The sequence below is a fragment of the Flagellimonas abyssi genome, assembly GCF_019457905.1.
Classification (GTDB): Bacteria; Bacteroidota; Bacteroidia; order Flavobacteriales; family Flavobacteriaceae; genus Flagellimonas; species Flagellimonas abyssi.
This window is the reverse complement of the sequence record NZ_JAHZSV010000010.1, coordinates 1-57671: the sequence shown is the minus strand read 5'-3', so window position 1 is coordinate 57671 and position 57671 is coordinate 1. Positions and strand designations below refer to the sequence as shown.

At 42.7% G+C, this 57671-nt stretch carries 39 protein-coding genes (1 of these 39 running past the window's edge); 30 read left to right on the top strand and 9 right to left on the bottom strand.

What is annotated here, in order from left to right:
• Positions 1-608, bottom strand: partial view of an exo-beta-N-acetylmuramidase NamZ family protein gene (locus K1F36_RS08690; RefSeq protein ID WP_220113477.1) — the start only. Its footprint begins 616 nt before the window's first position; only the first 608 of its 1224 coding nucleotides appear in the window; its start codon is at positions 606-608; its stop codon lies off the left edge, out of view.
• 3 nt (positions 609-611) lie between these two features.
• Here K1F36_RS08690 and K1F36_RS08685 point away from each other — a divergent pair, with 3 nt between their 5' ends.
• The 3 genes from K1F36_RS08685 (at position 612) to K1F36_RS08675 (ending at position 3993) form a co-directional block, all read left to right on the top strand.
• Positions 612-1853 carry an ABC transporter permease gene (locus tag K1F36_RS08685; RefSeq protein ID WP_220113476.1) on the top strand — a complete coding sequence of 414 codons (1242 nt, stop codon included), beginning with the start codon at positions 612-614 and terminating at the stop codon, positions 1851-1853.
• Between the two features lie 65 nt (positions 1854-1918).
• Positions 1919-3217 carry a M20/M25/M40 family metallo-hydrolase gene (locus K1F36_RS08680; protein WP_220113475.1) on the top strand — a complete coding sequence of 433 codons (1299 nt, stop codon included), beginning with the start codon at positions 1919-1921 and terminating at the stop codon, positions 3215-3217.
• Positions 3217-3993: an aldose epimerase family protein gene (locus K1F36_RS08675; protein WP_220113474.1), complete on the top strand. Its 777-nt coding sequence runs from the start codon at positions 3217-3219 to the stop codon at positions 3991-3993. The genes K1F36_RS08680 and K1F36_RS08675 overlap by 1 nt, the downstream gene beginning before the upstream one ends.
• A gap of 12 nt (positions 3994-4005) precedes the next feature.
• On the opposite strand, the gene K1F36_RS08670 is transcribed toward K1F36_RS08675, so the two are convergent.
• A complete protein-coding gene (locus K1F36_RS08670; protein WP_220113592.1) occupies positions 4006-5376 on the bottom strand; it encodes an exonuclease domain-containing protein in 1371 nt (456 codons plus the stop codon).
• Positions 5377-5763: 387 nt separating this feature from the next.
• Here K1F36_RS08670 and K1F36_RS08665 point away from each other — a divergent pair, with 387 nt between their 5' ends.
• Together K1F36_RS08665 and K1F36_RS08660 are read left to right on the top strand one after the other, a co-directional pair.
• Positions 5764-8775 (top strand): SusC/RagA family TonB-linked outer membrane protein, encoded by a 3012-nt coding sequence (locus K1F36_RS08665; RefSeq protein ID WP_220113473.1) that lies wholly within the window; start codon positions 5764-5766, stop codon positions 8773-8775.
• 10 nt (positions 8776-8785) lie between these two features.
• Positions 8786-10384, top strand: coding sequence for a RagB/SusD family nutrient uptake outer membrane protein (locus K1F36_RS08660; protein WP_220113472.1), 1599 nt, complete (start codon positions 8786-8788; stop codon positions 10382-10384).
• 108 nt (positions 10385-10492) lie between these two features.
• On the opposite strand, the gene K1F36_RS08655 is transcribed toward K1F36_RS08660, so the two are convergent.
• On the bottom strand, positions 10493-11335 hold the full coding sequence (locus K1F36_RS08655; RefSeq protein ID WP_220113471.1) for an AraC family transcriptional regulator: 843 nt from the start codon (positions 11333-11335) through the stop codon (positions 10493-10495).
• 135 nt (positions 11336-11470) lie between these two features.
• On the opposite strand from K1F36_RS08655, the gene K1F36_RS08650 reads away from it, so the two are divergent.
• The 9 genes from K1F36_RS08650 to K1F36_RS08610 all read left to right on the top strand — a co-directional run bounded on the left by K1F36_RS08650 (position 11471) and on the right by K1F36_RS08610 (position 28460).
• Positions 11471-12394, top strand: coding sequence for a dihydrodipicolinate synthase family protein (locus K1F36_RS08650; protein WP_220113470.1), 924 nt, complete (start codon positions 11471-11473; stop codon positions 12392-12394).
• Positions 12391-13914 carry an aldehyde dehydrogenase (NADP(+)) gene (locus K1F36_RS08645; protein ID WP_220113469.1) on the top strand — a complete coding sequence of 508 codons (1524 nt, stop codon included), beginning with the start codon at positions 12391-12393 and terminating at the stop codon, positions 13912-13914. The genes K1F36_RS08650 and K1F36_RS08645 overlap by 4 nt, the downstream gene beginning before the upstream one ends.
• Positions 13915-13949: 35 nt before the next feature.
• A complete protein-coding gene (locus K1F36_RS08640) occupies positions 13950-14957 on the top strand; it encodes a 4-hydroxyproline epimerase (RefSeq protein ID WP_220113468.1) in 1008 nt (335 codons plus the stop codon).
• Positions 14958-14971: 14 nt separating this feature from the next.
• Complete coding sequence (locus K1F36_RS08635; RefSeq protein ID WP_220113467.1) at positions 14972-16216, top strand: NAD(P)/FAD-dependent oxidoreductase; 1245 nt, start codon at positions 14972-14974, stop codon at positions 16214-16216.
• 167 nt (positions 16217-16383) lie between these two features.
• Positions 16384-18657: a S9 family peptidase gene (locus K1F36_RS08630; RefSeq protein ID WP_220113466.1), complete on the top strand. Its 2274-nt coding sequence runs from the start codon at positions 16384-16386 to the stop codon at positions 18655-18657.
• A gap of 31 nt (positions 18658-18688) precedes the next feature.
• A complete protein-coding gene (locus tag K1F36_RS08625; RefSeq protein ID WP_220113465.1) occupies positions 18689-21736 on the top strand; it encodes a beta-L-arabinofuranosidase domain-containing protein in 3048 nt (1015 codons plus the stop codon).
• 76 nt (positions 21737-21812) lie between these two features.
• On the top strand, positions 21813-23510 hold the full coding sequence (locus K1F36_RS08620) for a DUF885 family protein (RefSeq protein WP_220113464.1): 1698 nt from the start codon (positions 21813-21815) through the stop codon (positions 23508-23510).
• 73 nt (positions 23511-23583) lie between these two features.
• Positions 23584-26286, top strand: coding sequence for a DUF5695 domain-containing protein (locus K1F36_RS08615; RefSeq protein ID WP_220113463.1), 2703 nt, complete (start codon positions 23584-23586; stop codon positions 26284-26286).
• Positions 26287-26312: 26 nt separating this feature from the next.
• Entirely contained in the window at positions 26313-28460 is a 2148-nt protein-coding gene (locus K1F36_RS08610; protein WP_220113591.1) for a family 43 glycosylhydrolase, read from the top strand.
• Between the two features lie 13 nt (positions 28461-28473).
• Here the strand turns inward: K1F36_RS08610 and K1F36_RS08605 are convergent, their stop codons facing one another.
• Positions 28474-29208 carry an NUDIX hydrolase gene (locus K1F36_RS08605; RefSeq protein WP_417943959.1) on the bottom strand — a complete coding sequence of 245 codons (735 nt, stop codon included), beginning with the start codon at positions 29206-29208 and terminating at the stop codon, positions 28474-28476.
• A 241-nt stretch (positions 29209-29449) separates the two neighbouring features.
• Here K1F36_RS08605 and K1F36_RS08600 point away from each other — a divergent pair, with 241 nt between their 5' ends.
• The 7 genes from K1F36_RS08600 to K1F36_RS08570 are packed head-to-tail and all read left to right on the top strand — an operon-like array spanning position 29450 to position 39736.
• Positions 29450-30991 (top strand): alpha-N-arabinofuranosidase, encoded by a 1542-nt coding sequence (locus tag K1F36_RS08600; protein ID WP_220113462.1) that lies wholly within the window; start codon positions 29450-29452, stop codon positions 30989-30991.
• A 6-nt stretch (positions 30992-30997) separates the two neighbouring features.
• On the top strand, positions 30998-32974 hold the full coding sequence (locus K1F36_RS08595) for a glycoside hydrolase family 127 protein (protein WP_220113461.1): 1977 nt from the start codon (positions 30998-31000) through the stop codon (positions 32972-32974).
• Between the two features lie 24 nt (positions 32975-32998).
• The gene (locus K1F36_RS08590; RefSeq protein WP_220113460.1) at positions 32999-34675 is read left to right on the top strand and encodes a ribulokinase; all 1677 of its coding nucleotides are present in this window, start codon (positions 32999-33001) and stop codon (positions 34673-34675) included.
• A gap of 1 nt (position 34676) precedes the next feature.
• Positions 34677-35378: an L-ribulose-5-phosphate 4-epimerase gene (locus tag K1F36_RS08585; protein WP_220113459.1), complete on the top strand. Its 702-nt coding sequence runs from the start codon at positions 34677-34679 to the stop codon at positions 35376-35378.
• A gap of 14 nt (positions 35379-35392) precedes the next feature.
• Positions 35393-36898, top strand: a complete 1506-nt coding sequence (araA, locus tag K1F36_RS08580; protein ID WP_220113458.1) for an L-arabinose isomerase — start codon at positions 35393-35395, stop codon at positions 36896-36898.
• Positions 36899-36918: 20 nt separating this feature from the next.
• Positions 36919-38106 (top strand): aldose epimerase family protein, encoded by a 1188-nt coding sequence (locus K1F36_RS08575; RefSeq protein ID WP_220113457.1) that lies wholly within the window; start codon positions 36919-36921, stop codon positions 38104-38106.
• A gap of 10 nt (positions 38107-38116) precedes the next feature.
• Positions 38117-39736 (top strand): sodium:solute symporter, encoded by a 1620-nt coding sequence (locus K1F36_RS08570; protein ID WP_220113456.1) that lies wholly within the window; start codon positions 38117-38119, stop codon positions 39734-39736.
• 58 nt (positions 39737-39794) lie between these two features.
• Here K1F36_RS08570 and K1F36_RS08565 read toward each other — a convergent pair whose 3' ends face one another.
• The 3 genes from K1F36_RS08565 to K1F36_RS08555 are packed head-to-tail and all read right to left on the bottom strand — an operon-like array spanning position 39795 to position 45259.
• On the bottom strand, positions 39795-41102 hold the full coding sequence (locus tag K1F36_RS08565; protein WP_220113455.1) for a TolC family protein: 1308 nt from the start codon (positions 41100-41102) through the stop codon (positions 39795-39797).
• 3 nt (positions 41103-41105) lie between these two features.
• Positions 41106-44192 carry an efflux RND transporter permease subunit gene (locus tag K1F36_RS08560; protein WP_220113454.1) on the bottom strand — a complete coding sequence of 1029 codons (3087 nt, stop codon included), beginning with the start codon at positions 44190-44192 and terminating at the stop codon, positions 41106-41108.
• A gap of 17 nt (positions 44193-44209) precedes the next feature.
• Complete coding sequence (locus tag K1F36_RS08555; protein ID WP_220113453.1) at positions 44210-45259, bottom strand: efflux RND transporter periplasmic adaptor subunit; 1050 nt, start codon at positions 45257-45259, stop codon at positions 44210-44212.
• 268 nt (positions 45260-45527) lie between these two features.
• On the opposite strand from K1F36_RS08555, the gene K1F36_RS08550 reads away from it, so the two are divergent.
• Complete coding sequence (locus K1F36_RS08550; RefSeq protein WP_220113452.1) at positions 45528-46373, top strand: universal stress protein; 846 nt, start codon at positions 45528-45530, stop codon at positions 46371-46373.
• A gap of 4 nt (positions 46374-46377) precedes the next feature.
• Positions 46378-47238 (top strand): universal stress protein, encoded by an 861-nt coding sequence (locus tag K1F36_RS08545; protein WP_220113451.1) that lies wholly within the window; start codon positions 46378-46380, stop codon positions 47236-47238.
• A gap of 1 nt (position 47239) precedes the next feature.
• Here the strand turns inward: K1F36_RS08545 and trxA are convergent, their stop codons facing one another.
• Positions 47240-47539: a thioredoxin gene (trxA, locus tag K1F36_RS08540; protein WP_220113450.1), complete on the bottom strand. Its 300-nt coding sequence runs from the start codon at positions 47537-47539 to the stop codon at positions 47240-47242.
• Between the two features lie 160 nt (positions 47540-47699).
• Between trxA and K1F36_RS08535 the strand changes: the two genes are divergently transcribed.
• Positions 47700-48464, top strand: coding sequence for a 3-keto-disaccharide hydrolase (locus K1F36_RS08535; protein WP_220113449.1), 765 nt, complete (start codon positions 47700-47702; stop codon positions 48462-48464).
• Between the two features lie 167 nt (positions 48465-48631).
• On the opposite strand, the gene K1F36_RS08530 is transcribed toward K1F36_RS08535, so the two are convergent.
• On the bottom strand, positions 48632-49633 hold the full coding sequence (locus K1F36_RS08530; RefSeq protein ID WP_220113448.1) for a DUF6340 family protein: 1002 nt from the start codon (positions 49631-49633) through the stop codon (positions 48632-48634).
• A gap of 189 nt (positions 49634-49822) precedes the next feature.
• On the opposite strand from K1F36_RS08530, the gene K1F36_RS08525 reads away from it, so the two are divergent.
• The 6 genes from K1F36_RS08525 to K1F36_RS08500 all read left to right on the top strand — a co-directional run.
• Positions 49823-50341, top strand: coding sequence for a DUF5004 domain-containing protein (locus K1F36_RS08525; RefSeq protein ID WP_220113447.1), 519 nt, complete (start codon positions 49823-49825; stop codon positions 50339-50341).
• A gap of 265 nt (positions 50342-50606) precedes the next feature.
• Entirely contained in the window at positions 50607-51188 is a 582-nt protein-coding gene (locus K1F36_RS08520; RefSeq protein ID WP_207034860.1) for an RNA polymerase sigma-70 factor, read from the top strand.
• Between the two features lie 70 nt (positions 51189-51258).
• Positions 51259-52203, top strand: coding sequence for a FecR family protein (locus tag K1F36_RS08515; protein WP_220113446.1), 945 nt, complete (start codon positions 51259-51261; stop codon positions 52201-52203).
• A 143-nt stretch (positions 52204-52346) separates the two neighbouring features.
• A complete protein-coding gene (locus K1F36_RS08510; RefSeq protein WP_258538997.1) occupies positions 52347-55724 on the top strand; it encodes a TonB-dependent receptor in 3378 nt (1125 codons plus the stop codon).
• Positions 55725-55741: 17 nt separating this feature from the next.
• Positions 55742-57316, top strand: coding sequence for a RagB/SusD family nutrient uptake outer membrane protein (locus tag K1F36_RS08505; protein WP_220113444.1), 1575 nt, complete (start codon positions 55742-55744; stop codon positions 57314-57316).
• 179 nt (positions 57317-57495) lie between these two features.
• The coding region (locus tag K1F36_RS08500) for an FAD-binding protein (protein ID WP_220113589.1) at positions 57496-57671 on the top strand (176 nt) is incomplete at its 3' end.

Genomic DNA, 57671 nt, shown 5'->3' with positions numbered 1-57671 from the left:
CCCAAGTAGCTGGTGTGTTCCTCCATCATGGTGGGGCCGTCCACATAATGTCCGTTGGGATTGGGGCGGTCCAAAACAATAACGGGAACGTCATTTTCGGCACAGGCTTCCATCACCAATTGCAGGGAAGCAATAAACGTATAGAACCGCACGCCCACATCTTGAATATCAAAAACAACCACGTCCAAATCGCTCAGTTGTTCTTTTGATGGTTTCCTGTTTTTTCCATACAGCGAGATAATGGGCAATCCCGTTTGGGTATCAACCCCATCTTTTACATGTTCTCCGGCATCAGCAGTGCCCCGAAACCCGTGCTCGGGGGCAAAGACTTGTTTAATATGAACCCCTAAGGATAGCAAAGAATCCACCAAATGGGTGTTCTCTTGTTCCTTGAAGATTACACTGGTTGGATTGGCGACCACACCTACTTTTTTCCCTTGTAAAAGCGGGAGATACGCCTCGGTTCGGTTGGCCGCCACTTTTATGGGAGCCGGCACTTCACTTGAAGGTTCTGAATTTGAAATTGTTTCTTTTTGCTGTCCCTTGCACGAGGAACCTATTAAAAACAACAATAAAACTGTACTTTTGAAACGATATAAAATGGGCATTCGTTGAATTTAGAATTATTTATTGCCAAACGCCTTGTTACAGGGAAGGAACATAAAATTAGTATTTCCGCCCCGATAATAAAAATCGCCATTGCCGCCATTGCGATCGGGGTGGTGATGATGCTCATTGCCATTGCTACGGGCATTGGTCTTAAAAACAAGATTCGCGAAAAGGTTGCCGCCTTTAACGGGCATATTCAGATTTCCAGTTTCGACAATAACAATTCCGAGGTTTCCCTTTCACCTGTTTCCATTGATCAGGATTTTTATCCCGAATTCAAGAACGTAACAGGCGTAAGGCATGTGCAGGCTGTGGCCACCAAAGGTGGAATTATACGAACTGCCGATACGTTCGAAGGAATGTTGGCCAAGGGCGTGGGCTCCGACTACGATTGGAACACATTTGAGGAATATCTGGTCGACGGTCGATTGCCAAATTATAGCGGAGATCTCAATGAAGAGGTGCTCATATCCAGTTTAATGGCCAATAGGTTGCAGTTGAAAGTCGGCGATAGCTTCTTTTCCTTTTTTCTTAGAGAAGGGGATGCGTCCAAGCCACCGAACAACCGCAGGTTTGAAATCGTGGGTATTTATGATAGCGGTTTTGAGGAGTTTGACGAAACCTATGTTTTTGTGGATATCCGCCATATTCAGTTGATGAACCGATGGGAGGAGGATGAAATCGGGAACTTTGAGGTGTTTTTGGACGATTTTGATCAAATCGATGAAAAGACGAACGAGATCTATAATAATACGCTCTCCGTTTTAGACACGCAAAACATCAAAAGCAAATACTTCCGCATTTTTGAATGGATCGGTCTGTTTGATTTTAATATTGCCCTGATCATCGGCATTATGATTATTGTTGGAGGGATCAATATGATCACGGCTTTGCTGGTCCTGATTTTGGAACGTACCCAAATGATCGGCATTTTGAAAGCCCTGGGTTCCGCCAATTGGAGCATCCGAAAAGTATTTTTGTACAACGCGGCCTATTTGATTGCTATCGGACTTTTTTGGGGCAACCTGATCGGTCTCGGGGTCATTTTCCTTCAGAACAAATTTCGAATGTTCAAGTTCCCGAATCCCGAGGAATATTATATTGATTATATCCCAGTGCATATGGATGCGCCCACTGTGCTATTGCTGAATGTCGGGGTGATGTTGCTTTGTTTGTTGATGCTTTTGATTCCATCGTATATCATCACAAGGATAACACCCGTAAAGGCCATCCGGTTCGAGTAGAAGATGTTGCCCAACTTGGTGTTTATCATTCTAAATTGATAACTTGTCCATCAAAATAACCCACCATGAAAATTCAATTTACCTCTACCCTTATTGCATTGCTTTTTGTTGCTTCTGTTTCCGCGCAAAAACTTTCCCGAACAGAAAAAAAGATTGTCTCTACCATAGAACGGAACAATGCCGAAGCCATAGATTTTTTGGAAAAGGTAGTGAACATTAACAGTGGCACCCTTAATGCCGAAGGCGTGAAAAAAGTGGGCATGGTTTTTAAGGACGCCTTTGACAATATAGGGTTTGAGACCCAATGGATAGAAATGCCCTCCGAAATGAACCGTGCAGGGCACCTTTTTGCCGAAACCACGGGAACCAAAGGAAAAAAACTATTGCTGATCGGGCATTTGGACACTGTTTTTGAAGAAGATAGTCCATTTCAAACTTTTGAAATGGTAAACGACAGCATTGCCCATGCTCCGGGCGGCAACGATATGAAAGGCGGCGATGTTATTGTGCTGTATGCCTTAAAAGCATTGTCCGATAACGGTCTGCTGGATGATGCCCAGATTATTGTAGCATTTACAGGGGATGAAGAAAGTACGGGAAAACCTTTGTCCATAAGTAGAAAAGATCTGATCGATGCGGCGAAACGAAGCGATATTGCCCTTGGTTTTGAAACTTCTACAGGATTTAACTATGCTACGGTGGCCAGAAGAGGTGCCTCCGGTTGGTCGATTGAGGTAGAGGGAAAACGTGCCCATTCCTCTGGTATTTTTAGTGAAGGCACAGGTGCTGGCGCCATTTTTGAAATGTCACGAATCCTTCATCAATTTTATACCGATGTCAAAGGTGAAGACTTATTGACCTTCAACCCTGGTGTTTTGCTTGGGGGCACCTTCGTAAATTATGATGAATTGACCAGCAAGGGCGATGCCTTTGGAAAAACCAACGTGGTCGCGCAAAAAGCCGTGGTAAAAGGAGGGCTTCGATTTATATCCGAAGAGCAAAAGGAGCGTGCCAGGGAAAAAATGAGGGAGATCGTTGCCAATAACCTACCGCAAACCTCGGCCAGCATTAGTTTTACGGATAGTTATCCTGCCATGCAGCCCACAGAAGGCAATCTAGCCTTGCTCGAAACCCTGAACGAGGTGAGTTTAGATTTAAAACAAGGCGAAGTCTTGGCCTACGACCCAGGGAGAAGGGGAGCGGCCGATGTTTCGTTCGTTGCAGAGTACGTGGATGGACTGGACGGGCTTGGAACCATGGGCAACAATGCGCATACCCCTCAAGAAACCGTTAACCTGAACACTATTGAAGCCTTGACCAAACGTACAGCTATTCTCATCTACCGATTGATAAACACCAAATAATGGTTACACTCAGCACAAATAACACTTTCGTAAAAATTGATAAAGGAGAGTTGGTAGGTTATGAAGTAAATGGGCATCAATTTATCCACCAAAAGGGAAGCCCTGGATGGGGTAGTGTGGATACGGAAATGTTTCCCATCATCGGTCCCGTTAACGAGGCCAATTTTCGGGTAAAAACACCTAAAGGTGAAGCGATACAAGATCAACACGGGCTTTTGCGTCAAATGGAGTACGACTTGGAGCAGCAAACTGCTACTTCTGCCGTTTTTGCAAAGCAATATCAATCGGGCACCGAGGTTTCCAATTCAAAGTTCCCCGAAAAATCAACTGAAGCCGTTTTGTCTTGGCCCTACGATTTTAGGTTCGAGAAATCTTTTTTGTTGACCGATGAGGGCCTCGAAATTCATTTCAAAATTTCGGGAGAACAGGGGATGCCCTTTATGTTGGGATATCATCCAGCTTTCAAACTACATTCAGAATCACCGGTCATTATCGCGAAGGATAAAGAAATTTCTTTGGAAGCGGTTTTGGCTGTTGGGAATCGAGCGCTTCCCGTGGAGGATTGCAGTTCCATCACACTAAAAGATGAGAAACAAATCACCATTGAGACCGAAGGTTTTGGAAATTTTATGTGCTGGACCGAAGTTCGGAATATGGTCTGCATTGAACCCATATCATTTTATCCCTATGCCGTGGATCAGACCGAACTGCATCAAGGATTTCAAAAACTGGATGACACGGCTGAATTTAAAGTTGTTCTGAAACCAAAAGCATAGCTTTACTTCGATCTATTGGGCCAACATTTGGCTCTTGTCCTGTTTTAACAAGTATTGGGTGAGAATACTCTCCGTTTCCACCGTATGTTTTTGTGGGGTGATAAAGGCTTCCACATCTTCTAGGGTTGATATTTGAATATCGGTGTCGATAAAGCCAAAGCCCTTATAAATGCCGTCCACGATTAATATCACGGCATTTTCGTTTGCATCCCTTCCTTTTTCTTTGATGATCCGTATTTCGGAAGTCAATAGTTTCATATGTGCAATCGCTGCCTCCACTTTGTGGTTGTAGTCGTACACCGCTTCCTCTCCCCGGCAAATTCCTTGGCAGGTATTTATTTCGTGATGGGAACAGGCCGCGTTGGTCTGTTGTAAATGGCAATATCGGGGGCAGAGCGAAAAAGCTTTGCATACTTCTTCCAGGTAAGCTCTGCATTGCGTTTGGTTATGAATCACTTTTAATGGGTTGGGGGCCCCTTTAATGTTGTTATAAGCTAGGTGCGTAATCCCATTTCGGTCCTCGTAGGTAAAAATGGCATACTGCCTGCCCGGTTTTTTTTGTGCACGGTTGTAGGGCGGGAACAACCTTTTTATTTCTGCAGATTCCATCAACAGAGCGACCAGTTCGCTGCCAGATAGTTTGAAATCGATATGGGCCGTCTCCGCACACATTTGGATTTCTTTACGGCTCTTGTCATAAAAGTGCCCCAACACCCGTTTTTTTAGGTTGATGGCCTTGCCCACATAGATGATTTCCCCTTTCTGGTTCAGAAAATAATAGATGCCAGGCTTCTGCGGAATTTTATCGAAAACAGCTTTGGGCAAATGTGGAGGAAGGGTGGCCTCTTGACTTCTAGCATTTAGAAATTTTTTAAAGACCTCTTCAGCTTTGGGATTTTTTAGAAGTTTTTCAAACAAAAGTACCGTGGCGTGGGCATCTCCCCTGGCACGATGGCGGTCGACCAGCGGAATTTGAACGGCCGAACACAATTTCCCCAAACTGTAGGAGCGTAGCCCGGGAATCAATTGGCGCGATAAACGCACCGTGCAGAGCTTTTTTCGTGTAAAATCAATTCCAATTTGTCGGAACTCCTCTTTGATCACACCATAATCAAAATTAACGGAGTGGGCCACAAAAATGCATCCCTCGGTAATTTTTAGGACCGTATCGGCAATTTCCCGAAAAGTGGGTGCATTTTGCACCATGTGATCATCGATTCCCGTAAGTCCTGTTATAAAATAGGGAATGGGACTTTGCGGGTTGACCAGGGACGTAAACTCGTCCACGATCTGTCCGCCATCATATTTAAAAATAGAAATCTCGGTAATCTTGTTGCCCTTGATTCCGTTTCCCGTGGTTTCTATGTCGATTATGGTGTACAAGTCTAAAAAAAATTGCACCTAAAGTTAGGGTTTTATGAGCACTTGATAAGTCCATACAAAGAACATACCTAGAATTGGTTTGGATAAAGTTGGTACGATTTTGAACTAATGCCGCCCTAGTTTTATGTAACATAAATTTACTTACATAAATCAGTGAAATTACTTTCAGTTTTAACGAATTGATAGAATTAAGTCACGTTAAATAAGAATAACAGGGCTGATTGGTCAACATAATATCAAAACCGGATAATATTTCCAGAAATCTTCTGAGCCATAAGTTTACATTTACAAGTGTAAAATTAACGCTTATTAATCTTTAAATCAATATTAACGATGCTGAGCAATGGTTTTTACAGGAAAAATTAACTCAACTAATTAACATGTATTATGAAATTGGCTAACTTTTTATTTAAAGAATGTCTAGGGACCAATTGTCTTAAAAAGCAGCTTGTACTTTCCTTGTTTTGCGTTTTTGTGGCGCAAGCTGGGTTTTCTCAACAGACGGTTACAGGTAACATTACAGATGAGCAAGGGATACCCATTGCAGGAGCTGCGGTGTTGGAAAAGAACACCGCCAACGGTACGGCTACCGATTTTGATGGAAATTATGAGATTACCACCTCGCAATCCGATGCGGTGTTGGTATTTTCTTATTTAGGTTTTGTAAGTCAGGAAATTCCCGTACAAGGAAAATCCACAATTAATGTGGTCCTCAAGGAGGATCTTCAACAGCTCTCGGAAGTAGTTGTAATTGGTTACGGTACGCAAAAACGTGCCGATGTAACCAGTTCTGTGGCAACTGTAAAGTCTGAAGACTTTGTACAGGGAAATGTAAAGGATGCGGCGCAACTTATTCAAGGTAAGGTTGCCGGTCTGTCCGTTTCGGCACCTTCGGGCGACCCCACGGAAGGTACGCAAATCAACTTAAGGGGGTTCTCCTCTTTAACTGGAGGGTCTAACCCATTGGTTTTGGTTGATGGAGTTCCCGGAAGTTTAAATACTGTGGCACCAGAAGACATTGAATCCATTGATGTGCTAAAAGATGGTTCTGCAACTGCCATTTATGGAACGCGTGGTACCAATGGTGTAATCATCATTACCACAAAAAAGGGTAGTGCAGATATGAAACCGACCATTGAATATAATGGATATGCATCTTTGTCCACAATCGCTGATAGATTGAACTTCTTGGATGCTGGAGAGTTGAGACAAAAATTCAATGAAGGTTACACTTTTAATGGAGCAAATGTTCAGGACTTTGGGTCTGATACCGATTGGGTCGACCAAATTACCCGCGATGCCTACAGTCAAGTTCACAACCTTATTTTTAGGGCAGGTAATTCAACTTCCAATATGACGGCCTCCTTAAACTATAGGGATCTTGAAGGGATTTTTCTAAAATCCGATAACAAGAGACATACGGCAAGAGTAAGTGTGAACCATGCCATGTTCGACAACCGATTGAAAGCAAATGTTGGTGTAATATTGAGCGAACAGACCTTTAATGCCCTGGGTGATGGAGCAAGCTTTAACCCGTACATATACAGACAGGCCCTGATAAGAAATCCGACGGAGCCTGTTTACAACGAAGATGGAACTTGGTACGAGAGAGATGTGTATTTCTACGACAACCCTGTTGCCTATATACAGGAAACCATTGGTCAGAACAGGTATAGGAACACTAGATTCGATTTTTCCTTAAGCTACGACTTTGGAGACCATGTTACGGTCAAAGGACTGTATACGCGTAAGGGAAATTCAAATATCAGAGGTTTTTACCAGACAAAGAACCATGTTTCCACTACTAAAAACGGCCAAGAAGGCTTTGCTTCAAGGGGGACCAATGATTATGTTGGAAACTATGGGCAGTTTACCATGGATTACGACAACAGTTTCGGAAAACACAAGGTGACAGGTCTAGTTGGGTACAACTATGAAGACAATACCACTGAGGGCTTTTGGGCAACCAACCGTCGTTTCCCAACGGATGGTTTTACCTACAATAACTTGGGTAGCGGTCAAGGACTTCAATTGGGTGAAGCAGGAATGGGAAGTGAAAAGTATTCCGATAAACTGATAGCATTTTTCTCAAGGGTCACCTACAACTACGATGATCGTTATCTTTTAATGGCAAGTATGCGCCGTGAAGGATCTTCCAGATTTGGTGAAGATAACAAATGGGGTAATTTTCCTGGTATTTCATTAGGTTGGCGCGTAGATCAGGAATCTTTCGCGGATAACTGGGATTGGCTGTCCAATCTTAAGTTAAGAACAGGTTTTGGTATCACAGGGATCAATGCAGGAGCTAATTACCAAGCTTTGAGTGGGCTAACGTATGGAGATTATTTCTTGAACAATGGCCAATGGGTAAGAGAATTGGTACCGTCCCGTAACGCAAATCCAAACCTGCGTTGGGAGAAAAAGGAAGAGTTTAACCTAGGATTGGATTTTGGGGTGCTAGATGGCCGCATCAATGGTTCCGTAGATTACTACAACAGAACCACGAAGGATGCACTGCTGAATTATAGCGTACCGACACCTCCCTATTTTTATGGAGAGATAGCGGCGAACGTAGCTCAGATTAAAAATACAGGTCTGGAATTCCTATTGAACGTGACCCCTTTTCAAACGGATAATTTTGAATGGACCGCTAACCTTACCTATTCCACGAATACCAACGAAGTAGTGTCATTGTCCAACGGCGAGTTCCAATTGACCAATGATTTCTTTGATGAGGGATATACAGGCGAGCCTATTCAAATCGAAACTCATAGAATTCAAGAGGGACAACCAATTGGTAATTTCTTTGGATTAAAAAGTGTGGACATTACCGAAGACGGTATTTGGGTCATAGAACGTCCTGATGGCACACTTGTTCCTGCAACCGAGGCCACTACCGACGATAGACAAGTACTGGGCAACGGTTTGCCAAAAGCCTACTATAGCTGGAACAACACGGTTAAGTATAAAAACTGGGACTTGATGGTAAATTTAAGAGGAGCATTGGATTATCAAATATTGAACTTTTCCAGAATGTTCTATGAAAACCCAACTATCAGCTACAATACATTGGACTCCGCCTATGATATGGTATATGGAAAAGCTGTCCTGCAAGATGTGCAACGATTTGTAAGCTACTATGTGGAAGACGGGGATTTCTTAAAGATAGACAACGTTACCTTGGGATACACACTGCCCAAGGATGCCATCAAGTTTGCCCAAAGCTTCCGTATTTATGCATCAGGACTGAACTTGGCGACTATTACGGGATATAAGGGGATAGACCCAGAAGTAAATAGAAACCGCACTCCTAACGATGGAATTGTTCCAGGAAATGATAACAGGGATAAGTACCCCTCTATCAGAACATTTACATTGGGGATCAACTTCACATTCTAAAAAAAATATTATGAAAAATATATTAAACAAAGTGAATTCACTTAGACCAAAAATTTTGACGCTCCTGGCAAGTTTATTACTCTTGCCAATAGCCTGTACCGACTTGGAGGAAGAAGTGTTCTCGGAAGTGACAGAATCCTCTTTTGTGCCTTCGGAATCCGATATCATTTCGGTTATGGCATCCGCTTACACGCCAATGCGATTTGTAATGGGTTGGCAAGGATATTTTGATTTGCAGGAAGAGCCCGGCGATATGTTCGTGACTCCAACACGGCCCAATGGTTGGGATGATGGAGGTACATACAAAAGAATGCACTTTCATGAATGGACAGAGACCCAATGGCAACCAAGAAACACATGGATAACCTGTTTCAATGGAATCAATAGTGCCAATAGGGTAATTCTACAAGTAGAATCTGGAGAACTACCGGTGAGCGAAGAGCAGGCATCTGCCATTATTTCAGAAATGAGGGCCTTGAGGGCATTGTACTATTCTATGTTGGTGGATACCCATGGCAACGTTCCCATTATAGCAAGTTATAGTGATGAACTTCCGGTACAGAGTCCACGTGCAGAAGTGTACAACTTTATTGTATCCGAGTTGACAGAGGTTATACCCAACCTAACCGAGGTCGTAGATCAATCAACCTATGGTCGTATGACGAAGTGGGCAGCTTATCATGTTCTGGCACGTGTGTATTTAAATGCCGAGGTATATACAGGAACCGCCCAATGGGACAATGTTATCGATGCATGTGATGAAATTATATCCAGCGGGGCTTTTGAGCTATCGTCAAATTACTCCGATATCTTTAGTACAGAGAATCAGGGAAATCCAGAAATGGTTTTCGCGATTCCTTACGATCAAATATTTGCTGGCGACTGGAATGCCCATATGAAAATGCTTTTGCCAGATCATAGATTGGTTTTTGATATGCAGGCCCAACCTTGGGGAGGGTCTAGTTGTAATCCACAATTTATAGATAGTTATGATACCAATGATAAACGTTTGGCGGATACCTGGTTGATGGGAGACCAATTGAACGCTTCCGACGGTAGTGTGGTAATGACCCTCAGAAAGGAAATGCCAAGTATTTATGATTGCGAATTTACAGACGGTTTCAGATGTGGTAAATACGAAATAGAATCCGGAGCTACAGCAGGACTCAGCGTTGACTTCCCTTTTCTGAGGTATACAGATGTACTTATGATGAAGGCCGAAGCCCTCTTAAGAACCAATCGTGCCGATGAAGCAGCTACCATAGTAACGCAGGTTCGTCTACGTTCTTTTGAAGATCCTGCCGAGGCCACCGTTACAGGAACTGAACTTGAAGGGGATACTACTGTGGAGTATGGAACCTTGGCCGAAGATGGAACCATAGATCAACCAGGAGACCAATCTGCTGTACCATACGGCCGCTTTTTGGACGAATTGGGATGGGAGTTCGCTGCAGAGGCAAGAAGAAGGTCCGATATGATTCGATTTGGTGTGTACCAGACAAAAAATTGGTATAACCATACCCCTCAAGGAGACTACACAATCCTATTTCCCATAGGCTTGGAAGAACTTAACACCAACACAAACCTGAGCCAGAATCCTGGCTACTAGGGAAAAGGTGTAGACGATAAAACAAATTGTTGTAATTGTTTTGAGTTTGTTATTTAGTGCATAAGCGGATGGGATTTCCCATCCGTTTTTTTTATATCGATATGGATTTTAAAATTGCGCCCGGAATTGGGTGGGAGAACAGCCTTTCAATTCCTTGAATTTTCTGTTAAAGTTGGCAATGTTGTTAAATCCGCATTGATCGGAGATTAATGAAATAGCCAGTTCTGGACTTCCAAGAATCAGTTTACAGGCATTTTCTATTCGAATCTCAATAAGAAACTGAAAAAAAGTCTTGTTCGTCCGTTTTTTAAAATACCGGCAAAAAGCATTTTTGCTCATATTGGCCACATCGGCTATTTCATCTAAACTGATAGGCTCGTGGTAGCGGTCCATGGCATATTTAAAAACATCGTTCATACGCTTGCCCTCATCATCGGAAAAAGACTTGCGATAAACAAATGAGGACAGGGGCGTTGTTTGGGATTGTGTTATACGGTTTATAATGACCAACAGAGTGGCTATTTGCTCTATTTTATTTTGAGTTTTTAGTTTGTTGAACTCTCCAATAATGATGTCTTTATTGGATATGACCCGCATTCCAAGTTCCGATTTTTTGAAGAATTCCTTTGTGGATGCAAGGTCTGTAATGCGGAAAAAATCTTTTCCAAAAGAGTTGATGTCAAAAAAAAGAGTGTACATAAGCGATTTTGGAGAAAAGGAAACATCGCTCTTAAAAGCATGTGGGACATATCCTCCTATGACCAAGATATCACCCTCCTTGTAATCACTAATGGAGTCGCCTACGATCAAAGATCCTGCACCTTTGGCAATATAACTTATCTGTATTTCTGCATGTTGGTGAAGTTGGTCATAAAAAACCCGTTCCCGATCTACTTGATAGACCAAGGCTTCATCTTTGGGTTTCGGAATTTTAAACGGAAGAACTTTCACTACTTTTTTATGCGAATATCATCATAATAATGACCTGAACCAATATTTGGGTTAATATAGTATCAGTATTCGTTAATAATGAAGCTTATCCTTGAAATTCAGTCATCTATTTTTGTAATCAAAATATATAGCATTATGATACATTGGGAAGGGGTTATGCCCGCTGTAACCACAAAATTCACAAGCGAGGACGAATTGGACCTTGCCATGTTTGAGAAAAATATTAACGCACAACTGGATGCCGGTGTACACGGAATAATACTCGGAGGAACCTTGGGTGAGGCCAGTACTCTCACCAAAGAGGAAAAGGAGACCTTGATAAAAGCCTCGTTAAAGATAGTTCAGGGCAAAGTTCCTGTAATTATCAACATAGCCGAGCAAAGCACAAAAGAAGCCATAGAAGTTGCACAGCATGCAGAAAAGGTAGGGGCGCAAGGGCTAATGCTTTTGCCTCCAATGCGTTACAAGGCAACTGATCACGAAACCGTTGTGTACTTTAAAGCCATCGCAAACAGTACATCTTTACCCATAATGATTTACAATAATCCGGTAGATTATAAAATTGAAGTAACTTTGGATATGATGGAAGAGTTGTCAGAATGTGATAACATCCAAGCCGTAAAGGAATCAACACGGGACATCACCAATGTAATACGTTTAAAAAATCGTTTTGGCGATAGGTTCAAGATATTCACAGGTGTTGATACTTTGGGACTTGAAAGTCTGGTAATAGGAGCAGATGGATGGGTGGCAGGTTTGGTTTGCGCCTACCCAGCGGAAACCGTGGCCATTTACGAACTCGTCAAGGCAGGTAAAATAAACGAGGCCCTGTCCATATATAAATGGTTTATGCCGTTGCTGGAACTGGATATAAGCCCGCAGTTGGTACAGAACATAAAATTGGCCGAAGTAGCTACAGGAATTGGAACAGAAAATGTTAGGGCCCCAAGATTGCCCTTGCAAGGAAAAGAAAGGGAGCGGGTGCTCAAGGTTATTGACGAAGCTATGAAAAACAGACCAAAGCTCCCAGAATATAAAAACCTAAAAAGTGTAGTATGATTACAGGTAAAAACTGTATCGCAGGAGAATTTAGTGCAAATGGAGAGGTTGAGTTCAAGACCATCAACCCTAAACTGAACAAGGAAAACCCCACAACATTTGTAGAAGTAACAAAGGAAGAGATTGAAAAGGCCGTAGATGCTGCATGGGAATCCTTTAAAGTATATAGAAATGTGCCCGGTAAGCAAAGGGCAGATTTTCTCAACGCCATTGCCGATGAGATTTTGGCATTGGACCAAGAGTTGATTGATACCTATACCATGGAATCAGGACTTCCCGAAGGTAGGGCGGTTGGTGAGCGTGGGAGGACCATGAACCAATTGCGCACCTTTGCAAAACTGGTGGAAACTGAGGATTGGAGAGGGAATACATTTGATGCGGCCGAGCCGGATAGAAAACCTTTGCCCAAGGAGGACTTGAGAAAAACAATGATTCCCTTGGGGCCCGTGGCTGTATTTGGAGCAAGTAACTTCCCATTGGCCTATTCAACGGCCGGAGGTGATACGGCAAGTGCACTGGCAGCCGGTTGTCCAGTTATCGTTAAATCCCATCCAATGCACGCAGGTACATCCGAATTGGTGGCTTCTGCCATTGTTAAAGCAGTAGAGAAAACAGGCATGCCCAAAGGAGTGTTTTCCAGTATCAACGGAGGAGTTCAGGCAGGAGTGGATTTGGTAAACCATCCCAAGGTCAAAGCAGTGGGCTTCACAGGTAGTATTACAGGTGGAAGGGCATTGTTCGATATCGCTGCAAAAAGAGAAGAGCCAATCCCTGTATTTGCAGAAATGGGAAGTATCAATCCGGTAATCATAACTCCGGACGCCATATCCCAAAGAGGAGGAGAGATTGCAAAGACTTACGCAGGATCTATCACGTTGGGAACTGGACAATTTTGTACCAATCCAGGTCTGTTGTTGACCATAAAGAATGATAATACAGAAGATTTCATAGCCGAGTTGGCGAAAGAAACGATTGCGTTAGATTCGCAATGCATGTTGCACCCGAACATTAAGAGCGGCTACGAGAAAAAAGAAGCTGATGTAACATCCCAATCTGGGGTTGAAGTGGTGGGTAAAGTAGATGCTGATTTGGAGCCAAACTATGCAGCTTCAGCGGTAGCAACGGTTTCAGGCAGTGAATTTTTGGCCAATCCAAAATTGCACCAAGAAGTTTTTGGCCCATTTTCGTTAGTGGTACAATGTAAGGATGATGCCGAACTCCTTCAAATAATCGAAGGATTGGAAGGGCAGTTGACAGGCACCCTTATCGCGGAAGAGAATGATACCATCAATTTGATAGAGGTAGTGGATGCTTTGCAGAATAGAGTGGGCAGGATCATTTATAACGGTGTTCCCACAGGTGTGGAAGTGTGTCCGTCCATGCAGCACGGAGGACCCTACCCGGCATCTACGGATTCTAGGTTTACCGCAGTTGGTGTGCATGCCATTAATAGATGGGTCAGACCGGTTAGCTATCAATCCTTTCCGCAGTCGTTGTTGCCAGAACACCTCAAGGGATAGAAAATAAAAATAAGATGGTTTTTTAAAGAGCGCTAGTGGCAAGAAAAACTTTTTTTTGTGTTGATGCACATACCTGTGGCAACCCCGTACGCGTAGTGGCAGGTGGAGGCCCCAACTTGATCGGGGCGAACATGAGTGAAAAAAGACAGCATTTTCTCAAGGATTTTGACTGGATCAGAAAAGGATTGATGTTCGAGCCCCGTGGACACGATATGATGAGCGGGAGCATTTTGCTTCCGCCGCATAATCCGGATAATGATTTTGCGATACTTTTTATTGAAACTTCAGGCTGTTTGCCCATGTGCGGACATGGAACCATCGGGACCATTACCGTAGCAATAGAGGAGGGATTGATTGTTCCCAAAATACCGGGAAAAATTAAAATGGAAGCTCCAGCAGGCCTGGTAGAGATTGAGTATCGCCAAACGGGCAAAAAAGTGGATTGGGTAAAATTGATCAATGTAAAATCCTATTTGGCCGCTGAAAGTTTGACCGTGGAGTGTCCAGAACTAGGCCAGATAACCTTTGACGTGTCCTACGGTGGAAACTACTACGCAATTGTGGATCCCCAAGAAAACTTTAAGGGCGTACATAATTTTACCGCTGGCCAAATCATACATTATTCCCAAGTGGTGCGGAAGCGCATCAATGAAAAGTATCCCGACATGTTTGTGCATCCGGAAGATCCTACTATCAGGGATGTGAGCCATATGCTTTGGACCGGAGACCCTTTGGACCCAACATCTTCGGGAAGAAATGCCGTTTTTTACGGGGATAAGGCCATAGATCGCTCTCCGTGCGGTACGGGAACATCGGCTCGTATGGCACAGCTATATGCTAAAGGAAAGTTGGGCGCGAACGAAAACTTTATTCATGAAAGTTTTATTGGGAGCAAGTTTATCGGAAGGATAGAGCAGGAGACCACCTTGGTAGGTAAAAAAGCCATTGTGCCAAGTATACAGGGGTGGGCACAGGTAACAGGCTATAATAATATCATTATAGATGACGATGACCCATACGCCCATGGGTTCCAAGTACTGTAAATCAATTTTTCAGAATGAAGAAAGTAATTGTTGTAGGGGGAGGAATCTCCGGGCTTTGTAGTGCATATTATTTGGTGAAAGACGGGCATAAGGTCACCATTTTGGACCAAACCAATATGGATAGTGGAACATCGTATATCAATGCAGGATATATTACACCAAGTCATTTTGTTCCGTTGGCCGCTCCGGGGATAATCACCCAAGGCCTTAAATGGATGCTCAATAGTTCCAGCCCATTTTATATGAAGCCCAGGTGGGATATGGATTTCTTCAAATGGGCACTATTATTTAAAAAGTCTGCAACAGTTTCCAATGTTGAAAGAGCATTGCCCGTGCTCAAAGAACTCAATTTGAAAAGTAGGGCACTTTATGAAGAATTATTGGCCTGCCGTGAATTTGATTTTCATTACGAAAGAAAAGGGGTCTTAATGGCATATTGTAGCGAAAAATCTGAAAAGGAGGAGCATGAGGTGGCCGAAAAAGCCATAAAAGAAGGTTTGGAGGTTTCCATACTATCACAAGAAGATTTACGAAAAGTACAACCTGTACTATCCGACCAAGTAAAGGGAGCCGTTCATTACAAGTGTGATGCCCATATGACACCCAATCATTTTATGGAGGAACTAAAAACTTGGTTACAGGAACATGGAGTAGATTTTAAGTTGGGTCAAAAGGTTGAAAACGTTACCACGAAGGGGAAGCAAATAGTCTCGTTGACGACTCAGGATAGTAATTATGAGGCTGATGAGTTCGTATTGGCCAGTGGGAGCTGGACATCAAAACTTGCGAAAACAATGGGACTTAAAATTCCTATCCAGGGCGGCAAGGGCTACAGTATGGATGTTAGGAGGCCAACGGGAATAACCTTGCCCACTATTTTGGTGGATGCTAGAATGGCTATTACCCCGATGGATGGCTTTACCCGGTTTGCGGGTACGATGGAGTTTTCCGGCAATAACGAAACCATCAAGAAAGAACGTGTAGCGGCTTTGGCCAATGCCGTTAAGACCCACTATAGAGGTTTTACCATACTTCCAGAAGAACAAGATTGCGCTACCTCTGGACTGAGGCCGGTATCACCGGATGGATTGCCGTTTATTGGCAAAACCGCAAAATATAATAACCTGACTATAGCTTCAGGTCATGCTATGATGGGGTGGAGCCTGGGGCCAATAACAGGAAAGCTGGTGTCTCAAGAAGTGAATGGCTCAAAACCACTGATGGACATCGCCCCGCTCTCACCGGAAAGGTTTCATTAAAATTATTTTTTCCCACAGGTTTTCTTTTGCATTTTGGGAGTTTCTTAGTCAATTAATCGCTTTTTTACGCAGTAGTGAAGGCGTTAAGGGTAATATAGTATAAGTATCTGGTAATATGAATCGATATACAACCAGAGATTATCAATAGTTTTAGACTTATTTAAACTATGAAATCTTTTGTCAAAAAAATAAGTGTATTTTTTATACTTATAAATTTCGGTACATCATTTGCCCAAGGAACTTTAGCGGAATATCAAAAGGCGATTTCGCTGGATTCTTTATTTCGGGACAAGGTCACAAACTCGCCTAAAAATTTTCATTGGCAGGAAAATAACCTACTATGGTATGTAAACAATACCCCGGAAGGAAAAGAATACTTATGGGTAAATCCCTCGGAGAAAACCCAAGAAAAATGTTTTGACCATGCTGTATTGGCTAAATTGTTGTCCGAAAAATTTGAGAAAGATATAGATGTCAATCACATAGACATCAGCGAACTGGAATTTGATGCCGATATGGCAGCGTTGAAATTCACTTTTGATGAAAAGATAGTTTCCTTTAATCCCAATCAGCAGGAATTAACAATTGTAGAGTCAAAAACTGAAGACCCAAAAAGAGATTGGGGCTATTGGGGCAGCAGGTTCGATGAGACCAATAATCCGCCAGTTATGTCTCCTGATTCCACCATGTTGGCGTTTATCAAAAATCACAACCTATATATCAAAAATACCTCGACAGATGAAGAAACCCGGCTGAGCTATGATGGCGCTCCGGGTTTTTTCTATTCCACTTACATAAAATGGTCGCCGGATGGGAAAAAAATCATGGCATACAAGGTGCGTCCAGGAGATGAACGTAAAATATACTTTGTGGAATCCAGTCCAAAGGATCAGTTCCAGCCTAAATTGCAATCAAGGGATTATTTAAAGCCAGGGGATGAGCTTCCATTTAAAAGCCCACAATTGTTTTTGGTCGGTAAAAAGAAACATATCCAAGTTTCTGCCGACGAGTTTGGCCATCAATTCGGGCTCAACAACATAGAATGGAGAGAGGATAGTAGTGCCTTTACCTTTGAATACAATCAACGAGGTCATCAGGTCTATAAAGTAATAGCGGTTGATGCAATTACTGGAGCGGTAAAAGTACTGGTAAATGAGGTCAGCAAAACCTTCATCGACTACAGCAGCAAAAAGTACAGGTACGATGTTGAGGATGGTAAGGAGATTATATGGACATCGGAAAGGGATGGGTGGAACCATATCTATTTGTACGATGGAGAAACGGGAAAAGTAAAAAAACAACTTACCAAAGGAGAATGGGTAGTTCGAAATGTCATTCATGTGGATGAAGAGAACAGAGAGGTGTACTTTACGGCCAGTGGAATGGATAAAGGGCAGGACCCATACTTCCTTCATTACTTTAAAATAGATTTTGATGGCAGGGACCTGACCCGATTCACGAAAGAAAATGGGAACCATAAGGTAACTTTCTCGGAAGACCATGAATATTATGTAGATCAGTACTCCAGAGTGGATGCCCCGCCTGTAACGCTTTTAAAATTATCAACAAATGCCAAGACCTTAATGCAATTGCAAAAGGCCGACCATTCTGCATTGGTGGAAGAGGGATGGATGGCCCCTGAGGTTTTTACGGCCAAAGGCAGGGACGGCGTTACTGATATCTGGGGAGTCATTATAAGACCGACTTCTTTTGACCCCAACAAAACATACCCTGTAATCGAATATATTTATGCAGGGCCCCACAGCTCGTTTGTTCCCAAGGATTTTAGGTCGTACTACTGGTCCATGTCATCATTGGCGGAACTGGGATTCATTGTGGTACAGATAGATGGTATGGGGACTTCCAACCGCTCAAAAGCTTTTCACGATGTGTGCTGGAAAAACCTCAAAGATGGCGGTTTTCCCGATAGAAAAATTTGGATACGCGAAGCTGCCAAAAAATATCCGTATATGGATGCTGAAAACGTTGGGATTTTTGGGACCTCGGCAGGAGGCCAAAATGCAGCTGCAGCATTGGTCTTCAATTCTGATTTTTATGATGTGGCAGTATCCTCCTGCGGGTGCCACGACAATAGAATGGATAAGATTTGGTGGAACGAGCAGTTTATGGGCTATCCCATAGGGCCACATTATGCCGAGTGCTCCAATGTAGAAAATGCAGGTCAAATGGGTGGTGATTTAATGTTGATACTGGGAGAAGTGGACGATAACGTAGACCCCGCCAGCACCATGCAATTTGCCAATGCATTGATCAAGGCCAATAAAGATTTTGAACTTGTCACCATACCCGGCATGGGACATTCCTCCGGCGGGGAATTTGGCGAAAGGAAACGCAAGGACTTTTTTGTAAAACATTTGATGGATGTGGACCCGCCCTCATGGGAGGAAATCTACAATCAGAAAAACAACATTGAACCATAGGTCAATAAAATTTAGGAGTAAACGAGTTATTATGAATGTAAGTAAGTTTTTTGTCGGTGCAGTATTTTTTCTATTCACTGCCCAAATGAGTTTGGTGCACGCACAGAGTGGTAACCAGATTTTGGATGGAATTGGGGAGACCGGAATGATTTCCAGATATATTTTTGATGGAGATGCCAAAGATTGGTCCAGAAATAATTTGCACGCAAGGGCTTATGGCGAAGTGGATTTTAAAGATGATGAGCAATTTAAAAAAGTACTTTCACTCCCAGGTGATGGTAAATCCTATATTTCCATTCCGGGTGAATCTGTGCAAAACGAGGAATCCATCAGCATTGCAACCTGGGTGAATTTTCAGTCGAAGGAACCGGGACAGCTTCTTTTTGATTTTGGAAAAGACAATAGGACGCATTTTTTTGTTGCTCCATTCGGAACCAAAGAACAAGAAGGATTCCAAGCTCAGGTCATATTGGATGGCAAATCAGAATATGAGGTGCTTTCCACAGATGTGGAAATTGAAACGAATCAATGGGTCCATGTAGCCTTGATCTTTGACATTCCATCAAAGTCCATGAGTGTTTTTGTCAATGGACAAGAAGCCGGAAAGACTGAAAATGTGGAAATAGAATTGGAGGATTTGTTCACTCATGAGAATTTACTCTATTTAGGAAAGCCGATCGTATCTGGAAATCCTTATCTCAAAGCAAAGATCCACGATTTTAGGTTGTATAGGATTCCTTTGAGCAAAAAGCAGGTTTCAAGGATTCGATATATTGCTCTTAAAGGTGGTGATGCTTTGGTAAGCCGGGAAAAACCCGAAGACAACTTGCAAAAATTCTCTTCTGATGCCCCTCAATTATACAATGAGTTCCTGACCGGAGTGTCCGATGTTGAGGTAGAAACGGAACTGGGCTATTTGCCGAGATTGCCACGCCATGTCAAAGGAACATATCGTGATGGAATCAAAGGGCCGGAGGTCAGGGTTCTATGGCCTTCTCCAACAGATAACAGCGAGGTAACCAAAACAGGGAGTTATGAAGTCACGGGCAAAGTTCCAGGTACAGATTTTAAGCCCAAGGCAAAAATTACGATAAAGCCAAAACAGGATATGAAAACGCCTGATATGACACTGGAAGTATTTGGATTAGATCAAGTAAGATTGGATTCGGATACTCATGGTCAACAGACAAAGTTTATAGAAAACAGGGATAAGTTTATCAATACATTGGCCGAGACCAATCCGGACTCCTTTTTATACATGTTCCGCAACGCTTTTGGACAAGACCAGCCCGAAGGAGCCAAACCATTGGGTGTTTGGGACAGTCAGGAAACTAAATTAAGAGGGCATGCCACCGGCCATTATTTAACGGCCATAGCCCAGGCGTATGCAAGTACTGGTTACGATGAGGAACTGCAGGCCAATTTTGCCAATAAAATGGATTATATGGTAGAGGTGCTATATAAATTATCCCAAATGTCAGGAAAGCCTACCGAAGTTGGAGGAGAGCATGAATCGGATCCGACTAAAGTTCCACACGGTCCAGGAAAATCCACCTACGATTCGGATTTGAGCGAAAATGGTATTCGAACGGATTATTGGAACTGGGGAAAAGGGTTTATAAGCGCATACCCACCGGACCAGTTTATCATGCTGGAAAACGGAGCATCCTATGGTACCCAACCAACTCAAGTTTGGGCACCATATTACACTTTGCACAAATTATTGGCAGGTTTAATGGATATCTACGAGGTAAGTGGAAACAAGAAAGCTTTGGAAGTGGCCAAGGGAATGGGAGATTGGGTGTATGCCCGTTTGAGCCAATTGCCCACCGATACATTGATCAGTATGTGGAATAGCTATATTGCTGGGGAATTCGGTGGGATGAACGAGGCCATGGCCCGATTGGATAGGATAACCGATGAACCGAGATACCTCAAAGTCGCACAACTGTTTGACAACATCAAAATGTTTTTTGGAGATGCGGAGCATTCCCACGGATTGGCCAAAAATGTCGATTCCTTCCGTGGATTGCATGCCAACCAGCATATACCACAGATCATGGGGGCGCTTGAAATCTATCGCGATTCCGAATCTCCGGAATACTACCGCGTAGCCGAAAACTTTTGGTACAAGGCAAAGCATGATTATATGTATAGTATTGGGGGCGTGGCCGGAGCAAGGAATCCCACGAATGCGGAATGTTTCATCGGCCAGCCTGCTACGTTATACGAAAATGGTTTTTCTGCAGGAGGACAAAATGAGACCTGTGCCACCTACAATATGCTAAAGCTGACTAAGAACTTATTCTTGTTCGACCAGCGAACGGAGCTCATGGATTATTACGAGCGTGGCCTGTACAACCATATCTTGGCATCGGTAGCTGAGGACAGCCCGGCGAATACCTATCATGTGCCATTGCGGCCAGGTTCCGTCAAAAGATTTGGAAATGCTGATATGACAGGATTTACCTGTTGCAACGGTACGGCCTTGGAAAGTAGCACTAAGCTTCAAAACTCCATTTATTTTAAGAACAAGGACAATAGCGCACTATATGTAAACCTTTTTGTGCCATCAACCTTGGAGTGGACAGAGAAGAATATTGTCCTAGAGCAAAAGACGGATTTTCCCAAAGCGGATAACACCCAGTTAATAATTAAAGGCAAAGGAAAATTTGATTTGAACATACGTGTTCCACAGTGGGCAACCAAAGGATTTTATGTGAAAGTTAATGGTAAAGAGCAGAAGATAAAAGCAGAACCCGGTTCCTACACCACCCTAAGCCGAAAATGGAACAATGGTGATGTTGTGGACATCAAGATGCCGTTCCAATTTCATTTAGACCCAGTAATGGACCAACAAAACATTGCAAGCCTTTTTTATGGACCGGTACTTTTGGTGGCTCAAGAACCCGAACCACGAAACGATTGGCGAAAAGTAACCTTGGATGCCAATAATATAGGCAGTACTATCGAAGGAAACCCAAAAACATTGGAATTTACCATTGACGGAGTTGTTTTTAAACCATTCTATGAAACATACGGCCGCCATTCGGTGTATATGGATGTTACACTAGAATAGTAAGATGACCAGCAAAAATTAGAAAAACCAATCATTACCTTTAGAAGGATAAAGGAAGAAACTAAACTCGAACAAAATGGATTTAAAAAGAATAGGAATCATAGCGGTAGCGTTGGTCAGTTCGTGCACCTTCGCGCAGAATAGTAAAATGGCTGATATCGTTACCGAATTTGAAGCGGATAACTGGGCCTTGAACCGGACTTATATCGTTCAAGAGTCCGAAGAGTACTATCAGCGGTTTTCCACGTTTTATAATCACTGGAACAAAAAGTTGTCCGCTGTTGATTTCAACGCTCTATCACAACAAGGAAAAGTCGATTACGTACTATTAAAGAACTTGGTGAATAAAGGAGAGTATTTTTTAAATCAAGATTATGATGCATTTAAGGAAGTTTCCGAAGTAAGCTCTTTTGCAAAGGATATTTTTCCGTTCATAAAAAATCGTAGAAGAGGCAAAAAGCCCGAATCAAAAGAGTTGGCACAAATATTTCAAGATGCTTCCCAAGCTATTGATTCGGAAATGGAATCATGGAAGGCCAAACCGTTTAAGGATTGGCAGACTGCTGATAAAGCTTCCCAACTTATCGTTTCGTTCCAGAAGGGACTGGAAGAGGCTTATAATTTTTACTACGGATATGACCCAGATTTTACCTGGTGGGTAGAAAAACCTTATAACAAATTAAATGAAAAGTTGACTGCTTACGCCGAGTTCCTAAAGGAAAATTATTCGGAAGGAAGCGTTAAGGATGATGGTAGCGGAATCATTGGAAAGCCCATTGGAGAAGAAGCACTCAAAGAGAGCCTTGCCTTGGAATTTATTCCTTACACACCCGATGAACTAATTAAAACAGCGGAAGCACAATTTGAATGGTGCAAAAATGAAATGATTAAAGCGTCGCGGGAATTGGGATATGGCGATGATTGGAAAAAGGCGTTGGAGCATGTAAAGAATACCTACGTTCCTGCAGGAGAGCAGCCACAGGCCATTATGGATCTGTATTCCCACTCTGTGGATTTTATAGAGGAAAGGGATTTGATCACATTGCCAGAACTTGCCAAGGAAACCTGGGGCATGAAAATGATGAGCCCAGAAAGACAAAAGGTCAGTCCGTTCTTTTTAGGGGGAAGGGATATCATCATCTCGTACCCGACCATGGAAATGGATCACGATGACAAATTGATGAGCATGCGGGGGAACAATCCCAATTTTTCATTTCCCACCGTCCAGCACGAATTGCTTCCCGGGCATAATCTTCAATATTTTATGACGAGCAGGAACAAAAGTTATAGAAGGCCTTTTTCCACACCTTTTTGGACCGAAGGGTGGGCTCTCTACTGGGAAATTATTCTTTGGAACAAAGATTTTCCTCAAACTCCAGAGCAAAAGCTCGGGATGCTATTTTGGAGAATCCATAGATGCGCTCGGATTATTTTCTCTCTCAAGTTCCATTTAGGAGAAATGACTCCCCAAGAGTGCATAGACCTTTTGGTTGATGAAGTGGGCCACGAGTATGCCAATGCGGAAGCAGAGGTGAGACGTTCGTTTACCACCAATTATCCCCCATTGTACCAACTGGCATACATGATGGGAGGTCTTCAGTTCTACGCTCTCAGGAATGAAATGTTGGACAAAGGATGGACGGAAAAGCAGTTCCACGATCAGGTGATGAAAGAAGGTAGAATGCCGGTTGAGGTATTGCGTGCTCTGTTGCAAGATCTTCCCTTGAACAAAAATTATAAAACAAAGTGGAAATTTTCCACGGCCTTCAAATAGATAAACACAACATATTTCTTTAAGCAAGGGAGTTTTGGTCCAATCCTTCTCCCATAACCAAACTATCACTAGAATGAAGCAGATAAAGTATTGGCTGGTCTCGGCATTTTGCATGGCCTCTTTTTCAACTACAATGGCGCAGAATACCTATTGGAGCAGAGTGGAAAAAAGAGAATCGACTTTGGGTGTAGCCGATGTCTATCAAAAATTTGAAACTCCTGACTTTAAGTTAAAATTGGTAAGGGCATCACAAACTGTTGCAGCATTGAGCCCTAATAGCGACCCTTATTTTGACTTTACTCCCGGCGACCGCTTGGAAATAAGGGACAAGGACAGTCTTTATCACTTGGGAGACATCAACCTACGTATAAAAGAGGCAAACGGAATTTGGAAAAGCTATTCCACGGCCACCAGTAGGGCAAAAGTGGAACCATTGGAAACCGTCGGGAATGTTTTGGCAGCCGCTGACTTGGCCAATACTCTGCCAACTGACATACCAGTTATCATCAGAAGATACTACGAATTGGACAATGACCAATTGGTCATGCGTTTTGAAATTACCAATAAACAAGACAAACCATTGGAAATAGGAGCATTGGGAGTTCCAATGGTGTTTAATAACATTCTTGAAGGCAAGTCCTTAGTGGAAACCCATGCCCAAAACGTCTTTTTTGACCCCTATATTGGTAAAGATGCAGGGTATCTTGAGGTAAAAAGGTTGAGCGGGAGAGGTCCGGCCTTATTAGTGCTGCCCAAGGAAAATATGTCTTTTGAAGCTTATCGACCATTATTGGACGATCCCACTCCCAAAAGCATCGTCTTCGAAGGATTCCACGAGTGGATGGCATACAGCAAAGCGTATTCCGAAAACGAATGGAAAGGAGTGGAGCAATGGAATGAACCGACTTCGCTTGTTCTTCAACCAAACGAAACCAAAAGCTTTGCCTTAAAATTTGTAGTTACCGAAGGAATCAAGAATATACAAGAGACACTTGTCAAGGAAAAGCACCCTGTTGCGGTCGGCGTTCCAGGGTATGTACTTCCGCAAGATGTTGAAGGTCAATTATTCATCGATTACAACAAAGGAGTTGCTTCCATAACGGTTGAACCCACCGGAGCATTGGAAATTAAAGAAAATGGCACTACTGCCTTGGGAAAGAAAAAATACCATGTCCAAGGAAAAAAATGGGGCAGGGCCAGACTTACCATCACCTATACTGATGATACGGAACAGACCATCAACTATAAAATCATTAAACCGGAGACAGAGGTTATTGAAGATTTCGGACATTTTCTGACTACGGAACAATGGTTTGATGACCCCAATGACCCATTCGGACGAAACCCATCACCAATAAGCTATGATTACGAGAAAAAGGAAAAGGTAGTTCAAGATGGTAGGGTTTGGATCAGCGGATTGAGCGATGAAGGTGGAGCAGGTAGTTGGTTGGCAGCTGTTATGAAGCAATTGGTTCAACCGGACAAGGACGAAATCCAGAAGTTGCAAGGTTTTGTGGATGAAACACTGTGGGGAGGAATCCAGAATAATGAAGGACCTAACAAGTATGGAGTCAAAAAGAGCTTGTTTTATTACGAACCCGACTCTTTGCCCAAAGGCACGTATAGTGATAAAATCAATTTTGATACTTGGGCGGCATGGGATCATAAGCATGCCAATAATCCCGGAAGATCCTATAACTATCCCCATGTAGCGGCCGCATATTGGGTAATGTACCGTTTGTCCCGTTACTATAAAGATTTGGTGGATAACAGGTCTTGGGATTGGTATTTGCAAAATGCCTATCACACCAGCGTAGCCATGGTGGAGCAAGCACCGTATTATGCCCAGTTCGGACAAATGGAGGGCTCGGTGTTCCTATTTATTTTGGAAGACCTGAAGCACGAAGGGCTAACCGAAATGGCCTCGGATTTGGAAGCAAGAATGAAAGAGCGGGCCGACCATTGGCGGGCATTGGATTACCCTTTTGGCAGCGAAATGCCATGGGATTCCACTGGACAAGAGGAAGTGTATATGTGGTCCAGTTATTTTGGATATGACCGAAAGGCCTATGTTACACTTAGTGCCATTTTGGCCTATATGCCAACAATGCCTCATTGGGGCTATAATGGTAATGCCAGAAGATATTGGGACTTTTTGTACGGTGGAAAAGCCGGGGAAACTTCACGGGTGGAACGCCAAATCCATCATTATGGGTCTTCATTGAATGCCATACCCGTTTTGAGTCATTATCGAAAGGATCCCGAAGACTTATATCTTTTAAAAGTGGGTTACGGAGGTTTGTTGGGAGGAATTTCAAATATTACACAAGATGGCTTCGGACCGGCCGCATTCCATTCATACCCTTCGACTTTAAAAATCGACGGTATTTCAGGTGATTATGGCTCCGGGTTTTATGGATATGCCGTAAATACATCATCCTATCTTACCAAAGATGAGGATATGGGATGGTTGGCCTTTGGGGGAAATCTATCCCAAAAAGAAGCTTTTATAGAATTGGAACCCACCACAGCAGCAAGGTCCAGAGTATTCATAGCTCCCAAAAAGCTTTGGCTAACCTTGGATGCAGGTTCGTTTAAAAAAGTGGTCTACAACAATAAAACTGGGGATGTAACCCTGACCTTGGATAGCAAAGGCACACATGTTCCTTATGCCTATTTGCGTGTGGAGGGCATGGATGTTGATTTGCCGTATAAAAAGGTCAGAGGGGCGTATCAAATCGAATTGGGGAAGAAAGAAACAGAGGTCAAACTATAAGCCCAAAAGGGTGATTGTTGCCAATTGTGAAGGATAGGGTATTGTACATATTACTTTTTGTCATGGTCTTGGGGAATGTCTTTGGTCAAAGAAAGAAAGGTCAATTGCCTGTTGGGAAGGTGGATCCTATTCTTCCGGGTTATTTTGCGGACCCTACAATCAAAAAATTTGGTGATACATACTATATCTACGCTACCACCGACAATGAAATGTTGGCCTCAGGAGTACCCACGGTATGGTACAGCAAAGATTTTGAGCATTGGTACAACCATACCATGGAAGTTCCCTCATTGGAATCTGTTAACCTGAGAAATTTTTGGGCACCGGACATTATTGAAGGTAGTGATGGCAGGTATTACCTGTATTTTGGTAATTGCCAAGCAGGCTGCAATATTTATGGATATGTATCCAGTTCCCCAGTAGGTCCTTGGGAAAAATTGAACGAAGATGATACTCCAGTGATTGCCCACAATTATCCCAAGGAAGGGTTTCCATCATTGGATGCACAGTTTTTTACCGACTATGATGGTAAAATCTATGCGTATTGGGGCACGTGGGTACATTATAATGGGGGCTATGCCGTGGGAGAGTTGGATAGTGAAAGTATGTCAAAAATCAAAAACCCGAAGAACATACCCTTGGAACAGACCCCAGAACCTTTTGAAGCTGCTTACCTGATGAAGAAAGGGGAAAAATACATTTTGATGTACTCTGGAGGCTCCTGTCATGATGAAACCTACAATGTAAGATATTCTTATTCCGATAGCCCCTATGGACCGTTTACACCGGGAGCAAACAATCCCATACTTAGTTCCAATGATAGTGGAACTGTACACGGCCCTGGGCATCATTCTGTTTTGGAAGAAAATGGACGTTATTACATTGTTTACCACAAACATGATTATCCAATGACAAGGGGAGGTTTATCCCGCCAAGTAAGTGTGGATGAACTTATTTTTGAAAATGACTCCACCATACAACAAGTAGTGCCTGGAAGTAAAAAGCCGGGAAAATCAATAAAATCGAATGTTCCGGACAATCTAGCATTGAATGCCAAGGTGTCCGCATCTTCGTTTTATCAATTGGAGTCACATGAATACGATTATGCATACCGACCATCATATGCCACTGATGGTTACAATGCTACCATGTGGAAGGCCAGTGATAATTCTTTTCCACAAGACTTGACCATTGATTTGGGAAAGCCGACCCGTATAAAAAGGATAATGACACAATTTGAGTTCGCTGGATACTATTACCAATACAAATTGGAATATTCCTTGGATGGTAAGAATTGGGAGGTTTTCGCTGACCGTTCGAAGAACAGGGTTGCAGGCAGCCCAATGATCGATGATTCCGATGTGACTGCCCAATATATCAAACTTACAGTTTTGGATACCGAAAAAACAGGCTTATTGGCAGCAGTTTGGAACATTAAAGTATTTGGGTCTTTGTTCGATATTCCTTTGGAGATTCATGGTAAGCCATCAATTAAAGGCCCTGGAGCAAAAAGCTCTCGTCAAAAAATTATAAGCATCAATGCTCAAGAAGTCTTTGCCAAAAAAAGCCGGGATAACTTGACCAACAAAGGAAGTATCGGTGGAATTTTTGAGAAAAAGGGAGAAGTGTCAATATATCAAAAAGACGGTGTTGCTGCATTTGATTTTAAAAAAGGAGCACTGGTGCTCGACCAACCAGTTCCAAAACGTTTGCAATGGAATGGAGCATTCACGGTGGCCACATGGGTAAAAAACCCAGAAATATCAGCTGAGGGAGAGTGCTTGTTGTCTTGGTGCGACCGTTTTAAGTTCAATTTGGCAAACTCCTATAATGCGCTGCATTACAACAGTGGCAATTATGGGGCCGTTGCACATTTGGATAGTCATTTTGATATGAAGTACAATAACCTTCCAACCGCTAACGAATGGCATCATATCGTGCTGACTTTTGATGGAGTAGTTGAAAAAATGTATGTCAACGGAAAACTGGACAATTCCCAGATAATGGTATTGGCCTCGCAAACCGAAAATGCCAAATTACGGATAGGAGCTTCGGATATAGGCGAGAAGTTTTCAGGTTACATGGCGTCTTTACAGATGTACGATTATGCTCTGAACAAAATGGATATTCAAAAGCTAATGCAAAAAACAAAACCTTCTGAAAGTAAAAACTAATAGCTGTGGATAATCAGATTTTAAAGATAAATCCGTCTTCCTCCACTTTTTTCTCATACTTGTCCTTATCAAAAACATAGAGGTAAGCGCCCTTTCGGGATACGCTCATATCTTTTTCGTCCAGTTTTATAAGCACATCCAAAGAATTTATCTTGTTGATAAAGTTTCGCTTGTCCAACTTCTTGTCCAAAATGGATTCGTACAGGTTTTGTAGCTGTCGCATGGTGAATTTTTCTGGGAGTAGTTCAAAGCCGATAGGTTTGCTCAAGGCACGTCTTTTTAATCGAGCTTTGGCCTTCTGAATCATTTCGTTGTGGTCAAAAATCAAGTTTGGAGCTTCTTTTATATCGAACCAATGCGCAGAATCAATCTGAATTCCGTCAAAACGATGACTGTCTACATCGATTAGGGCAAAATAGGCGACAGAAATAGTTCGCTGCCCCGGATCTCTATCGATCTTGCTGTATGTATGTATTTGTTCAAGGTAAATGTCGTTCAAACCGGTTAAGGTTTCCAAAACTCTCACAGCCGCCTCATCAAGGTTTTCATTTTTTTTAAGGAATCCCCCGATCAAAGACCATTTGCCCTTTTCCGGTTCAAAATTTCTTTTAATCAGTAAAATTTTCAGGTTTTCTTTGTCAAACCCAAAGATGATACAATCGACTGCTAGTAAAACCTGATCTTCTTTCTGATAATAATTGAGATGCATGTTCAGGTTTTCTGGCGCCTCCAAGTTTTCTTCAAACATTTCTTAACGTATAAATTCCGATTGCTAAAATATAAACATTTCTGAATACTGATCTTTTGGGAACTTTTTTCGATTGAAACATCTTTTTTTTTGTTTTAACCAAAAAACTTTCGTTATTTTAAAAATGTAAATAAAACACTTATAAAAAAAAATCCTCTCTAAGGGGTTTTAAAAAAAAGCAAATTAGGGGAGAATTTTGTTGTCTTTGACATAAAACTAAAACAGATTAAACCAAATGCACATGAAAATTTTAAGGTACATTACCATTACGGCCGCCTTGTTTTTAATTACTTTTTCCAATGCACAAGACCCAATTAAGATCAGCGTTCAGGAAGAAGCCGACGCACCCATTGTCAGTAAACATATCTACGGCCATTTTGCAGAGCATCTTGGACGTTGTATTTATGAAGGACTGTACGTTGGTGAAGAAAACAAGATCATTCCCAATACCGAGGGAGTTCGAAATGATATCATAGCGGCCTTAAAGGAGCTTGGTATACCCAATTTAAGATGGCCGGGAGGCTGTTTTGCAGATACTTATCACTGGAAGGACGGTGTTGGTCCACAAGAAGATCGGCCTACCATTGTAAACCGTTGGTGGGGCGGGACCACAGAGGATAACAGCTTTGGGACCCATAACTTTTTAAATCTTTGTGAAGTGCTTGAAGCAGAGCCCTATCTCTCAGCCAACGTGGGCAGTGGAACCGTGCAGGAGCTTATCGACTGGGTACAGTATACCAATCATGACGGAATTAGTCCAATGGCCGACTGGCGACGTGAAAATGGAAGGGAAGAACCCTGGAAAGTCAAATATTGGGGTGTGGGCAACGAAACATGGGGTTGTGGCGGAAATATGACCGCGGAGTATTACGCGGACATTTACCGTCAATATGCCACTTTTATGCCCGGTTGGTCCGGAGAGACCGAAGTGTACAGGATTGCATCAGGAGCGTCTGAAGACGATTATCATTGGACGGAAACCTTAATGAAAAATGTACCTCACGAATTGATGGAGGCCGTTGCGCTGCACGATTATGCTGTGTTTGATTGGTCCGATAAAGGTCCATCGGTCAATTTTGATGAAGAGATCTATTTTAAAACGATGGAACAGGCACTGAACATGGAAGAATATGTGACCAAGCATATCGAAATAATGGATAAGTACGATCCTGATGGTAAGGTAGACCTTTTTGTCGACGAATGGGGAGGGTGGTACGATGCCGAACCAGAAGTAGCAAACGGGGTACTTTTTCAACAGAATACCATCCGTGATGTGATGATTGCAGGTACGGTGCTCAATACATTTAATAATCATGCCCGAAGGGTCAAAATGGCCAACTTGGCACAAATGGTCAATGTGCTACAGGCAGTGATACTCACCGATGAAGAGAAAATGATCAAAACGCCTACATACCATGTCATGCACATGTACAAAGTGCACCATGATGCAAAACTGTTGCCATCCAAAGTTGAAGATAATATAGAGTATAGAGGACTTCCGGTGGTATCCGTATCTGCGTCAAAGGATGAAGCAGGGAAAGTTCATATTTCTTTGGTCAACATTGACCCGGAAAAGGATGTTGAGGTAGAGGTGGACATTTCCACATTGGAAATTAAAAAGATTGAAGGAAATATTTTGACATCGGAAAAGCTTCAAGATCATAACTCCTTCGACAACCCAGAAAAGGTGACACCGAAGGAATTTAAGGATGTCAAATTGAAAAAAGGGAAAATCTCCCTCACCATCCCCGCACACTCACTTATAGTCTTACAGGGAAGTTAAGAGAACATGAAAAAAAATTTATTTACGTTGGCAGGTCTTTTTTTGTTGACCATATCCTGCCAGGAAGAATCCAAAAATCAGGCAGGTGATCAAAGTATGGCCGGTAAGTCACCGGACTATCCCATTGAGTCCGTGAACATACAGAATGTAAAGCTTAATGATGAGTTTTGGTTGCCGATCATACAACGTGTTCAGGAAAAAACCATTGAATATGCGTTGGCCAAATGCCAGCAAGAAGGTCGTTTTGACAATTTTTTGATTGCAGGGGGAGAAATGGAAGGCGAGGTAAAAGGTGCCATGCCGTTTGATGATACCGATGTTTACAAAATAATTGAGGGAGCTTCCAACTCACTCATCAGTGCTCCCAATCCCAAATTGGAAAAATTGGTCGATTCGTTGGTTTCCATTATCAAGATAGGGCAGGAAGCGGATGGTTATTTGACCACATGGCGAACCATTGACCCTGCCAAACCTCCTGCCAACTGGGTAAATGTTGACAAAGGGGAACGTTGGGAATCCTTGGCAGCGAGCCACGAGCTGTATAACGCAGGACATTTGTACGAAGCGGCAGCCGTACACTACGAAGCAACCGGGAAGCGAAATTTTTTGGACATTGCCATCAAAAATGCTGATTTAATGGTAAAGACCTTTGGCGATGGAGAAGGAAAGATCGCTGCTGTCCCCGGACACCAGATCATAGAAACGGGGCTCATCAAACTGTATCAGATTACAGGAAAAGAGGATTATCTAAAACTTTCCAAATACTTTTTGGATAACAGGGGAAATCCTGATAACCACGACCTTTTTGGAGCTTATTCGCAAGATCACTTGCCCGTTGTGGCACAGGACGAAGTGGTAGGGCATGCCGTAAGAGCGGTTTATATGTACGCTGCCATGACGGATATTGCCGCTATTCAAAAAGATACCGCCTACTTGGATGCAGTAAATACGCTTTGGGAGAACATGGTCAACAAAAAAATGTACATCACGGGAGGCATTGGTGCCAAACATGATGGCGAGGCATTTGGTGAAAATTATGAGCTGCCCAACCTAACGGCCTACAACGAAACATGTGCATCTATCGGTGATGTCTACTGGAACCATAGGTTGCACAACCTCACGGGGGATGTAAAATATTTTGATGTTATTGAAAGAACATTGTACAACGGGTTGATTTCCGGACTGTCCCTGGATGGTCAACAGTTCTTTTATCCCAACGCTCTGGAATCCGACGGTGTTTACAAATTCAACCAAGGAGCATGCACCCGAAAGGATTGGTTCGACTGCTCTTGCTGTCCTACCAATGTAATCCGTTTTATTCCCGCCATGCCAGGGCTTATCTATTCCAAAACGGGCAATACCCTGTATACGAACTTATATGCGAGCAATGAGGCAAAGGTGGAATTGCAGAATCAAGACATAATAGTCACTCAAGACACATCGTACCCATGGGACGGGAAAGTTAAATTCACTGTAGAACCAGAGATGGAAGGAGAATTTACCGTAAAGTTCAGGATACCTGGCTGGTCCAGGAATGCCGTTTTGCCTGGAGATTTGTATCAATATGTTTCCAAAGATGAAGCAAGCAATAAGCTTAGCTTAAATGAGGAGGAGATCGATGTGGTTGCTGATAATGGCTATTTCACGCTGACCAGAACATGGAAATCTGGGGATCAGGTGGAATTGGAGTTCCCAATGTCCGTAAGAAAAGTGAAGGCCAATCCAGAAGTCGAAGAAGACCTGGGGAAAATGTCCCTTGAGTACGGTCCTATCGTTTATGCGGTAGAGGAAATTGATAATAAAAGCACTTTTGATAATATCCGGCTCACTGCCAATGAAGAATTCAAGGTGGAGATGCAGCCCGAATTATTGGGAGGTGTCAAAACCATATCAAATGAGAAGTTAACCGCCATACCCTATTACGCATGGTCCAATCGTGGTATTGGTAAAATGAAGGTGTGGTTACCTACAGAGGAAAATTAATGCATTGAAGATAGAAAAGAACCAATGAAGAAATATGTAATAGGACTCGATTATGGTTCCGACTCGGTAAGAGCGGTAATGATCGATTCCCAAAACGGAGCGGAACTGGCCTCCGAAGTATTCTGGTATCCTAGATGGAAAGCACAAAAATACTGTGACCCCGCCATCAACCAGTTTCGACAACACCCCTTAGATCATATAGAGGGATTGGAGCATACCATAGCCTCCGTGATGAAGCAAAGCGAGGTGTCCCCAGAAACCGTAAAAGGAATCTGTATCGATACCACAGGTTCCTCGCCAATGCCAGTGACCCAAGACGGCACTCCATTGGCCTGCAAGGATGGTTTTGAGGAAAATCCGAACGCCATGATGGTGCTTTGGAAAGACCACACCGCTGTAAAAGAAGCAAACGAAATCAACGAACTGGCCAGAAGCTGGGGCGGAGAAGATTACACCAAATATGAAGGTGGCATTTATTCTTCCGAGTGGTTCTGGGCCAAAATTCTTCATGTGGCCAGAGAAGATAAAAGCGTAGTTGATGCTACCCATACATGGATGGAACACTGTGACTTTATCACTTATCTTTTGGCGGATGAAAAAGATTTAAAGGCATTTAAAAGAAGTAGATGCGCAGCAGGACACAAAGCCATGTGGCACGAAAGCTGGGGCGGACTTCCCGATTCAGCTTTTTTATCAAAACTGGATCCGTACTTGGCATCACTTCGTGATAATCTGTATCAAGATACATTTACATCGAACGAAGTTGCGGGCCATCTGAACAAAGAGTGGGCGGACAAATTAGGTCTTACTACCGATACCGTAATCGCTGTGGGTACTTTTGATGCCCATGCAGGTGCCGTTGGCGCCAAAGTAGACCACCACGCACTGGTCCGAGTCATGGGAACCTCCACTTGTGACATCATGGTCTCATCCAACCAAGCAGTGGGCGACAAAACGGTTAAAGGCATATGTGGACAGGTCGATGGTTCCGTAATCCCTGGCATGGTCGGTCTAGAAGCAGGTCAATCCGCTTTTGGTGATGTATTGGCATGGTTCAAGGACGTATTGCAATGGCCAATAGATAACTTGGTTTTAAACTCCGAGGTGTTGTCGGAGGAACAAAAAGCCGAGCTCAAAGATGAAATAGAATCAAAATTTATTCGGTCTTTGGCGGAACAGGCGGAGGCAATTGCTTTGTCCGAAGTCGTCCCGGTCGCATTGGACTGGGTAAATGGCAGGAGAACTCCCGACGCCAATCAAGAATTGAAAAGTGCCATTTCTGGAATATCGCTGGGTACGAAGGCCCCCCATATTTTTAAATCCTTGGTCAATGCCATTTGCTTTGGCGCCAAAATGATCGTGGATCGTTTTGAGGACGAAGGTGTCAAAATCGAGACCGTCATCGGTATCGGTGGCGTGGCCAGAAAATCGCCTTTCATTATGCAGACTTTGGCGAATGTATTGAACATGCCCATTAAAGTTGCAGAATCGGATCAAGCTCCGGCTTTGGGTGCGGCGATATACGCAGCAGTGGCCGCAGGGATTTATGGAAATGTAATTGAGGCCAGTAAGGTAATGGGAAGTGACTTTGAAGCAGAATATTTTCCGCAAGCGTCCCAAGTGGAGGTATATGCCCAGTTGTTGGAAGCGTATAAACAGCTTGGAAACTTTGTGGAAGAACAAACGAACAAAAACACATAAGATGAGCTCTACATACAAATCGCTTAAAGAAGAATGTTACGAAGCGAACATGGAACTCAATGCCTTGGGTTTGGTCATATATACCTTTGGTAATGTGAGTGCTGTGGACAGGGAAAACGCTGTTTTCGCGATAAAACCAAGTGGTGTGCCCTATGAGACCTTGAAGCCTGAGGATATCGTCATCATGGATTACGATAACAATGTGGTCGAGGGCAGTTTAAGACCGTCATCCGATACCAAAACACATAGCTATCTCTATAAAAATTGGGAGAATATCGGTGGAGTAGCGCATACGCATGCCATGTATTCCGTTTCGTGGGCACAGGCACAAAGGGACATCCCGATTTTCGGCACCACACATGCCGATCATCTTACGCAAGATATTCCCTGTGCACCGCCAATGGCCGACGAACTGATCGAAGGAAACTATGAGCACAACACGGGAATCCAGATTTTGGATTGTTTCAAGGATAGAAATTTGGACTATAACGAGGTCGAGATGGTACTGATTGGAAACCATGGGCCGTTTGCTTGGGGCAAAAATGCGGCCAAAGCCGTTTACAATACCAAAGTGTTGGAAACGGTTGCCCAAATGGCGTATTTGACTTTGCAGATAAATCCGCAAGCTCCAAGATTAAAAGATTCATTAATAAAAAAACATTACGAGCGTAAACACGGTAAAAATGCCTACTACGGTCAATAAATAAATCAAAATAAATGAAAATAGCTAAAAAGGAAATCTGGTTTGTAACAGGAAGTCAACATTTGTACGGGCCGGAGACCTTAAAACAAGTCGCGAGCAATTCAAAAAATATTGTTGATGGATTGAATGCAGCTGGAAAATTGCCCGTCACCTTGGTTTTTAAACCCATTGTAACCACACCGCAAGAAATTACCGCTCTCTGTCGTGAAGCAAGTAACTCCACCTCTTGTATAGGGGTCGTTACCTGGATGCATACTTTTTCCCCAGCTAAAATGTGGATTGCAGGACTCAAGATATTGAGCAAGCCTTTGTGCCACCTGCACACCCAATTCAATGCAGAGATTCCTTGGGACAGCATTGATATGGATTTTATGAATCTGAATCAATCCGCACATGGTGACCGAGAGTTTGGATTTATGATGTCCAGAATGCGCAAGAATCGCAAAGTGGTTGTAGGTCATTGGAAAGATGAGCGAGTTCAAAAAAAATTGGCCATTTGGTCGCGAGTTGCTTTGGGAGTTGATGAATTACAACATATGAAAGTGGCCAGAATTGGCGACAATATGCGAGAAGTCGCTGTTACCGAAGGCGATAAAGTCGCAGCTCAATTACGTTTTGGTGTAGCTGTGAACGGTTATGATTCATCCGATATTACCAATATTATCAATGGATTGGAACAAAAAGCCGTTGATCAACTGATCGAGGAATACGAAGCCAGCTATAATCTGTCAGAATCGCTTCAAAAGAATGGAGCACAAAGACAGTCTTTGATAGATTCAGCCAGAATAGAATTGGGACTTAGAACCTTCTTGGACGATGGTGGCTTTAAGGCATTCACGGATACTTTCGAGAATCTTGGAACCCTTAAACAGTTGCCAGGTCTCGCAGTACAGCGTTTGATGGCCGACGGATATGGCTTTGGTGGCGAAGGTGATTGGAAAACCGCCGCCTTGACCCGTACCATGAAAGTAATGGCCGAAGGGTTGGAAGGTGGCACTTCCTTTATGGAAGATTATACCTACCACTTTACACCTCAAAAAGATTATGTTTTGGGCTCGCACATGTTGGAGATTTGTCCTTCCATTGCAAGTGCAAAACCCTCTTGTGAAGTGCATCCGTTGGGTATTGGTGGCAAGGAAGACCCTGTTAGGTTGGTCTTCGACTCTCCCGCAGGTGATGCATTGAATGCTTCATTGATAGATATGGGCAACAGGTTCCGTTTGATCGTGAACGAAGTGGAAGCAGTAGCTCCCATGGCCGATTTGCCAAAATTACCAGTGGCACGGGTACTTTGGGACCCTAAGCCCAACTTGGATATTGCCGCAACCGCTTGGATTCATGCGGGAGGAGCGCACCATACGGTATATACCCAAGCGTTGACCACTGAATATATGGAAGATTTTGCCGATATTTTCGGAATAGAACTTTTAGTCATAGATTCGGACACGAAACTTAGAGCATTTAAAGATCAACTCCACGCCAATGAAGCATACTATCATTTGTTTCAGCATGGAATGTAATCAACTAACTTAAAATTATAATGATGAGGATAACCAAACCTTCTATATTTTACGGGGTTTTACTTTTGGTCTTTACAATTATCAGCTGTAAGGAAAACAAAAAAGAAAGCCAGTCAGAAATGGAAACTGCAAAAACTGAAAGTACACAAAACCCCATTGAGGAGACCATCTTTGGAGAAATGCCAGATGGCACAAAAGTGAAAAAATTCACGCTGAAAAATGAAGCGGGAACAGAAGTGGATGTCATTACCTACGGGGGTATCATCACCCGCTGGACAGCTCCAGATAGCAATGGGGCCTATGAGGACATTGTTTTAGGTTTTGATGATCTGGACCAATATCTTGATGGAAACCCGTTTTTTGGGGCACTTATTGGCCGGTATGGAAACCGTATAGCCAACGGGAAGTTTTCTTTGGACGGAGAAACCTATACGCTGGCCACAAACGATGGCGATAACCATTTGCATGGAGGAGAGAAAGGATTCGATAAAGTGGTATGGGATGGAGTTGCCAAAACTACTGAGGAAGGCGCTACCGTTGAGCTTACCTACACCAGTGAAGATGGAGAGGAAGGATACCCCGGAAAATTGGATGTAAAGGTCACCTATACGCTTACGGATGACAATGCATTGGATATTCAGTATGAAGCTGTGACGGACAAACCAACAGTTGTCAACTTAACGCAGCACAGTTATTTTAATCTTTCAGGACAACTTTCCAAACCAGTTTTGGACCATAAGATTTATTTGAATGCCGATACCTACTTGCCCGTTGATGGAGGTTTGATTCCGACTGGAGAATTAAGGAAAGTAGCGGGAACGCCTTTCGATTTCAAGGAGCCGAAACTAATAGGTAAGGAGATAGAGGCCGAAAACGAGCAATTGGGACTTGGTGGCGGTTATGATCATTGTTGGGTGCTTAATGAGGGTAAGGACAACTTTCGTTTGGCCGCCTCGGCATATCACGAAAAAACGGGACGTTTTATGGAAGTATACACCAACGAGCCCGCGATTCAGTTTTATAGCGGAAACTTTTTGGATGGAACCTTGCCTGCAAAAGCAGGGGGTACCTATGTCAAGCGTTCAGGCTTCTGTTTGGAAACCCAACACTATCCAGATAGTCCCAACCAGTCAGATTTTCCATCGGTTAGGCTGAATCCTGGTGAAAAATATACTTCGAGGACCATGTATAAATTATCAACCAAATAAAATAACTGCCATGCAGACATTGGATACGTTTGATTGGGTAGCCATATCCATATACTTTTTGATTCTTCTGGGAATTGCACTATGGGTAATCCGTAAAAAGGAGAACAATACCGAAGACTATTTTTTGGCTGGTAGGAATGTAGGATGGTTCGTTGTAGGAGCGTCTATTTTTGCCTCAAATATAGGGTCGGAACACGTTGTGGGATTGGCAGGAGCTGGTGCCGGGGACCGTTTGCCCATGTTGATTTACGAAATACAAGCTTGGGTAGTTTTGATTCTGGGATGGGTATTCCTGCCCTTTTATGCAAGAGCTGGAGTTTTCACCATGCCCGAGTTCCTGGAAAAACGTTTTGACGCTAGGGCGAGGTGGATACTGTCCGTATTCTCCATCGTGGCCTACGTGCTCACCAAAATTTCCGTGACCATTTATGCAGGCGGAATTGTGGTTTCCGCACTCTTGGGCATCGATTTTTGGACAGGTGCCATTGCAACAGTCGTACTGACTGGAATCTACACAGTGCTGGGAGGTATGAGGGCGGTTGTTTATACCGAGACCCTGCAAGCCGTTATTTTGGTGATCGGGGCCGCTGCACTTACCTTTATTGGTCTTGATCATGTCGGAGGATGGGAAAGTATGAAGGAAACCGTAACCCCAGAATATTTGAATATGTGGAGAGCAGCCTCGGATCCCGATTTTCCATGGCCGCCACTTTTGATTGCCAGTACCATTACGGGTATCTGGTATTGGTGTACCGATCAATATATCGTGCAACGTGCATTGACGGCAAAGAACATAAAAGAGGGTAGGAGAGGAACCATTTTCGGAGCCCTGTTAAAACTGTTACCCGTATTCTTGTTTTTGATTCCGGGTGTTATCGCCTTAACACTTAAAATGCGTGGAGAATTACAATGGGACAGTCCTGATCAAGCTTTTCCTGTATTGATGAGCAACTTATTGCCATCGGGGCTTCGAGGACTGGTGGCTGCAGGTCTGTTGGCCGCTTTGATGAGTTCTTTGGCTTCGGTTTTTAATTCTTGCTCCACCTTGTTTACGGTTGATATTTATAAGAAATTAAGACCCAATGCACCGGAAAAGAAATTGGTGCGGACCGGTCAGATTGCCACAGTGATTGTGGTAATCATCGGTATTATTTGGATTCCCATCATGGCCAATATCTCAGGAGTGCTTTATGAGTACCTGCAAAGTGTACAGTCCTATATAGCACCTCCGATTACAGCTGTGTTCCTATTGGGTATTTTTCATAAGCGAATCAATGCGCAAGGGGCGTTCGTGACCATGGTGGTCGGATTTATTGTGGGAGCCGTCCGAATTGTACTGGAATTGGTAAAAGATTCATTGAATCCCGATAGTTTCTGGTTCTTGTTGGGCGATATGAACTTCCTATCGTTTGCATCATGGTTCTTCTTATTCTGTATTATCCTGATTTTGGTCGTGAGCTACGCTACCGCGCCACCATCAGAAGAGAAACTGAAAAACCTGACCTATGCCACGATTTCCGAAGAGGAAAGAAAGGACAATAAAAATAGCTACAATTGGAAGGATATCGTCATTTCCACCATCATCATAGCCATTGTGGTGTATGTAATGATTTGGTTCAACGGAAAATAAAAACTTGATATTGGTTGGATTCTTGAATAATAAATGGGCGCTTTTAAAGTGCCCATTTTTATATCTGAAGGTTTCCGGCCAATTGTTTTAGGATAATCTCCGAAACCTTTGCCTGGTACTTTGCGTTACTATTTCTAACCTTGGCATTGATATAGTTTAATTGGGCTGTGCGGAATTCGATAGTGGGAATGATTCCGATTCTATACTTTTCCACCGTGATATCAAGATTTTCCTTGGCAATGGACTCGTTTTTTTCCTCCAGTTCCATCAAACTGATATTGGTCAAGTAGGTTTGATAGGTGCTGTTTACCATGGAAGTTAAGCTCTGTTCCTGTTCGGCAATCGCTATTTCGGCATTCTCCAAGGCAATTTTCCCGATTTTTTCGTTCCTGTTTTGATTGAAACCATCAAATAAGTTGAGGGATGCCCCAAATCCGTAGTTGAAACCATTGGATTGTGAACGCGTGCTAAAGCCAAGCTCCGAGGTGGAATTTCCGATGTTATAGCCAGTGGTCACATATATTGAAGGATAACGCGAAGCCTTAATTTGTTTAAGTTGCAATTCACTTATCCGTTTACTTATTTTTTCCGCCTGTAACTGAGGGTTCTCTTCAACCACCTGATTTTCCAATTCTTCAAGGTTCAGCTGTTGGTCAACAAAAATTTCTGGAATTACCTTAAAATCGATTTTTAAATCGCGGGCCAATTGTTCGTTCAGCAAGATTTTTGTGTTTTTGTGCAGCTCTTGCTGACGTTGCATTTGGGTTTTATCCGTGTTCAAGTCAACCTGGGCGTTCAGCACCTCTAATTTTGATGCTTTACCTATGGTAAAACGGTTTTGGGCCAATTCCACCCGTTGTTCGGATATCAATAGGGTACTGTCCAAAGCGGAAAGTTGCTGTTGCTGTTGCACCAAATCATAATACGTGGTCATTACATCGCCCACTTTTCCCAAAATCGCTTGTTTCAGCTCAGCTTCGCCCAGTTTTTCGGTTTCCTTTAGCTGTTCGTAGTTGGCAAACATTCGTAATCCGTCGAAAATGGTCCATTCCAGGGCAACCCCGTAACTGAGGTTGCTGTTCTTGGCATTATCCCGCTCTACTTCCGTTCCATCTACCCGTGTTTGCGATAGGTTTTGAACACTGTTGTTGTCCACAATACTGGCAGTGACCTGTGGCAACATGCCTGCCTGACCTGGGGTTACTGCCGTTTCATCCATTCGTAGGTCGTTCTTGGCGGTCTTTATTTGATAGTTGTTCTCTAGCGCAATCTTTACGGCTTCTTCAACGGTAAGCACTTCTTGAGCATTAGAGTAAAGAGCTGTGGCTAATATTAGTAAGAACAGTAGGTAATTTTTAAAATCCATAAGTTATGTTAGCTCGAGGGTTTTAAATTCTGGTCTTTGGACTTTTTTTCTAGACCACATGACATACAATGCTGGAATAATGAACAAGGTAAGTGCAAGAGAGAACATGGTTCCCCCAATGATTACCACGCCCATTCCGGTTCTACTTTGTGATGCCGCACCAAGGGACATTGCAATCGGCAAAGCACCAAGGGCAACGGTCAAACTTGTCATTAAAATAGGTCTTAGCCTTGAGACCGAAGCTTGCATTATAGCCTGATATTTGGAAATATGTTCGTTTTCCTCTTGTAACTGATTGGCAAATTCCACAATAAGGATTCCGTTTTTGGTCACCAGACCAATCAACATAATAGTTCCGATCTGACTGAAAATATTCCATGATTCGCCGAACAGCCACAAAGAGAACATGGCCCCGGCGACTGCCATCGGTACAGTTAAAATAATTATGAAAGGATCTATAAAGCTTTCAAACTGAGCAGCCAAGATTAAAAAAATCAATACAAATGCCAAACCAAATGCAAATGCCGTGTTGGAACTACTTTCCACAAAATCTCTAGACTCACCGCCAAGGTCAGTGGTAAAGGTATCGTCAAGAACCCTATCCTTTATCCGTTCCATGGCTTCGATACCATCTCCCATGCTCATACCTGGAGCAAGAGTCGCCGAAACAGTGGCGGACATATATCTGTTATTGTGATACAACTGTGGTGGACTGCTATGTTCTTCGGTATTCACCAAATTATCCAATTGGATCATTTGTCCATCGTTGTTCTTAACAAATATCGAGGTCAAATCCATAGGTTCGTTTCTATCCTGTTTATCGAACTGGCCAATCACCTGATATTGTTTTCCGTTCATTAGGAAGTACCCAAAGCGTTGTCCACTTAAGGATAACTGCAAGGTCTGTGCAACATCCAATACGGATACACCAAGACTCTCGGCCTTTTCTCTATCGATGGTTACATAAAGTTCGGGCTTGTTGAATTTTAGGTTTACATCAACAAAAGAAAAGGCAGGGTCTTTTTCCGCCTCAGCCATAAATTCAGGTACTTTCTCCTCCAGCTTTTCAAAGTTTTTTGCCTGTATGATAAATTGTAGCGGTGCACCACCACGTTTGTTTACAGAAATGGTGGGTCTTTGAAAAACACTTGATCTACCGCCAACGTAAGATTTTGCCCACTTACTGAACTCATCTGCAATCTCGGCCTGTGAGCGATCACGTTCGCCCGGTTCGGACAATATGATACTGGCCCTTCCGCTATTTACAGAAGAAGCGCCAAAGCCCGGAGAGGTCATGATCAAGCCGACCTGTGCTTCCGGAATGGAATCCAATACCAACTGGGTAATGCCATCCATGTATTTTTCCATATACTCATAGGAAGATCCTTCTGGCGCATTCACCACCAAACGGACGTAGCTTCGATCATCATAAGGAGCCGTTTCTTTTTGCAATAGGTTGTAAAACAATATGATGACGCCAATACAGGCGAACAATAACGGAAAGCTCAACCATTTCCTTGCCATAAATCCTTTCAAAGCCCTTTCATAGGATTCGTTCATCTGAATAAAGAACTTTTCGGTAGTCTTGTAGAATTTGGATTGACCTTGTTTGCCCGGCTTTATCAAGTAGGCGTTCAACATAGGGGTCAATGTCAACGAAACAAATGCTGACACTAGAACGGCTGCACTTAGGACTACCCCAAACTCCCTAAAAAGCCTTCCGACGAATCCTTCCAAAAATATTACTGGAAGAAAAACGGCCGCAAGGGTCACGGAGATGGATATAACCGCAAAAAATATCTCTTTGGAACCTTTTACGGCGGCCTCAATGGGCGTCATACCTTCCTCTACTTTTTTATATATGTTCTCCGTCACCACAATACCATCATCTACTACAAGGCCCGTAGCAAGAACAATGGCCAATAGCGTGAGTACATTGATAGAAAACCCGAACATCCACATAATAAAGAAGGTAGCAATCAAGGAAACAGGGATATCTATCAATGGTCTTATTGCCATGGACCAGTTCCTAAAGAAAAGATAGATGACGAGGATTACCAATATTATGGAAATCAACAAGGTTTCGGCTACTTCGGTCACCGCTCTTCTTACAAATACGGTATCATCAACAACGATGTTCAACGATATATCGTCAGGTAAATCCTTTTTTAACTGCTCATATTCTTCGTAAAAAGCATCGGCAATTTCCAGATAGTTGGTGCCGGGTTGCGGAATTATAGCAGTTGCGACCATGGGCTGGCCCAAATTCGTCATTTTGGTCTCCATGTTCTCTCCCTCCAAAGAAGCTTTTCCGATGTCGCTCAAATGAACCAGTCTTGCTCCATCCGACTTGATTACAATATTGTTGAAGCCATCTTCGGTATTAAGGTTGCCAATGGTCTTTACCGTCAGTTCGGTATTATCACCAGTCAATTTACCCGATGGAAGTTCTACATTTTGAGCCAAAAGTGCAGCCCTTACATCGGCCACGGTTAAACCATAGGCAGCAAGTTTTACCGGGTCTATCCATAATCGCATGGCGTACCTTCGTTGCCCCCAGATTTGAATGCTGCTCACTCCTGGAATGGTCTCCAATCGCTGCGCAATAACATTCTCGGCAAAATCGGAGAGCTCTAGGATGTTCTTGTTATCACTTTGGATGGTCATGGAGAGAATCCTTTCGGCATTGGAATCTGCCTTGGATACCACGGGGGGCGCATCCAGATCCTCGGGTAGGCTCCTGACCGCTTGTGAAACTTTATCACGGACGTCGTTGGCCGCTTCCTCTAAATTTTTATCAAGATTGAACTCTATACTAATGGAACTGGAACCTTGTACACTTGAAGAAGTTATATTTCGAATTCCATCAATGGAGTTGATGGCCTTTTCCAAAGGTTCCGTTATCTGCGATTCTATAATATCCGCGTTCGCACCGGAATAATTGGTTCTGACCGAAACAATTGCCGGGTCGATGGAGGGGTACTCCCTGATTCCTAAAAAGGTATAGCCAATGGCTCCGAAGAGTACAATGGCTATGTTCATAACTATCGCAAGTACAGGCCTTTTTATGCTTAAGGTTGATAAATTCATAGCTCAGCGTTTACGATTTATTCTAAGTTTACTCTTATGGGCATTCCATTTTGAAGCGCCATAACCCCATAGGTGATGATAGTATCTCCCGGTTTTAGTCCGGAAATTACCCGTACAGACGATCCCGTTCTTGAACCTATTTCCACGTCTATTTCTTTGGCCTTGCCATTTTCAACTATATATATTCTTTTTCCGTTTTGTACAGGGATCAAAGATTCGGTTGGTACAAGAATTGCATCCTCTGCAGTTTCCAGCGGCAGGTTTACATTGGTGTAGGCCCCGGGATATAACCTATGGTCCTTGTTGTCTGTAATGGCCCTTACCCTTAGCGTTCTCGTGGCAATATCCACTTCAGGGTCTATGGCGTAAATCGTTGCTTTATGATTTTCCTTTGAATCCGATGTAGTAAATGTCATTTCCGTGCCCACCTGAATTTGGGAGGCGTATTTTTCCGGAACGGAGAAGGTGATTTTTAAATTATCGGTATTTACCAATTTGGCAACTACGGTAGTAGGCGTCACATAAGTTCCTTTTGAAATGGACCGCAATCCTATTGTGCCTGAAAACGGCGCCCTAACATTGGTTTTGGACAATTGTGCGGATATAAGTTCGGACTCTGCATTGGCTGATTGATAATCGGCGCTGGCAATATCATATTCCTCTTGGCTAATGGCCTGTTTTTCCAATAAAAGTTTTGCCCGTCTTTCGTTTTCAGAGGCCAGTTTTTTTGCGGTAAGTGCCTTGGATAACTGGGCCTGTAGTTCGATGTCGTTTACCTTGAAGAGAATCTGTCCTTCCGACACCTGGGAACCTTCTTTAAAATTGATACTTTCCACGATCCCGGAAACCTCGCTTCTAATATCTATCTGTTCATTGGCTTCCAAAGTACCGGAGATTGAAATGTTGTCCTCGAATTTTGAAGGCTTCAATATGGTTCCGGAAACCGTAGAGATGTTTGGTCCGGAGTTTCCGGATTTCCCGATTTCGGCGTTGGACTTTATTCTATAGGCAATAAGAACACCTACTCCAACAACTAATAAGCTGTAGACTATGTATTTTACTTTCATTTTGGTTTGGTGGCGGTTACGCTGTTTTTATATAAAAACAGACGGTTAACAAAGATAGACCTAGTCCAATATTCAATGAAAGTCATCAATGTTATTTTAACATAGTAATCCTCTCAACAGCTATATAATAGGGGTTAACGACATATTACTCCTTATAAAATGAAAAATTTAATTTGAGGTTTGTTAAAATTTAACGAAAATCATCGATTGACCGATGTCATTTTTTGTCATATTTCTTCGATTTATCTTTGATAAAAGCGAAATATCCATGAAAACTATACTGGTTCCTACAGATTTTTCAAAGAATGCCCTACATGCATTGCAATATGCCCAAGAGCTGTTTAAATGTGAACGAGCCTGCTTTTTTGTGATACATGCGTACGGGGAAGAGGTATATGGAGCATATAAAACGGTGGCAAAGGAAAAAATTGATGAATTGAAAGAAGAACGAAAGGCCCAAACCCAGAAAAAACTGGATCAAATGGTCAATTCCGTAATTGGTGAGCCATCAAATCCATTGCACAATTTTGAGACGGTGGCCAGTTTTGATTCACTTGTAGATGCGGTCAACGATTTTGTTGATGAAATGAACATTGATTTGGTGATTATGGGAACCAAGGGAGAGACCAGTGATCACAATACTACATTTGGCAGCTATACCATCGAGGTATTTAAGTATGTGAAATGCCCGGTATTGGCAATACCCGAAGATTTTGAATACAGACAGCCCAATGCCATTCTCTTTCCAACCGATTATTTGTTGCCCTATAAACGTCGTGAGCTCAAACTTTTGGGCGATTTGGCAGGCAAATTTAAATCCAAGGTGCATTGTTTGTACATAACGGATTTTGATGAACTGAGCCCTCGCCAAGCGGATAATAGATTGTTTTTGGAGGGAACTTTGACCAGAGCCTATTTGCATTTTGAGACCGCACCTGTTAAAAACAAGGTTGAAGTGATCTTGGAAGAAATTAAAAAGAGGGAAGCAGGAATGCTGGTGATGATAAATTCCCGCCATTCTTTCTTTGAGGATATGCTATATCGTTCCACGGTAGACCTGTTGGGGCTCAAGATTAAAATACCGTTCATGGTAATGCAAAATATAAAACGATAGGCAAGTGAAGAAGAAACGAATTATATTGCCCACGGACTTTTCTGAAAATGCTTGGAATGCTGCGATATACGCCTTGGAATTATTCAAGCATGTTCCTTGTGATTTTTTTCTGCTAAACTCTTATCAAGTGGGAGCTTCTGGTCTTTCTACTAAAATGGCCGGTGCCAATGATACGCGATTGTACAATTTGATGAAAGAACAATCGGAACGTGATCTTCAACGAGAGTTGGAAAGAATCAAAAGGGTTGATAAGAATCCAGAACATACTTTTACATCCAAATCCATAATAGATACCTTGGTCAATGCTATTGGAAAAACGGTTTATCAGGAGGAAATCGACTATATCATCATGGGAACCAAAGGTGCATCAGGACTAAAGGAAGTTTTTATGGGGAGCAATACCTATACTATTATCAAGGAAATGGACTTTTGCCCGGTTATAGCGGTCCCGGAAGATTACCGACCGGATGGAAAACTGGATTCCATTTTGCTGGCTACGGGTTATGAGCATCTTTTTGAAAATTATGAGCTAAAACCACTGTTGAGCATCGTGGAAAGTTTTAATGCTAAACTATGGATTGCCCATGTAGGGGATGTAGAGGGGTTTACCTCTGAACAAAAGAGCTCCAAAAATAAACTGGAAACACGGTTAAAATCCATCAACTATGAATTTGTTGAAGTGGAGAAAGATGTTTCGGTCAATAATACCATTCAAAGATTAATTAAAGAAGACAGCAACATTGACATGGTAGCTATGATCAATCAAGACCACTCATTTTTTGAGAGACTGACCAGGGAACCGGTAATCAAAAAAGTAACCTTCAATTCCACAGTTCCTTTCTTGGTCATTCACCTATTTGAATAGGCTATAAAAATGATTTGGCCAATTGAACGATTTCCCCTTTTTGCAAAACACCGGATTTTCTCCAGAGTTGTTTCCCGTTCTTGAAAAAAATCATTGTTGGTACGCCTTTTACCTGATATGTGTTTGCGAGACTTTGGTTCTTGTCCACATCTATCTTTACAATTTTCAACGAATCGCCCATTTCATCCTTTACCTGTTTTAAAATAGGGGCCAACATTTTACAGGGGCCACACCATTCTGCGGAAAAATCGATGAGCGTCAATTGGTCGCTATTGATTAAATTGGCAAAGTTTCCTTTCATGATTATATACAATTAGCTTTTGCAATTTATAAAAACCGACTAAACCTCAAAGTGACCTAGGTCACATGGGCTAGCTGGAGTTATGAAAAAAAGGAATCGCTTCGGGTCGGATACTTTTTCTATCTTTAGTCGCTACATAACTAAACAAACTAAACCTTACATGTACACAAAAACCACCATAAGTTTTCTTGCATTTTTATTATTGGTATCCTGTAAAAATGAAACGAAAAAAGAAGATGAAAATAATTGGCGAACCAAAAAAGTGGCTTTGGAGAACGCGGTTCAAAACCAGTTGCTAGAGGTAGAAAAGGAAGAAGGTTGGAAGCTACTTTTTGATGGGGAGACCTTGAGGGGATGGCACCTTTATAATGACCCGGATGCCGATTCAGTTTGGGAAGTAGTGGATGGGGAATTGCATAGCAACGCAAATGATGAATCCTTGACAGCGGGCGATTTGGTCACTAATGATGCTTATAAAAATTATGAGCTTACCCTGGAGTGGAAGATAGCAGGAAATGGTAACAGTGGTATTTTCATCAACGTTCAGGAATTACCGGATGTACCTACGGCTTGGCAAAGCGGACCGGAGTATCAGATTTTAGGTGCGGACCATATGGATTATGATATACCCGAGAAGCGTCCCGGCTCCCTTTATGTATTCCTGCCCCAAAAAAACAAAGTAGAGGTTGAACAAGGAGGGTGGAACAAGACCAGGATAAAACAGGAGAATGGTAAAATAGAGTTCTACCTCAATGGGGTCCTCACGGCAGAGAAAGATTTTAGTTCACCCGAGTGGAAGGAAGAGATTGCCGGCACTCATTTCTCCAAATACCCCGAGTTCGGCAAGACCACAGAAGGTAAAATCGCTTTGCAATATTGGTATTTTGAAACCTGGTTCCGAAATATCAAGATTAGGGAACTATAGAAAAACGGTATCTTTAAAGGTTGCATTGTGTTAGGGGCAACATTTTAAAATCAAATTAGCTGTTTAAGAAGTTTCTCCAAACTTTCATCTTTTCCGTGGAATATAATGGCCTATAAGGCAAGTACAAAATGGCGGTTAAGTTAGGCTAATTTAAAGTTTTCAACTTTTTAATACTCCAGGCTTTTGCGACGGAGCAACACCTTGGCGTAGTCGCGGGCCATTTTATCACCGAACTCTTGGTAGCCGCGTTGTGCCCACTCCAGTGCCATGTCCGTTTCCCCTTTGACCTCGAAGGCGACGGCCAGGTTATGGGCGGCCCTTCCTGCGGATTTACCTCTGTTGTTGGCAACATCGGTCCATATTCGAATGGCTTCGTCCCAGTTAGCCACTTCGCTGCTTCTCCAGCCGGCGGCAAATAGGTTTTTGTCCCTACCTTTTCCTTTTTTGTACATATCCCGTCTTACACGGTAATAGCTGGTAAAGAAACGGCTGGTGTAATCCATGCCGGCAGCATAGGCGGTTTCGGGCAGTGCTGATAAGGGTGCAGCACCACTTAACAGGTCAAAATCCATAAAATAGGTCTGTTGGTACTGATCCATAATGGTTTTGGAATGTGGATCATAGAGTCTCCAAAAGCTTCTTACATTTACCCTTGCTCGACGAGGAAACCGTGTATCGGTACGTCCGGTTTCCAAAACAGAGGTAACTTGATTGACCGCATTGGCAATTACAAAATCAGAATTGGAATCAAAGTTTTCCAGAACGAGTAGAACGTCCGCGTTGGCCGATTCACATATTTCGATTACTTCGTCCCAACCCAATATCTCTGGAGTTTTTCTGGTGCCGGTACCGTATATCCTAACTTTTGGAGGTATCACAGCTTTTAAGTGATTACTGTTCCGTAGACCATCAAAAATACCTTTGACGGCTTCATCTGAGGCTAGCTTGTCCGATCCTGCTATTTCGCCCGTGGCTATGGATTCCAAAGTTCTGTTTTTCTTGTCCTCTTCTTTGGTCAGTGAACGGTTGACGACGGCTACACTTTCGATTTCTTGTGGCAAAATAAGTTCGGGTTCTTGAGGGTAGTTCAAATTCACAAACCCAGAACTGGCACAGGAAGCCATACTTAACATAACAAGGGAAAGCAGAATAAAGTTGAAGTTTTTCATGATTGTAAGATTTTGGTAATGCATGGATTACAACAAGTGTGCCATAGCTTTTTTCCTTGGGGCTGTAGGTTTTAAAACGAGAAAATAGATGCTTTATTTTTATAGGGGTTTGGAATGTTTTTTTACTTCTACAAACAACCATTTGTGTTCTTGTCCATCCTAATAGCGAACAATAAAATTTAATTGAAGATGAAACGAATGTTTTTTAATGCTTTTTCCCTAATAAGTTTTTCGGCAATCCTTATGTCATGTAGTTCGGATGAAGGGCCCGAATGTGCCCCGGATTTTACTGGTGATCTAACCACAACCGAAGAAATATTGGTCGGGGAATGGATTCTTTCCGGCATTGAAGCTGCCAAGGAAGTGGATTTGACCGATGATGATACGGACAATGCATCAACAAATCTTTTTGAACAATACGAAGAGTGTGCTAGGGACGCTGCCTATACTTTTGATTCCGATAGGACTTTTGCCTATGAAATAGGAAAATATGGGGAAGATTGTGACTATGTGGTTCCTTCTACAGGTACATGGGAATTGACTTCACAAAACCTTAGCTTGGTATCTTCATGCTCCATGCAAACCACTAATTTGGAGTTTAATGAAGATTTAACGGCATTTACATTCTCGGAAATATACAATGTGACCGAGGTGACCGGTACAGTTGTGCAAACAAGGATTGATTTTACATACACCTTAACTCCATAAGAGTTAAAAATAAAGATCATACGGAAAGTGCGGAGCAAGTTTTGGGCCTTTTTGGGCATGAACATGAGAATACCTTGGTCAACTAAACTCACTTTGTTGGGTGAATTACTTTTATGAGATAAAAAGATGGGCTGTAACCCGTCTGAAAATGTTATAACTACACTGTTGCTTCAATTTGGGCTATGCAAGTAAATAAAGAGATTAAAATTTGTCGTTAATCCGAAATTTGTAAATTGCAGGTGTAAAATGTTTGCATTTACAAAAAATGAAGCCAGAATATTTGCATAACCTCAAAATCGACCCCCTGTCGGAGAATACCGTGGAGGATGATTTTAGTATAATATATGAGTTCTACAGGCCTAAACTTGTTGTGATTGTAAACAGTTATATCCCTTCTCAAGAAGATGCCGAAGAAATCATCCATGATGTCTTTATCAAATTATGGGAAAAGTGGGATACATTACAGATTACCTCCAATTTTACAGGTTACATTTACAGTATGACCCGAAATGCCTGTTTGGATTATCTTCGCGCCAAAAAAAATAAGCTCACCAAAGAAATGTCTGTTGAACAGCAAGAGTTTTGGTTGAACCATGGTGCGTTGGCAGATGATATGGCTTCTTCGATTTTGGCAAACGAACTCCAATCTTTGGTGGATAAGGCCATAGAGCAACTCCCAGAAAAATGTAAGAAAGTTTTTAAAAAAAGTAGGATGGAGGGATTGTGCCATAAAGAAATATCAGAGGAACTGGAAATCTCTCCAAAAACCGTGGAAAACCATATGAGCAGGGCCTTAAGACAACTCCGAGTTGCCCTGAGCGAGTACCTACCTTCTTTGTTTTTATAAAATTTACTTTCCGACTAGGGGGTGACCCTGTTTTTTACGTCATGCTATTGAATACTGTTCCTAATTTAAGATGAACAACAAGGATATAAATGCACTGGTAGAAGGTCGGCTATCGGATGAGAAAAAGGCTGAGGTTGTGAAGTGGTTGCTCAAAAACCCCAAGCAACAACAGCGTTACCATGTACTGAAAGCAAGGCATGTCGCCAAACTGCTAAAAGAGGGTGAAGGCAAAAACAAACTAGATACCAAAAGAAAATTTGCCGATTGGTATAAATATGTAGGATATGCAGCTTGCGTTTTGCTAATGGTTGCACTGGCATATACGTTGGTTTCTCCAAATGAACAATTGGAAGAAAAATACTCACAGACAATTTTGGCTTCTACCTCTATAGGTGAGAACAAAACCATAACCTTGTCAGATGGGACAAAAGTTACACTGAATGCGAATACCACATTTTCCTACCCCGAAAAATTTTCGGAAGAATCAAGAGATGTCAGTCTTCAAGGAGAGGCATTTTTTGATGTGGCCCATAATCCAGAAAAACCCTTTAAGGTGGCTACCGGAAATGGCATGAATATTCAGGTGTTGGGAACGGTTTTCAATGTGAAATCTTATCCGGAAGACCAAAATGTGGAAACTACGTTGGTATCTGGAAAGGTAAAAGTGGTTGAAGAACAAAATCAAAAGACCGTAGTGTTGGCCCCATCCCAAAGGGCTACTTATGTCAAGGATGCCGATAAACTTATTGTTGACAACGTACAGACCACAAAATTCACTGCTTGGCGAGAAGGCAAACTTATTTATGATGAAACGCCCATAAGACAGGTGATAAGCGATTTAAAAAGAAAATACAAGGTTGATATATCGGTGGAATCCCCTGGGATAATGGACTATAAATATACTGGGGAGTTCGACAATCTTGGTATTGAACAGATTCTGGACCTTTTTGAGGTGTCGTCACCTATACTCTATAAAATGCACAATAACCAAATAACACTATTTATGAAGCAATGACCTTAAAAAAGAGAGGAAGGTGTTCCCGCACCCTCCTCTCAGAAACTATTTAACCACATAAAAATGTAATTAAACATCGTAAACTCATCAAAATTATGGAAAAAAAGGAACTTTTTTTACCAAAGGTCCCAATTATCAGGATAATGAAAATCTATTTGATCTTAGTGGCGCTTACTTTGGCCAAATTATTTGCTTCGGAAGCAAATGCCCAAAGCATTTCGTTGGAGGCAAACAATGTAAGATTGAAGCGGATATTGAACGAAATCGAACGTAAGAGCGATTATAGTTTTTTCTACAACAACAGCATTGTGGATGTCTATTCCAAAAAATCGCTGAAAGTTGAAAACAAAACATTGGACGCCGTATTGAACGAACTCTTCTCCGAGTCCGATATAGCCTTCAGTTTTGTTAGGAACCAGATTATTCTTTTTCCAAAGAACAATCCAGAGATAAAGGATAAAATTGAAAGTCTCTTAAGCAAGCACAATATTGATAAAGTCCCCACAGCCTTGAGCCCGGACAGAATCAATGAGCTCATTAGAACAAATGTACAGTTTACCGTGAACGGAAAGGTCGTGGACAATGCCGGGACTCCAATTCCAGGTGTCTCCATATTGGTGCAAGGTACTTCCAAAGGAACTACAACCGATTTTGACGGAAACTACAGCATTATGGCAGATGCAGGTGATGTGCTTATGTTCAGTTATATAGGTTTTGTGACCCAGGAAATCGAGGTTACTGGAGAACAAACCATTGATGTAACCCTTAAAGAAAATGTTGCCGCACTCGATGAGGTAGTTGTTGTGGGTTACGGTACCCAAAAGAAATCTGACCTAACAGGAGCTGTTGGGGCAGTGGACAGCGAAACACTTTTAAAAGCTCCGGTAAGCAACGCCTTGCAAGGAATGAGAGGTAAGGTAGCAGGTGTTAACGTATTCTTGAATTCGGGCTCGCCAACAGGTTCCCCAAGAATTGTGATTCGTGGTGTGGGAACCATAAATTCCTCAACAGACCCATTATATGTTGTGGATGGTGTGGTCATGGATGATATCCAGTTCATCAACCCTAACGATATCGAGCGTATGGAGGTGCTGAAAGATGCATCATCTGCTGCTATCTATGGTGCTAGGGGTGCCAATGGTGTTGTTTTGATTACGACCAAAAGAGGTTCAAAAGATGAAAAAATATCCATTGGTTACGATGGTTTCTTGAGCGTGGGAAGCATCCGCAAAAAGATGGACTTGCTGAACGCAGAAGAATGGTTGGAAGTAGTTCGTACAGGTATGGAGAACACTCCAAAGTACCGTCCAGACGATCCAGCACCGGTATTTACAACAAACGACCCCAATTTGTTCGATGCGCAAGGTAATCCACTGTACGATACTGATTGGCAAGATGAAGCCACTAGAACAGCTTACTCTAACAATCACCAATTATCCATTCAGCAAGGAAGTGAAAAATCATCTATCGGGGTGTTCTTGAATTATTCCCACATAGAGGGGATAATGCTGAACAACGAGTTGGATAGGATAAGCGGTAAAATTGCATATGATGTTACTCCAAAGGATTGGTTGAAATTGGGGGTGAACCTTCTTGTAAACGACGTCAAGGACACCGAGTTCGAAGAAGGCGGTGGTGGCCAGACCCCAAGAAGGACCATGATTGAAATGCCTCCAATCTTCCCGGTAAAATTCCCTGATGGAACATGGAGCAATAGTCAAATGATCAGCGATGCCTACAACTTGGAGTCCATGTCCAATCCGGTACACGTATTGGAAACCCAGGAAAGATTCTGGGAGAGAAACCAGCTTTTCGGAAACTTCTACGCGAATTTCACCATTATGCCAGGGTTGGAGTTTAGGACACAATTTGGTTTTGATAAAAATATCAGAAACAAGAAGGAATACTCCCCACGTGACTTGGTGAATATTTCAGCACCAAATGGTTTTGCCCGTATTTTTAATGAGAAGAGCACTTATTGGCAACAAGAGAACTACCTAACATACAATAAGGAGTTTGGTGACCACAGAATCAATACCATGTTGGGTATTAGCTGGCAAGAGCGAACTTATGAGTCTTCCAACATTTTTGCCAGAGGCTTTAGTGACGACTTTTTCCGTTACAACAACATTGGCTCCGCTAGTAATCCAAGTGCGCCGGAATCCACAACTAACGAGTGGGCTTTGAACTCCTACTTTTTACGTGCAGGGTATACATTTAAAGATAAATACCTGTTGACGTTGACAGGAAGGGTCGATGGTTCTTCAAGATTTGGTGAAGACAATAAATACGGTTTCTTCCCTTCAATCGGAGCTGGTTGGAACATTAGTGAAGAAGCTTTTATGCAGGATGTAACCGCTATCAACAGACTTAAGCTGCGTGGAAGCTACGGTATCACTGGTAATACGGAGATTGCACCTTATAGTTCATTGGCAACAGTTTCTTCAGGAACAGTTTTGTTGAACGGTACCAGGGTAAGCTCCAGTTCCGTAAATCGCTTATCCAACCCAGGTTTGGAATGGGAAAAAACCAGCCAGTTTGATATAGGTTTAGACCTTGCTGCCTTTGACTACAGACTTCGTGTAGAGTTTGACTACTACGATAAGTTGACCAAAGATCTTTTATTGGACAGACCAGTTCCTTATACAACAGGATTTACATCGGTAAGGGATAATATCGGTTCGGTTTCCAACAAAGGTATCGAGGCCATGGTCACCGCTGAAATTATCCGCAAAGCGGATTTTGGTTGGGAGACATCCTTTAACATGAATTACAACAAGAACAGAATTGAAAGCTTGGGTGAGAATGATGAAGATATAGAACCAGGACCGTTTTGGGTTTCAGGAAGTCAAACTATTCTTAGAGTAGGAGAGTCGTTGAGTTCTTTCTGGGGTTACGAGCGTTTGGGAACTTGGGGAACCGACGAAGCCGCTGAGGCTGCCGAAGTTGGTGCTGTTCCTGGTGAGGCCAAACGATCTGCAGAAAAGAAAATCCTTGGAAAAGGTTTGCCGGATATTACAGGAAGTTTCATCAACACCTTCAGATATAAGAACTTCGATTTCACCGCCGATATTCAATTTGTTGCAGGTGTAGAGATTATGCAGCAGTTCTATCACTCAACCGAAGACCGTTCAGGTATTGCCAACGGACTTGCAACCATTCTTTATGATGGTTGGACCGAGAGCAATCAGAATACCCAGGTTCAGGAAATCAGGAACCAAGCCTATGCAGGGCAAAACAGTCAGGTAGATAGCCATTGGGTAGTTGATGGTTCCTACATCAGAGGTAACCTATTCTCTTTGGGTTATAACTTCAATCAGCAGTTTTTGGATATCATGGGCTTGAACCGTCTTAGGGTGTATGCCAGTTTGGAAAATGCTTTCGTGATTCATTCCAAAGACTTTCAAGGGTACGACCCAGAAGCTACTTCATGGGGCGGGAACCAATGGGGACAGAACATTTTCTTCTTCCAGTATCCCAAGCCAAGAACATTTACCATTGGATGTAGCCTGAAATTTTAATACATAAAAAAGATATCATGAAAATTAAATATATAGTTTTTCTAATCGGAATAATTGTATTGGGTTCCTGTTCTGACTTTTTAGAGGAGAAACCCTTGAGCGAACTGGATTCCAATCAGTTCTTCTCAGAACCAGACCAGGCCTACAGTGCGGTAAATTCACTGTACAGGACCGGTGCTCCCAGCATGACGGATGGTGGAGTGTATAGTGGAACCCCAATGATGCTGGGAGGATACATGTCCGGGTATTTCGTTAACGAATACGCAGGTCAGGAACTCCATGTGAGCAATTCACAAGAGCTTACCCTTAACGGGGATAACATTGGGGGTTACCTTCAAGATAGATGGAGGGAACTTTATTTGGGAATCTCCAGGGCAAACAATGCTATCAAGTATATTCCCGAAACACCAGGATTGAGCGATTCTGAAAGATCACAACTATTGGCCGAAGCCAAATTCTTTAGAGCCTTTGCATACTATTTCTTAGTAAGATGGTTCGGTCCCGTACCATTGACCACAGAACCCTATGAATCTTTGGAAAATCTGTATTTGGAAAGAAGCCCTGTGGCCGATATCTATACGCTGATAGAACAAGATTTGACCGATGCTCTAAGTGGTGGTTTGCCAACAGTAAGCATGGTGGACAACGGTAAGCGCGTAACTGCAGGAGCGGTTGCGACCCTATTGGCCGATGTTTACCTGACCATGAGCGGAAACCCATTGAATGCGGACCGATACAGTGATGCAGCCAGCTTGGCACAGGATATTATCAACGGAACATACGGTTCCTATGATTTGGTGCAGCACGATGAACTGTCACCGGGAGTTGTGGATTTGGAAAACTCCGCTTATAATAAGATAAGAAAGTCAGATGCATCTGCCGTAGAGCATATTTACATCAAAGAATATGACCCAGAGATAGGGACTTCCGTTTATCCAAGGTATTCTTACCCTGTAGCACTTGCTTCAGAAGTACTTTATGATATTACTAACGGAGGGTACCTACCTTCAGACGGATTTATGGATTTATATGATCCGGCAACTGATTTAAGAATTCAGGAAAAGCAATATTTTCATTCCACCTTTCAAGATTCAGGACAGACCTTTGCAACAGCACCATACGTCTGGCATGATGATACCGCTATTTTTGAAACAGCAAACTCAGGAAAAGATTTTGCAGTATACGGTTATGCCGATGTATTGTTGATTGCGGCCGAAGCCATTGCAAGATCTAGCGGAGTCACCCCGGATGCCATTAACTATTTGGCCCAAGTGCGTGCCAGAGCTTACTGGGAATCCGACATTGCCACAGTTGAAGCGGATTTATCCGGTTTGGGAACAGAGGCCTTTGTACAGGAAGTTTGGAAAGAAAGACACAGGGAATTAGTTTTTGAATTTAAAACTTGGTTCGATATTGTTCGTACAGGTCAGTTCCCAGTAGCGGATACACCTGGTTCCATATCCTTTGTGAATGCAGTTGGGCATACCACAGAAAGAGGTAAGCAGATTGAAGAAAAGCATATGTTATTGCCTTTGCCAGGGCCGGAACTTCAGCGTAACCCAAGTTTGGGTACTGATAACAACGGTTATTAATACACAGTATTAAATTATGAGGCCCATCATCCATAAAGGAAATGATGGGCCTTAATTTTAATATATAAGATACTCATAGGAATCAAGAGCATGGAACATACGTTTTGTGCAAGCGTTGATAGTGATTCCCTTTAGATTGATTCATATTTTACTCATTTATAATTAAACCAAACTAACAGATGCAGATAATAGAGAATTCTACGGTGTACGATGCGATCATCGTGGGCTCTGGGGCCGGGGGCGGCATGTCGGCGAAGGTACTGTCGGAGTCCGGTCTAAAGGTTGCCGTCGTTGAGGCTGGCCCGTTCTTCGACCCAGCTAAGCCGGAGCACCAGACCCAGCTGAAGTGGTCGTA

Bases quoted from the DNA above. Each gene is read 5' to 3' on its own strand.
- K1F36_RS08615 (WP_220113463.1), top strand. From the start codon at position 23,584: ATGAAGCAGATAAAGTATTGGCTGGTCTCGGCATTTTGCATGGCCTCT.
- K1F36_RS08565 (WP_220113455.1), bottom strand. From the start codon at position 41,102: ATGGATTTTAAAAATTACCTACTGTTCTTACTAATATTAGCCACAGCT.
- K1F36_RS08630 (WP_220113466.1), top strand. From the start codon at position 16,384: ATGAAATCTTTTGTCAAAAAAATAAGTGTATTTTTTATACTTATAAAT.
- trxA (WP_220113450.1), bottom strand. From the start codon at position 47,539: ATGAAAGGAAACTTTGCCAATTTAATCAATAGCGACCAATTGACGCTC.
- K1F36_RS08660 (WP_220113472.1), top strand. From the start codon at position 8,786: ATGAAAAATATATTAAACAAAGTGAATTCACTTAGACCAAAAATTTTG.
- K1F36_RS08570 (WP_220113456.1), top strand. From the start codon at position 38,117: ATGCAGACATTGGATACGTTTGATTGGGTAGCCATATCCATATACTTT.
- K1F36_RS08605 (WP_417943959.1), bottom strand. From the start codon at position 29,208: ATGTTTGAAGAAAACTTGGAGGCGCCAGAAAACCTGAACATGCATCTC.
- K1F36_RS08680 (WP_220113475.1), top strand. From the start codon at position 1,919: ATGAAAATTCAATTTACCTCTACCCTTATTGCATTGCTTTTTGTTGCT.
- K1F36_RS08650 (WP_220113470.1), top strand. From the start codon at position 11,471: ATGATACATTGGGAAGGGGTTATGCCCGCTGTAACCACAAAATTCACA.
- K1F36_RS08585 (WP_220113459.1), top strand. From the start codon at position 34,677: ATGAGCTCTACATACAAATCGCTTAAAGAAGAATGTTACGAAGCGAAC.
- K1F36_RS08520 (WP_207034860.1), top strand. From the start codon at position 50,607: ATGAAGCCAGAATATTTGCATAACCTCAAAATCGACCCCCTGTCGGAG.
- K1F36_RS08560 (WP_220113454.1), bottom strand. From the start codon at position 44,192: ATGAATTTATCAACCTTAAGCATAAAAAGGCCTGTACTTGCGATAGTT.
- araA (WP_220113458.1), top strand. From the start codon at position 35,393: ATGAAAATAGCTAAAAAGGAAATCTGGTTTGTAACAGGAAGTCAACAT.
- K1F36_RS08525 (WP_220113447.1), top strand. From the start codon at position 49,823: ATGAAACGAATGTTTTTTAATGCTTTTTCCCTAATAAGTTTTTCGGCA.
- K1F36_RS08645 (WP_220113469.1), top strand. From the start codon at position 12,391: ATGATTACAGGTAAAAACTGTATCGCAGGAGAATTTAGTGCAAATGGA.
- K1F36_RS08635 (WP_220113467.1), top strand. From the start codon at position 14,972: ATGAAGAAAGTAATTGTTGTAGGGGGAGGAATCTCCGGGCTTTGTAGT.
- K1F36_RS08625 (WP_220113465.1), top strand. From the start codon at position 18,689: ATGAATGTAAGTAAGTTTTTTGTCGGTGCAGTATTTTTTCTATTCACT.
- K1F36_RS08620 (WP_220113464.1), top strand. From the start codon at position 21,813: ATGGATTTAAAAAGAATAGGAATCATAGCGGTAGCGTTGGTCAGTTCG.
- K1F36_RS08550 (WP_220113452.1), top strand. From the start codon at position 45,528: ATGAAAACTATACTGGTTCCTACAGATTTTTCAAAGAATGCCCTACAT.
- K1F36_RS08515 (WP_220113446.1), top strand. From the start codon at position 51,259: ATGAACAACAAGGATATAAATGCACTGGTAGAAGGTCGGCTATCGGAT.
- K1F36_RS08575 (WP_220113457.1), top strand. From the start codon at position 36,919: ATGATGAGGATAACCAAACCTTCTATATTTTACGGGGTTTTACTTTTG.
- K1F36_RS08510 (WP_258538997.1), top strand. From the start codon at position 52,347: ATGAAAATCTATTTGATCTTAGTGGCGCTTACTTTGGCCAAATTATTT.
- K1F36_RS08675 (WP_220113474.1), top strand. From the start codon at position 3,217: ATGGTTACACTCAGCACAAATAACACTTTCGTAAAAATTGATAAAGGA.
- K1F36_RS08530 (WP_220113448.1), bottom strand. From the start codon at position 49,633: ATGAAAAACTTCAACTTTATTCTGCTTTCCCTTGTTATGTTAAGTATG.
- K1F36_RS08595 (WP_220113461.1), top strand. From the start codon at position 30,998: ATGAAAAAAAATTTATTTACGTTGGCAGGTCTTTTTTTGTTGACCATA.
- K1F36_RS08600 (WP_220113462.1), top strand. From the start codon at position 29,450: ATGAAAATTTTAAGGTACATTACCATTACGGCCGCCTTGTTTTTAATT.
- K1F36_RS08665 (WP_220113473.1), top strand. From the start codon at position 5,764: ATGAAATTGGCTAACTTTTTATTTAAAGAATGTCTAGGGACCAATTGT.
- K1F36_RS08535 (WP_220113449.1), top strand. From the start codon at position 47,700: ATGTACACAAAAACCACCATAAGTTTTCTTGCATTTTTATTATTGGTA.
- K1F36_RS08555 (WP_220113453.1), bottom strand. From the start codon at position 45,259: ATGAAAGTAAAATACATAGTCTACAGCTTATTAGTTGTTGGAGTAGGT.
- K1F36_RS08505 (WP_220113444.1), top strand. From the start codon at position 55,742: ATGAAAATTAAATATATAGTTTTTCTAATCGGAATAATTGTATTGGGT.
- K1F36_RS08590 (WP_220113460.1), top strand. From the start codon at position 32,999: ATGAAGAAATATGTAATAGGACTCGATTATGGTTCCGACTCGGTAAGA.